Origin of the sequence: Mesorhizobium sp. M0960 (assembly GCF_040319055.1) — a bacterium.
GTDB lineage: Bacteria > Pseudomonadota > Alphaproteobacteria > Rhizobiales > Rhizobiaceae > Mesorhizobium.
In genome coordinates, this window is record NZ_JAMYNN010000008.1 from 53,952 (window position 1) to 109,267 (window position 55,316).

At 62.5% G+C, this 55,316-nt stretch carries 57 protein-coding genes and 1 tRNA gene (1 of these 58 only partly in view); 31 read left to right on the forward strand and 27 right to left on the reverse strand.

Annotated elements, in window-relative coordinates; translation table 11 throughout:
* Positions 1-720: the 5' portion of an acetate/propionate family kinase gene (locus NKH63_RS16580; protein ID WP_023720510.1), read on the reverse strand. Its footprint begins 462 nt before the window's first position; 720 of the gene's 1,182 nt are visible here — the first part of the coding sequence; its start codon is at positions 718-720; its stop codon lies off the left edge, out of view.
* The gene (locus tag NKH63_RS16585) at positions 720-3,131 is read right to left on the reverse strand and encodes a phosphoketolase family protein (protein ID WP_352481445.1); all 2,412 of its coding nucleotides are present in this window, start codon (positions 3,129-3,131) and stop codon (positions 720-722) included. The genes NKH63_RS16580 and NKH63_RS16585 overlap by 1 nt, the downstream gene beginning before the upstream one ends.
* A gap of 300 nt (positions 3,132-3,431) precedes the next feature.
* Between NKH63_RS16585 and NKH63_RS16590 the strand changes: the two genes are divergently transcribed.
* Together NKH63_RS16590 and NKH63_RS16595 are read left to right on the forward strand one after the other, a co-directional pair.
* Positions 3,432-5,432 (forward strand): protein-L-isoaspartate(D-aspartate) O-methyltransferase, encoded by a 2,001-nt coding sequence (locus NKH63_RS16590; protein WP_352481446.1) that lies wholly within the window; start codon positions 3,432-3,434, stop codon positions 5,430-5,432.
* A gap of 49 nt (positions 5,433-5,481) precedes the next feature.
* The gene (locus tag NKH63_RS16595; protein ID WP_352918131.1) at positions 5,482-5,727 is read left to right on the forward strand and encodes a hypothetical protein; all 246 of its coding nucleotides are present in this window, start codon (positions 5,482-5,484) and stop codon (positions 5,725-5,727) included.
* A 120-nt stretch (positions 5,728-5,847) separates the two neighbouring features.
* Here NKH63_RS16595 and NKH63_RS16600 read toward each other — a convergent pair whose 3' ends face one another.
* From NKH63_RS16600 to NKH63_RS16615, 4 genes are all read right to left on the reverse strand, one after another.
* The gene (locus tag NKH63_RS16600; RefSeq protein ID WP_352918133.1) at positions 5,848-6,339 is read right to left on the reverse strand and encodes a DUF1772 domain-containing protein; all 492 of its coding nucleotides are present in this window, start codon (positions 6,337-6,339) and stop codon (positions 5,848-5,850) included.
* Positions 6,340-6,417: 78 nt separating this feature from the next.
* Positions 6,418-7,956, reverse strand: a complete 1,539-nt coding sequence (locus NKH63_RS16605; protein WP_023720506.1) for a SpoVR family protein — start codon at positions 7,954-7,956, stop codon at positions 6,418-6,420.
* Entirely contained in the window at positions 7,956-9,278 is a 1,323-nt protein-coding gene (locus NKH63_RS16610; protein WP_352918135.1) for a YeaH/YhbH family protein, read from the reverse strand. The genes NKH63_RS16605 and NKH63_RS16610 overlap by 1 nt, the downstream gene beginning before the upstream one ends.
* A 19-nt stretch (positions 9,279-9,297) precedes the next feature.
* A complete protein-coding gene (locus NKH63_RS16615; protein ID WP_023720504.1) occupies positions 9,298-11,247 on the reverse strand; it encodes a PrkA family serine protein kinase in 1,950 nt (649 codons plus the stop codon).
* A 271-nt stretch (positions 11,248-11,518) separates the two neighbouring features.
* Here NKH63_RS16615 and NKH63_RS16620 point away from each other — a divergent pair, with 271 nt between their 5' ends.
* Positions 11,519-11,680 (forward strand): hypothetical protein, encoded by a 162-nt coding sequence (locus NKH63_RS16620; RefSeq protein ID WP_023720503.1) that lies wholly within the window; start codon positions 11,519-11,521, stop codon positions 11,678-11,680.
* A 16-nt stretch (positions 11,681-11,696) separates the two neighbouring features.
* Here the strand turns inward: NKH63_RS16620 and ocd are convergent, their stop codons facing one another.
* Together ocd and rocF are read right to left on the reverse strand one after the other, a co-directional pair.
* Positions 11,697-12,764 (reverse strand): ornithine cyclodeaminase, encoded by a 1,068-nt coding sequence (gene ocd, locus NKH63_RS16625; protein WP_023720502.1) that lies wholly within the window; start codon positions 12,762-12,764, stop codon positions 11,697-11,699.
* 3 nt (positions 12,765-12,767) lie between these two features.
* Positions 12,768-13,688 (reverse strand): arginase, encoded by a 921-nt coding sequence (gene rocF / locus NKH63_RS16630; RefSeq protein WP_352481448.1) that lies wholly within the window; start codon positions 13,686-13,688, stop codon positions 12,768-12,770.
* Positions 13,689-13,817: 129 nt separating this feature from the next.
* On the opposite strand from rocF, the gene NKH63_RS16635 reads away from it, so the two are divergent.
* The gene (locus NKH63_RS16635; RefSeq protein ID WP_352918136.1) at positions 13,818-14,255 is read left to right on the forward strand and encodes an Lrp/AsnC family transcriptional regulator; all 438 of its coding nucleotides are present in this window, start codon (positions 13,818-13,820) and stop codon (positions 14,253-14,255) included.
* 189 nt (positions 14,256-14,444) lie between these two features.
* Positions 14,445-14,762 (forward strand): hypothetical protein, encoded by a 318-nt coding sequence (locus NKH63_RS16640; RefSeq protein ID WP_352909728.1) that lies wholly within the window; start codon positions 14,445-14,447, stop codon positions 14,760-14,762.
* A gap of 48 nt (positions 14,763-14,810) precedes the next feature.
* Here NKH63_RS16640 and NKH63_RS16645 read toward each other — a convergent pair whose 3' ends face one another.
* The 7 genes from NKH63_RS16645 to cyoA form a co-directional block, all read right to left on the reverse strand.
* On the reverse strand, positions 14,811-15,026 hold the full coding sequence (locus NKH63_RS16645) for a hypothetical protein (protein WP_352481451.1): 216 nt from the start codon (positions 15,024-15,026) through the stop codon (positions 14,811-14,813).
* Between the two features lie 23 nt (positions 15,027-15,049).
* Positions 15,050-15,421: a SpoIIAA family protein gene (locus NKH63_RS16650; RefSeq protein ID WP_352918138.1), complete on the reverse strand. Its 372-nt coding sequence runs from the start codon at positions 15,419-15,421 to the stop codon at positions 15,050-15,052.
* A gap of 79 nt (positions 15,422-15,500) precedes the next feature.
* On the reverse strand, positions 15,501-16,772 hold the full coding sequence (locus NKH63_RS16655) for a DUF3182 family protein (protein WP_352918140.1): 1,272 nt from the start codon (positions 16,770-16,772) through the stop codon (positions 15,501-15,503).
* Between the two features lie 207 nt (positions 16,773-16,979).
* Positions 16,980-17,408 carry a cytochrome o ubiquinol oxidase subunit IV gene (gene cyoD, locus NKH63_RS16660; RefSeq protein ID WP_352918142.1) on the reverse strand — a complete coding sequence of 143 codons (429 nt, stop codon included), beginning with the start codon at positions 17,406-17,408 and terminating at the stop codon, positions 16,980-16,982.
* Entirely contained in the window at positions 17,405-18,058 is a 654-nt protein-coding gene (gene cyoC / locus NKH63_RS16665) for a cytochrome o ubiquinol oxidase subunit III (RefSeq protein WP_352640329.1), read from the reverse strand. The genes cyoD and cyoC overlap by 4 nt, the downstream gene beginning before the upstream one ends.
* The gene (gene cyoB / locus NKH63_RS16670; RefSeq protein WP_352918144.1) at positions 18,055-20,061 is read right to left on the reverse strand and encodes a cytochrome o ubiquinol oxidase subunit I; all 2,007 of its coding nucleotides are present in this window, start codon (positions 20,059-20,061) and stop codon (positions 18,055-18,057) included. The genes cyoC and cyoB overlap by 4 nt, the downstream gene beginning before the upstream one ends.
* A 2-nt stretch (positions 20,062-20,063) precedes the next feature.
* Positions 20,064-20,987: a ubiquinol oxidase subunit II gene (cyoA, locus tag NKH63_RS16675; protein ID WP_352918146.1), complete on the reverse strand. Its 924-nt coding sequence runs from the start codon at positions 20,985-20,987 to the stop codon at positions 20,064-20,066.
* Between the two features lie 369 nt (positions 20,988-21,356).
* On the opposite strand from cyoA, the gene NKH63_RS16680 reads away from it, so the two are divergent.
* From NKH63_RS16680 to NKH63_RS16735, 12 genes are all read left to right on the forward strand, one after another.
* Entirely contained in the window at positions 21,357-21,563 is a 207-nt protein-coding gene (locus NKH63_RS16680) for a hypothetical protein (RefSeq protein WP_352918148.1), read from the forward strand.
* 32 nt (positions 21,564-21,595) lie between these two features.
* Positions 21,596-22,738 carry an extracellular solute-binding protein gene (locus NKH63_RS16685; RefSeq protein WP_352918150.1) on the forward strand — a complete coding sequence of 381 codons (1,143 nt, stop codon included), beginning with the start codon at positions 21,596-21,598 and terminating at the stop codon, positions 22,736-22,738.
* Entirely contained in the window at positions 22,738-23,589 is an 852-nt protein-coding gene (locus tag NKH63_RS16690) for an IclR family transcriptional regulator (RefSeq protein ID WP_352859082.1), read from the forward strand. The genes NKH63_RS16685 and NKH63_RS16690 overlap by 1 nt, the downstream gene beginning before the upstream one ends.
* 23 nt (positions 23,590-23,612) lie before the next feature.
* Positions 23,613-24,644, forward strand: coding sequence for a sugar ABC transporter substrate-binding protein (locus NKH63_RS16695; protein WP_352918151.1), 1,032 nt, complete (start codon positions 23,613-23,615; stop codon positions 24,642-24,644).
* 138 nt (positions 24,645-24,782) lie between these two features.
* On the forward strand, positions 24,783-25,766 hold the full coding sequence (locus NKH63_RS16700; protein WP_352918152.1) for an ABC transporter permease: 984 nt from the start codon (positions 24,783-24,785) through the stop codon (positions 25,764-25,766).
* Positions 25,756-27,288, forward strand: a complete 1,533-nt coding sequence (locus NKH63_RS16705; RefSeq protein ID WP_352918153.1) for a sugar ABC transporter ATP-binding protein — start codon at positions 25,756-25,758, stop codon at positions 27,286-27,288. The genes NKH63_RS16700 and NKH63_RS16705 overlap by 11 nt, the downstream gene beginning before the upstream one ends.
* Before the next feature lie 30 nt (positions 27,289-27,318).
* Positions 27,319-28,314 (forward strand): ABC transporter permease, encoded by a 996-nt coding sequence (locus NKH63_RS16710; protein ID WP_352909746.1) that lies wholly within the window; start codon positions 27,319-27,321, stop codon positions 28,312-28,314.
* Position 28,315: 1 nt separating this feature from the next.
* The gene (locus NKH63_RS16715; protein ID WP_352640322.1) at positions 28,316-29,101 is read left to right on the forward strand and encodes an SDR family NAD(P)-dependent oxidoreductase; all 786 of its coding nucleotides are present in this window, start codon (positions 28,316-28,318) and stop codon (positions 29,099-29,101) included.
* A gap of 17 nt (positions 29,102-29,118) precedes the next feature.
* On the forward strand, positions 29,119-30,324 hold the full coding sequence (locus tag NKH63_RS16720; protein WP_352918154.1) for a CaiB/BaiF CoA transferase family protein: 1,206 nt from the start codon (positions 29,119-29,121) through the stop codon (positions 30,322-30,324).
* 2 nt (positions 30,325-30,326) lie between these two features.
* Entirely contained in the window at positions 30,327-31,112 is a 786-nt protein-coding gene (locus NKH63_RS16725; RefSeq protein ID WP_352918155.1) for an enoyl-CoA hydratase/isomerase family protein, read from the forward strand.
* Positions 31,109-32,884 carry a CoA-transferase gene (locus tag NKH63_RS16730; protein WP_352918157.1) on the forward strand — a complete coding sequence of 592 codons (1,776 nt, stop codon included), beginning with the start codon at positions 31,109-31,111 and terminating at the stop codon, positions 32,882-32,884. Before NKH63_RS16725 ends, NKH63_RS16730 begins: the two co-directional genes overlap by 4 nt.
* Before the next feature lie 13 nt (positions 32,885-32,897).
* On the forward strand, positions 32,898-33,731 hold the full coding sequence (locus tag NKH63_RS16735; RefSeq protein WP_352481464.1) for an SMP-30/gluconolactonase/LRE family protein: 834 nt from the start codon (positions 32,898-32,900) through the stop codon (positions 33,729-33,731).
* A 31-nt stretch (positions 33,732-33,762) separates the two neighbouring features.
* On the opposite strand, the gene NKH63_RS16740 is transcribed toward NKH63_RS16735, so the two are convergent.
* Complete coding sequence (locus NKH63_RS16740) at positions 33,763-34,092, reverse strand: antibiotic biosynthesis monooxygenase family protein (RefSeq protein ID WP_352640318.1); 330 nt, start codon at positions 34,090-34,092, stop codon at positions 33,763-33,765.
* A 156-nt stretch (positions 34,093-34,248) separates the two neighbouring features.
* Positions 34,249-34,761, reverse strand: coding sequence for an EF-hand domain-containing protein (locus NKH63_RS16745; RefSeq protein ID WP_352918158.1), 513 nt, complete (start codon positions 34,759-34,761; stop codon positions 34,249-34,251).
* 169 nt (positions 34,762-34,930) lie between these two features.
* On the opposite strand from NKH63_RS16745, the gene NKH63_RS16750 reads away from it, so the two are divergent.
* Positions 34,931-35,197: a DUF3606 domain-containing protein gene (locus NKH63_RS16750; protein ID WP_023720478.1), complete on the forward strand. Its 267-nt coding sequence runs from the start codon at positions 34,931-34,933 to the stop codon at positions 35,195-35,197.
* A 33-nt stretch (positions 35,198-35,230) separates the two neighbouring features.
* Here the strand turns inward: NKH63_RS16750 and NKH63_RS16755 are convergent, their stop codons facing one another.
* Both NKH63_RS16755 and NKH63_RS16760 read right to left on the reverse strand, forming a co-directional pair.
* Entirely contained in the window at positions 35,231-35,779 is a 549-nt protein-coding gene (locus tag NKH63_RS16755; RefSeq protein WP_352918160.1) for a DNA-3-methyladenine glycosylase, read from the reverse strand.
* Between the two features lie 86 nt (positions 35,780-35,865).
* Complete coding sequence (locus NKH63_RS16760) at positions 35,866-36,195, reverse strand: hypothetical protein (protein ID WP_352918162.1); 330 nt, start codon at positions 36,193-36,195, stop codon at positions 35,866-35,868.
* A gap of 238 nt (positions 36,196-36,433) precedes the next feature.
* On the opposite strand from NKH63_RS16760, the gene NKH63_RS16765 reads away from it, so the two are divergent.
* Together NKH63_RS16765 and NKH63_RS16770 are read left to right on the forward strand one after the other, a co-directional pair.
* Entirely contained in the window at positions 36,434-36,940 is a 507-nt protein-coding gene (locus NKH63_RS16765) for a metallophosphoesterase family protein (protein WP_352918164.1), read from the forward strand.
* 74 nt (positions 36,941-37,014) lie between these two features.
* A complete protein-coding gene (locus NKH63_RS16770; protein ID WP_352918166.1) occupies positions 37,015-37,329 on the forward strand; it encodes a hypothetical protein in 315 nt (104 codons plus the stop codon).
* 100 nt (positions 37,330-37,429) lie between these two features.
* Here NKH63_RS16770 and NKH63_RS16775 read toward each other — a convergent pair whose 3' ends face one another.
* On the reverse strand, positions 37,430-37,663 hold the full coding sequence (locus NKH63_RS16775; RefSeq protein ID WP_292659223.1) for a hypothetical protein: 234 nt from the start codon (positions 37,661-37,663) through the stop codon (positions 37,430-37,432).
* A 273-nt stretch (positions 37,664-37,936) separates the two neighbouring features.
* Between NKH63_RS16775 and NKH63_RS16780 the strand changes: the two genes are divergently transcribed.
* From NKH63_RS16780 to NKH63_RS16795, 4 genes are all read left to right on the forward strand, one after another.
* Positions 37,937-40,231, forward strand: a complete 2,295-nt coding sequence (locus NKH63_RS16780) for a type I restriction-modification system subunit M (protein WP_352918169.1) — start codon at positions 37,937-37,939, stop codon at positions 40,229-40,231.
* Entirely contained in the window at positions 40,228-41,442 is a 1,215-nt protein-coding gene (locus NKH63_RS16785) for a restriction endonuclease subunit S (protein WP_352918171.1), read from the forward strand. The genes NKH63_RS16780 and NKH63_RS16785 overlap by 4 nt, the downstream gene beginning before the upstream one ends.
* A 148-nt stretch (positions 41,443-41,590) precedes the next feature.
* Entirely contained in the window at positions 41,591-42,316 is a 726-nt protein-coding gene (locus NKH63_RS16790; RefSeq protein WP_352918173.1) for a TIR domain-containing protein, read from the forward strand.
* Positions 42,317-42,321: 5 nt separating this feature from the next.
* Entirely contained in the window at positions 42,322-45,399 is a 3,078-nt protein-coding gene (locus NKH63_RS16795; protein WP_352918175.1) for a type I restriction endonuclease subunit R, read from the forward strand.
* 26 nt (positions 45,400-45,425) lie between these two features.
* On the opposite strand, the gene NKH63_RS16800 is transcribed toward NKH63_RS16795, so the two are convergent.
* Together NKH63_RS16800 and NKH63_RS16805 are read right to left on the reverse strand one after the other, a co-directional pair.
* Positions 45,426-45,502 (reverse strand) — tRNA-Arg (locus NKH63_RS16800).
* Positions 45,503-45,664: 162 nt separating this feature from the next.
* Positions 45,665-46,585, reverse strand: a complete 921-nt coding sequence (locus NKH63_RS16805) for a zinc-binding dehydrogenase (protein WP_352918177.1) — start codon at positions 46,583-46,585, stop codon at positions 45,665-45,667.
* 208 nt (positions 46,586-46,793) lie between these two features.
* Between NKH63_RS16805 and NKH63_RS16810 the strand changes: the two genes are divergently transcribed.
* Positions 46,794-47,603 (forward strand): AraC family transcriptional regulator, encoded by an 810-nt coding sequence (locus tag NKH63_RS16810; RefSeq protein ID WP_352918179.1) that lies wholly within the window; start codon positions 46,794-46,796, stop codon positions 47,601-47,603.
* Between the two features lie 37 nt (positions 47,604-47,640).
* On the opposite strand, the gene NKH63_RS16815 is transcribed toward NKH63_RS16810, so the two are convergent.
* On the reverse strand, positions 47,641-48,531 hold the full coding sequence (locus NKH63_RS16815) for a D-alanyl-D-alanine carboxypeptidase family protein (protein ID WP_502896337.1): 891 nt from the start codon (positions 48,529-48,531) through the stop codon (positions 47,641-47,643).
* Between the two features lie 249 nt (positions 48,532-48,780).
* Here NKH63_RS16815 and NKH63_RS16820 point away from each other — a divergent pair, with 249 nt between their 5' ends.
* Complete coding sequence (locus NKH63_RS16820) at positions 48,781-49,875, forward strand: hypothetical protein (RefSeq protein WP_352918181.1); 1,095 nt, start codon at positions 48,781-48,783, stop codon at positions 49,873-49,875.
* A gap of 357 nt (positions 49,876-50,232) precedes the next feature.
* Positions 50,233-50,853: a nucleoside triphosphate hydrolase gene (locus NKH63_RS16825; RefSeq protein ID WP_352495059.1), complete on the forward strand. Its 621-nt coding sequence runs from the start codon at positions 50,233-50,235 to the stop codon at positions 50,851-50,853.
* 43 nt (positions 50,854-50,896) lie between these two features.
* On the opposite strand, the gene NKH63_RS16830 is transcribed toward NKH63_RS16825, so the two are convergent.
* A complete protein-coding gene (locus NKH63_RS16830) occupies positions 50,897-51,178 on the reverse strand; it encodes a hypothetical protein (protein WP_352481497.1) in 282 nt (93 codons plus the stop codon).
* Between NKH63_RS16830 and NKH63_RS16835 the strand changes: the two genes are divergently transcribed.
* Positions 51,171-51,296, forward strand: a complete 126-nt coding sequence (locus tag NKH63_RS16835; protein ID WP_352481498.1) for a hypothetical protein — start codon at positions 51,171-51,173, stop codon at positions 51,294-51,296. The two genes, NKH63_RS16830 and NKH63_RS16835, sit on opposite strands and share 8 nt — an antisense overlap.
* Before the next feature lie 21 nt (positions 51,297-51,317).
* Here NKH63_RS16835 and NKH63_RS16840 read toward each other — a convergent pair whose 3' ends face one another.
* From NKH63_RS16840 to NKH63_RS16850, 3 genes are all read right to left on the reverse strand, one after another.
* A complete protein-coding gene (locus NKH63_RS16840) occupies positions 51,318-52,022 on the reverse strand; it encodes a glutathione S-transferase family protein (protein WP_352548054.1) in 705 nt (234 codons plus the stop codon).
* A gap of 136 nt (positions 52,023-52,158) precedes the next feature.
* On the reverse strand, positions 52,159-53,367 hold the full coding sequence (locus NKH63_RS16845) for a beta-ketoacyl-[acyl-carrier-protein] synthase family protein (protein ID WP_352495057.1): 1,209 nt from the start codon (positions 53,365-53,367) through the stop codon (positions 52,159-52,161).
* Between the two features lie 4 nt (positions 53,368-53,371).
* Complete coding sequence (locus NKH63_RS16850; RefSeq protein ID WP_023677013.1) at positions 53,372-53,626, reverse strand: acyl carrier protein; 255 nt, start codon at positions 53,624-53,626, stop codon at positions 53,372-53,374.
* A 202-nt stretch (positions 53,627-53,828) separates the two neighbouring features.
* Here NKH63_RS16850 and NKH63_RS16855 point away from each other — a divergent pair, with 202 nt between their 5' ends.
* From NKH63_RS16855 to NKH63_RS16865, 3 genes are read left to right on the forward strand one after another with little or no spacing between them, the layout of a single operon-like run.
* Positions 53,829-54,671: an urease accessory protein UreD gene (locus NKH63_RS16855; protein WP_502896338.1), complete on the forward strand. Its 843-nt coding sequence runs from the start codon at positions 53,829-53,831 to the stop codon at positions 54,669-54,671.
* Positions 54,672-54,699: 28 nt separating this feature from the next.
* Positions 54,700-55,002 carry an urease subunit gamma gene (locus tag NKH63_RS16860; RefSeq protein ID WP_023677011.1) on the forward strand — a complete coding sequence of 101 codons (303 nt, stop codon included), beginning with the start codon at positions 54,700-54,702 and terminating at the stop codon, positions 55,000-55,002.
* Positions 55,003-55,025: 23 nt separating this feature from the next.
* Entirely contained in the window at positions 55,026-55,283 is a 258-nt protein-coding gene (locus tag NKH63_RS16865; protein WP_352918182.1) for a DUF1272 domain-containing protein, read from the forward strand.
* Positions 55,284-55,316 lie beyond the last annotated feature (33 nt).

Here is a 55,316-nt window from a genome sequence, read left to right on the forward strand (position 1 = left end):
GCAGCGTGTGCCCATGACCAGGCCGTCAAGCGCCGAAAAGCCCATCGTCGTATCGACGCTTCGCCCGTCGCGCATGGCGCACAGGCTCGCCCCGTTGCCGAGATGGGCGACGATGGTTCTTTTCGCCGCCAGATCGGGCGATATCTGCTTGAGCCGGCCGGCGACATATTCGTAGGAAAGCCCGTGAAAGCCGTAGCGGTGGATGCCGTCTGCCTCATAGTGGCGCGGCAGCGCGAAACGGCTGACCAGAGGCTCGATGGTCCGATGGAAGGCCGTGTCGAAGCATCCGACCTGCGGCAGGTCGGGCCGCAACGCGGCAAGCGCCCGGATCGGCGCGAGGCTGCGCGGCTGGTGCAGTGGCGCAAGCGGCGTCAGCCTGTCGAGAGCCTCGATAATTGTCGGCATCAGGCGGACAGGTTCGACGAACTCGCGTCCGCCATGGACGATGCGATGTCCGGCGGCGATCAGTTTCCTTCCGCCAAGTTCGTTCTCGATCCATTGCAGCATCTGGCCGATGCCCATGTCGCGTGATGCGTCTGCGGCAAGTGGCCGATCGCACTGCAGCTCCCCATCGGCGGCTTTCGCGGTCAGCCTTGGCGCATCGCCCAGATCCAGTGAACCGCGCGAGGCAAGATCCAGCTCGGCGGACGCTGCAAGATCGTAAAGTCGGAACTTGATGCTCGACGAGCCGGCATTCAACGCAAGGATCGATCGTCGCATCAATCGCCGGCCCTCGTCGCGCTGTCCTGTGGCCAGGACCATTTCTGGATCTCGGGCATGTCCTCGCCATGTTCGCGGACATAGGCCGTGTGCTCAGCCAATTTCCCATGCAGCGCCGCGGCAAGATCCTTCGCCCGCTCGGCCAGCCCCGGCACGCGCGCGATCGCGGCGAGCGCCAGATGATAGCGGTCGAGCTGGTTGAGCACCACCATATCGAACGGCGTCGTCGTCGTGCCTTCCTCGCGAAAGCCATGCACATGCATGTTGTCGTGGTTGGCGCGCCGGTAGGTCAGGCGGTGAATGAGATAGGGGTAGCCGTGATAGGCGAAGATGACCGGCTTGGCCTTGGTGAACAGCGCGTCGAATCTGTCGTCGGCAAAGCCATGCGGATGCTCGGAATTCGACTGCAAAATCATCAGGTCGACGACATTGACGACGCGGATCTGCAGGTCCGGAATGCCTGAGCGCAGGATGTCGGCTGCGGCAAGCGTCTCCAGCGTCGGCACGTCGCCGGCGCAAGCGAGAACCACATCCGGATCTTCGCCCTTGGCAACCGTCCCGGCCCATTCCCAGATGCCGGCACCGGCCTTGCAGTGCGCTTCCGCGTCTTCGGCGGACAGCCATTGCGGCGCCGGCTGCTTGCCGGCGACGATGACGTTGATGCGGTTGTAGGTTTTCAGGCAATGGTCGGTGATCCACAGCAGCGTGTTGGCGTCGGGCGGGAAATAGAGCCTGACCGTGTCGGCCTTCTTGTTGGCGACGAAATCGGCAAAGCCCGGGTCCTGATGGCTGAAACCATTGTGATCCTGCCGCCAGACATGCGAGGTCAGCAGGTAGTTGAGCGAGGCGACCGGCTTGCGCCAGGCAAGTTCGCCGGAGGTCTTCAGCCATTTGGCGTGCTGGTTGACCATGGAATCGACAATGTGGACGAACGCCTCGTAGCACGAGAACAGGCCATGGCGGCCGGTCAGCAGATAGCCCTCCAGCCAGCCTTGGCAAAGATGTTCACTGAGCACTTCCATGACGCGGCCGTCACGGGAAAGATGGACGTCGTAGGGCTCGATCCGCTCCATCCAGACGCGGTCCGTAACCTCGAACACGTCGTCGAGGCGGTTGGAGGATGTCTCGTCCGGTCCCATCAGCCGGAAATTCCTGGCCTCGGCGTTCAAGCGGACCACGTCGCGAAGATAGCTTCCGACCGTGCGCGTCGCCTCTCCCACAGTGCCGCCCGGACGCGGTACGTCGAGCGCCAGGCCTTTCCAGTCGGGAAGCACGAGGTCCTGTTTCAGCAGGCCGCCATTGGCGTAGGGGATTGCGCCCATGCGTCGTGACCCCGTAGGTGCCAGCGCCGCGAGCTCCGCCAGGAGATGGCCGCCTTTATCGAACAGTTTTTCCGGCTCGTAACTGCGCATCCAGTCTTCGAGGATCTGGCGGTGCGCCGCATCGCCGCGTGCGTTCGATACCGGTACCTGGTGCGAACGCCAGAAATCCTCGACCTTCTTACCGTCGACCTCTTTCGGCCCAGTCCAGCCCTTTGGGCTGCGCAGCACGATCATCGGCCACAGCGGCCGCTCTCCCTTCCAGCCCGCGGCTCGTGCAGGCTCCTGGATGGAGTGGATCCGGTCGAGCACGGTATCGAGCGTGCGGGCCATCTCCCGATGCATCGCAGCAGGTTCATGACCTTCGACGAAGAAGGTTTCGTAGCCATAGCCGAGGAACAGGCTGCGCAACGCCTCGTCTTCCATGCGGCCGAGGATCGTCGGGCTGGCGATCTTGTAGCCATTGAGATGCAGGATCGGCAGGACGGCGCCGTCGGATGCCGGGTTCAGGAACTTGTTGGAATGCCAGGCCGCGGCGAGCGGACCGGTCTCGGCTTCGCCGTCGCCGACGACGCAGGCGACCACAAGGTTCGGATTGTCGAAGGCGGCGCCGAAGGCATGGACCAGTGCATAACCGAGCTCTCCGCCTTCGTGGATCGAGCCGGGCGTCTCCGGAGCCGCGTGGCTCGGCACTCCGCCGGGAAACGAGAACTGCCGGAACAGCTTTCGCAAGCCGTCTTCGTCCTTGCCGACCTCGGGATAGATCTCGCTGTAGGTCCCCTCGAGCCAGGTGTTCGCGACCATTGCCGGGCCGCCGTGACCCGGACCGCAGATGAACAGAACATCGAGACCACGTTCACGGATGATCCGGTTCAGATGCACATAGATGAAATTGAGGCCGGGTGTCGTGCCCCAATGGCCGAGCAGCCGCGGCTTGATGTGCTCGGGCAGCAAAGGCTCGCGCAAGAGCGGATTGTCGAGCAGATAGATCTGGCCAACCGAAATGTAGTTCGCGGCGCGCCAGTAGCGGTCCATCACATCGATCTGGTCAAGGCCGGTTGTTTGCGCAGTGGTGCGGGCCTCGTCGTTCATGGAAATGCCTCCGGAATACCCTCGTCCGTCGTTATCTGGGGTGGCGTCGCGCCGGAGAAAGGATTTGCCTCGAAATAAGTTTGGGCGGCCGCCAGCGCCGCTTGCCGATCCTGCAACCTGGCGAGCCCGACAAAAGCGGGTCGGTCTTTGGGGAACTTCGGGGCTTGCCAACGGTTAGGAAGGTGCACCGCATTGTATGAATCCAGGCGGACTGCCGAGGCCCTGGGACATGGACCGGCCAAAAGTGCCGTTTGAGCAGCTTGGGCGATTGTGGCGGAGGCCCATAGGAGGAGCAGAAAAATGCTCGATCTCTCCCATGCCCGCAACCAAATGGTCGACATTCACTTAAGCCGCCGTGGCATTCGCGACCGCAATGTCCTTCAGGCGATGCGCGAGGTGCCGCGCGAGGCTTTCGTCGAGCCTGGTTTTGAAGAATTTGCCTATGAGGACGGGCCGCTGCCGATCGCCGAAGGTCAGACGATATCGCAGCCCTACATCGTTGCGTTGATGATCGAAATGGCGGAGATCGGAGCCGGTGACCACGTCCTCGAGGTTGGCACCGGCTCGGGCTATGCGGCTGCCGTAATGAGCCGGATCGTCGAACGCGTCTACACGATCGAGCGCCACGCCGCGTTGGCTGAAACGGCAAGGCAGCGGTTTAAAAAGCTTGGCTACGACAATATCGAAGTCCGCACCGGCGACGGCACCAAGGGCTGGCCCGAGGCGGCACCCTTCGATGCGATCCTGGTTGCGGCCGCCGGGCCCGGCGCACCGCTCGCCCTGCAAGAACAGCTCGACGTCGCCGGCCGGCTTATCATCCCGGTCGGCGACGAATTCGACTCGCAGCGCCTGCTCAAAGTCACCCGGACTGGCGCAGCAACTTACACCGAGGAGGATTTCGGCGGCGTGCGGTTTGTTCCACTGATCGGCGAGCAAGGCTGGGGCGAGCCAGGCAGCGACAGCCAAATAGCGGCCGATCTTCCGCACCGGCATCAGCGCAGAAGCAGCCTGCCGCAGATGATAGCGACCGCCGCCGAACCGCTTCCGGATTTCGACGATCCCGCCTTCGGTGCGCTGTTCGACCGGTTTGCCGACCGCCGCGTCGTCTTGCTCGGCGAAGCCAGCCACGGCACGTCGGAGTTCTACCGCGCGCGCGCCGCGATCACTCGCAGGCTGATCGAGAAGCATGGCTTCACCATCGTCGCGGTCGAGGCCGACTGGCCCGATGCCGCGGCGATCGACCGCTACGTCCGTCACCGGCCACCGCGGCCGGGCGCCGATCCGCCGTTCCAGCGCTTTCCCACCTGGATGTGGCGCAACACCGACGTCGCGGCGTTCGTCGACTGGATGCGAGAGCATAATGAGCGGATCAGGATATCCTCCCGGCGGGCCGGGTTCTATGGCCTCGACATCTACAATATGGGCGGGTCGATCGCGGCGGTCTTGCAATATCTCGACCGGATCGATCCGCAGGCGGCAAGGATCGCACGCGAGCGCTATGGCTGCCTGACGCCGTGGCAGAACGACCCGGCCACCTATGGCCGTGTCGCACTCACCTCCGGCTACCAGAAATGCGAGAAGGCCGTGCTCGAGCAATGCCGGGAACTGCTTTCCAGAGAGCTCGACTACGCGCAGCAGGACGGCATCGATTTCCTCGACGCCACCCAAAACGCCCGCCTGGTCGCCTCCGCCGAACGCTATTACCGCACCATGTATTACGGCGGCGCGCAGTCCTGGAACCTGCGCGACACCCACATGTTCGAAACACTGGAGCACCTGCTGCAGGCCCGCGGCCCGGCCGCCAAGGCGGTGGTGTGGGCACATAATTCCCATATCGGCGATGCCCGCTATACCGAGATGGGGATCGTCAGGGACGAAGTGAACATCGGCCAGCTCTGCCGCCAGCGTTTTGGCGACGAGGTTGCCTTGATTGGGCTCAGCACGCATTCCGGGACGGTGGCCGCCGCCACCGACTGGGACGGCGACATGGAAGTGAAACCGGTTCGTCCTTCCCACAACGACAGCTATGAGCGGCTTTGCCATGACAGCGGCGTCTCGCCTTTCCTGCTCGATTTCGAGCGCGACGACACGCTGCGCCAACGGCTTCTGGAGCGCCGGCTGGAACGCTTTATCGGCGTTATCTACCGGCCGGAGACCGAGTTGCACAGCCACTATGCGGATGCCTCGCTCGCCCGCCAGTTCGATGCTTTCGTCTGGTTCGATGAAACCAGTGCCGTGACGCCGCTTGGGCCGGAACATGCGGGGACAGGCCTTCCCGAGACCTATCCTTTCGGGCTGTAGCGAATTTGGACCCTGGGGGAAGCGGAAAATCGAAAGAAGGACGTCACCAATGGCCGGAAAGAAGACTCATGAGCAGCAATTGCGCATCATCGAAGAGCGCGAGAACACGAAAAACGCTGGCAAGGATTTCGACGCGGAAGCGGATTTGAAAAAGACCAGGCAAGAGCGCGAGGCGTTCCGGCGCGGTGCCGAGCTCAGATCGGACCCCAAGGACTATGCCGATCCCGACGACCGCAACATCATCCGCGGCGAGCACCAGGAAAGCGCCCACAACAAGCATCGCGCCGACCGCTGAAACGGCGGGATCGCTTAACGTTAAGACAGTATGGCGCCGGTTCCCGTTCCCCGATCTGACGGATGCAGCGTTCGTGGCCGCAAATTGGCGGACGAGGGCGCCGTCTTGATCCCCTCGGCGCTATTCAGCAAAAAATGTCGCGGCGACAGCAATTGAGACGAGGCTCAGCATCGCCAGGCCTGCCCTGGCGACATGCGAAGTCTCCCAGACGTTGCGCAAATCTCTCCAGTCGCCGGTCTGCTTTCGAGAAAACATTGAAAAAAACGTCGCGGCTGATTGCGGCATGGCAACGTCTTGCACCCAGAAACTATTGACGGGATGCGTGACCAACCAATAGGTCGCATGTTCCGCCAGCAGGAAGACAAGCGCCGCCAAGGTCCACCAGAATCGAGCGCTTGGATAAGGCGTCAGGTAGAGCAGGATGGCGAGTGCAATGATGCCGCCGATCTCGGCAAACCCGCCGATCGTGAAGCCGGGATAGTAGATCGCCTGCACTGATTTGTAGGTAGCCTCCTTGAGGCGCAACTTGCCCGGCAACTCCAAAGCGTGCGCAAGCGACAGCGCCATCGTGACAGCGACCAGAAGAAGGGCGGCGATCATCAATACGCGCATGTTCCTGCTCCCTGACCACAGCGTGGTTGGTGATCCGGTAAAGGCGACGCCACCCGACTTCCCTGCAGGCCGGTTCGGTCATTCCCCGATCTGGCTGGTCGACCGTTCGTGGAGTGTGGCGCCGGTCTGCGCGTCGACCGCGACCATGCTGACCTCGTAGCCCCAGAGCTTGCGGATATGGCGCAGCGTGGCGTCACGGCTGCCGCCTTCCAGCACGATGCCGTCCTTGACCTTGTGCTGCAGGCGCAGATGCCGGTCGCCGAGCAGGTCCACGTCCACCACCTGGATGTCCGGCCGGCTGGCGCCGATGTCGTAGCTGTGGGCGAGTGCGGCGCGGACGCTCTCGTAGCCGCGCTCATTGTGTATCGAGGCGACTTCGTAATGCGGGTCGTTGGCGGCATCGGCAAGGACAAAGAACCGCCATTTCCGTATCAGGGTAGGGCTCAGATACTGGCGGATGAAGGACTCGTCGCGATGGTTGGCCCAGGCGTCCAGCAAGGTCTGGCGCCAGTCGCCATTGCCGGCGATATCGGGAAACCAGTCGCGGTCCTCAGCCGTCGGCGCGGTCGAGATGCGCTGGATGTCCTGCATCATGTCGAGACCCAGCGCGTAAGGATTGATACCGGAAAAGCGCGGATCGTCGAACCCTGGCTGGAAGATCACGTTCGAATGGTTGCGCAGGATTTCCAGCATGGCACCTTCGCCGATCAGGCCGCGGTCGAACAAAAGGTTCATCAGCGTGTAATGCACGAAGGTGGCGCAGCCCTCGTTCATCACCTGCGTTTGCCGCTGGGGATAGAAATACTGCGCGATCACGCGGACGATCCGGATGACCTCACGCTGCCACGGTTCCAGGATCAGGCTGTTCTTCTCCAGGAAATAAAGCAGGTTCTCCTCGGGCAGCTTGAGCGATTTCTTGCGCTCCGTCATGGTATCCGTTTCGCGGACCTTGGTGCCGTCCTTGGAAGGCGGCAGCGTGCGCCACAGATCGTTGTAGGAACGTTCCTCGTATTCCAGGCGCTCGCGAATCCCCTCGCGCTGCTTTTCCGACGACAGCTTCGGCGGCCGGTGATATCTGAACACGCCCTGTTCCATCAGCGCATGTGCGGCATCGAGGATCTCTTCCACCGCATCGACGCCGTGCCGCTCTTCGCAGCGGGCAATATAGCCCTTGGCAAAGTCGAGATAGCTGAGGATGGCGCCGGCGTCCGTCCACTGCCGGAAAAGATAATTGTTCTTGAAGAAATGGTTATGGCCGAGCGCCGCGTGCGCCGTCACCAGCGCCTGCAGGGCCATGGTGTTTTCCTCCATCAGATAGACGATGCAGGGATTGGAATTGATGACGAGTTCGTAGGCCAGCCCTCGCCCACCTTTGCGGTAGAGCAATTCCTGGTAGAGGTAGTGCTTGCCGAACGACCAATGCCGGTACATCAGCGGCATGCCGACAGAGGAATAGGCGTCGAGCATCTGTTCGGACGAGATGATCTCCATCTGCACCGGATAGACGTCGAGGTGGAGCTCTTCGGTGGCGACCGCCTCGATGGTCTCGTAGGCGCGCGACAGCGTCCTGAAATCCCAGTCGGAACCGGAAAACAGCAACCCGGATTTGCTCGCCATCAGCCCCCTCTTTCACCGCTCTTTTGATAACCCGGCTGTCTGGCGAAGAGTTGGCGGAAAACCGGGTAGATGTCGGCCGCCGTGGCGATGCGGCTCATCTGGAAGTTCGACCATCTCAGCTTGACCGCACTGTAGGCACGCCACAGCGACGTGCCGTTGTCGGTAGCGCCGAAGATGTGGCTCTCACGCTCGTCGAGGATCTCGACATAGGCAAAATACTGGCAAAGCCGCATGATCTGTTCGTCGAGAAGGGCGATGCAGCGCTCGGAATCGGTGACGAAATTGTCGCCGTCCGAGGCCTGGGCGACATAGATGTTCCATTCGCGGCTGGGATAGCGTTGCTCGACGATGCGGTGCATCTCCTCGAGCGCCGTGGAAACCACCGTGCCGCCGCTCTGGGTGTTGTAGAAGAAGGTTTCCTCGTCCACCTCCTGCGCCTCGTGCGTGTGGCGGATGAAGACGACCTCGGTCCGGTCATAGCGCCGCTTCAGGAACAGGTGCAGCAGCACGAAGAAGCGCTTGGCCAGATCCTTCTCGCGTTCGCCCATCGAACCGGACACGTCCATCAGGCAGAACATCACCGCATTGGCGTTCGGCACCGGCTGGGCGTCGAAGCGGTTGAAGCGGATATCGACCGGATCGACAAAGGCGATCCGCTTGCGGCGGCGCTCCAGCCGCTCAAGCTCTTCCTGCAGCGCCACGATGCGCTGCCGCATCTCGGCGTTTTGCGGCTTGGCCTGCAGCGTCGCGATCTCCTGCGCGATTGCGTCGAGTTCCTCCTGCTTGGGGCGCCTGAGCGCTATGCGGCGGCCATGGCTGTTACGCATCGTGCGCCCGACATTGATGTTGGTCGGCGAGCCGGTCGCGGCGAAGCCGGCCCGGCGCGGCTTGAAGGCGAGGATCTCCTTGAGGTTGAGCTTGACCATATCAGGCAGTTCGAGGTCTTCGAAGAAGAGGTCGAGCACCTCTTCGCGCGACAGCACGAAACGGAAATCATCCTCGGATTCGGTTCTCCCCGGGGCGGATCCCATGCCGCCGCCCTGGCCGGGTTTAGGCAGCCGGTCGCCAGGGGCAAAATGCTTGTTGCCGGGCAGGACGTGCTGGTGGCTGCCGCTGTTCCGGGCATCGTTGAAGCTCGGCTCGCCGGTGCCTCGCGCCGGCATCGAAACGGCATGCTCGGCGTCCACGTCGGCGATCTTGCCGGTGCGGATCTGATCGCGGATGGTGCGCTTCAACTCTTCGCGCGCCCGCCGCAGGAAACGCTGCCGGTTGCCGAGGCTTTTGTCCTTCGGGTTCAGTCGGCGATCGATGAAGATCGGCATATGTTACCCCGGGCTGGCTTCAACCCGCCTTGTTCACCCGCATGTACCAGTCCACCAGCCGGCGGACCTGGCGCTCGGTGTAACCGCGCTGGATCATCCGCTGCACGAATTCGGTATGCCGCTTCTCCGTCACGCTGTCCTGCTTGGAGCCGAAGCTGATCACCGGCAGCAGATCTTCGACCTGCCCGAACATCCGCTTCTCGATGACTTCGCGCAGCTTTTCATAGCTTGTCCATGACGGGTTACGGCCGTGGTTTCTGGCCCGCGCGCGCAGCGTGAACTTCACCACTTCGTTGCGGAAGTCCTTGGGATTGGCGATGCCGGCCGGCTTTTCGACCTGCGACAGTTCGTTGTCCAAAACCTCGCGATTGAGGATCTGGCCGGTATCGGTATCCTTGAAGTCCTGATCCTCGATCCAGGCATCGGCATAGGCGATGTAGCGGTCGAACAGGTTCTGGCCGTATTCGCTGTAGGATTCCAGATAGGCCTTCTGGATCTCGTGGCCGATGAACTCGGCATAACGGGTGGCGAGCTCCGACTTTATGAAATCGAGATAGTCCGCCTCGGTTTCCTTCGGGAACTGCTCGCGCTTGATCGCCTCTTCCAGGATGTACATCAGATGCACCGGATCGGCGGCGACCTCTTCGGTGTCGTAGTTGAAGGTCTGCGACAGGATTTTGAAGGCGAAGCGGGTGCTGACGCCGGTCATGCCTTCATCGACACCGGCCGCGTTTCGGTACTCCTGGACCGACTTCGCCTTGGGATCGGTTTCCTTGAGGTTCTCGCCGTCATAGACGCGCATCTTGGTGTAGAGCGGCGAATTGTCGTGTTCGGCCAGGCGGGTCGAAACGGTGAACCGGCTGAGGATATCGAGCACTTCCGGAGCGCAGGGGCTGGAGGCCAATTCGCTTTCGCGCAACAGCTTCTCGTAGATCTGCCGCTCTTCCGTGACCCGCAGGCAATACGGCACCTTGACCACCAGGATGCGGTCGAGGAACGCCTCGTTGTTCTTGTTGTTCTTGAACTGCAGCCATTCCGATTCGTTGGAATGGGCAACGATGATGCCCTGATAGGGGAAGGCGCCGAAATTCTCGGTGCCGTTGTAGCTGCCTTCCTGGGTCGCAGTCAGCAGCGGATGCAGCACCTTGATCGGCGCCTTGAACATCTCGACGAATTCGAGCAGTCCTTGCGTCGTCCGGTTCAGCCCGCCGCTGTAGGAATAGGCGTCCGGATCGGACTGGCTGAAGTTTTCCAGCTGCCTGATGTCGACCTTGCCGACCAGGGCCGAAACGTCTTGGTTGTTCTCGTCGCCCGGCTCGGTCTTGGCGATGCCGATCTGGCGCAGCCTGGACGGCATCAGCTTGACGACGCTGAATTTGGAGATGTCGCCGGACAATTCGTCGAGGCGCTTGGCCGCCCAGGGCGAGATCAGGCCGTTCAGCCGCCGCCGGGCGATGCCGTATTTGTCCTCCAAAAGGTCGCCCATGCGGTCGGGGTCGAACAGCCCGAGTGGCGATTCGAAGACCGGGCTGACCTGGCCGCCGACCTTCAGCGTATAGATCGGACGCTGCTCCATCAGCCTTTTCAACTGCTCCGCAAGCGAGGACTTGCCGCCGCCGACCGGGCCAAGGAGATAGAGGATCTGCTTGCGTTCCTCGAGCCCTTGCGAGGCATAGCGGAAATAACCGGCGATACGCTCGATCGTATCCTCCATGCCGTAAAAGTCGGCGAAGGTCGGATAGATCTTGATCGTCCGGTTCGAAAAAATACGGCCGAGCCGCTCATCCTTGCTGGTATCGACAAAGGTTGGCTCGCCGATCGCCTCGACCATCCGCTCGGGCGCCGAGGCGTACATCGACTTGTCCTCGCGGCAGGCAAGCAGATATTGCTGGAGGCTTATCTCCTCCTGCGCCGCATTCTTGTAAACCTCGGAAAACAGATCGAAGACGTCGGATTGATTCTCACGCATGGTATTCCTAGCCCCGGAGCCGGTGTGGCTGCACGTTTGTCTCTTGAACAACCAAATGTCGGAAAGCCCTTGTGGTTCCCTTCACTTTGCAGAGAGTGCCTGTGACCGAATGATAAGACTCTAGATAAGAGCATCCTGCATGCCGACAAGGCGTGGAACGTCCTGCTCGAGGCACAAAATCCTGAATCACGCCACGCGGTGCGGGCGACCTCCGACAAGACGGAGGAACGGTTCTGGTCCTTCCCGGTTGTGAGGGAAAGGAGACGGTTCGATGTTTGAGACTAGTTTGTGGTTGCTCGTTGTTGCAGGCGGTCCACTGCTGCTGGCAATCCTGATCGCCTACGCCCTGCTCACCCAGCGCCGTCGCGGCCCGGCGGAGCGCAGGGAAAGCGAGCGCGCGACCGAGCGCCTGTACCAGGAAAAGAAGGACTGACCGACGGGATCGCAGCTCAGCTGCGGGCAACCGCCAGCCCGGCCACTTTTTCGGCGCGCAGCAGCATGCCGAACAGGTCACGCGGCTCATCGGGATCGGCCAGAAGGTCTAGTTCCTCGTAAAGGCCGGTCCGCTGAAGCTGATCGCGGACGTAGCGTAGCGCGGAAAAATCCTCGATCGCAAAGCCGACGGAATCAAACAGCGTGATCTGTCCGGCGTCCGTCCGGCCTGCTGCCTTTCCTGTCATCACCTGCCACAATTCGGTGATCGGATGGTCCGCATCGAGCTGCTGGCTCTCGCCTTCGATGCGCGTCTGCGGCGGATATTCGACGAAAATATCCGAGCGCAGCAGAATGTCGCGATGCAGCTCGGTCTTGCCCGGGCAGTCGCCGCCGACCGCGTTGATGTGCACGCCGGACCCGACCATGTTGTCGGTCAGGATTGTTGCCGATCGCTTGTCGGCGGTTACCGTGGTGATGATCTGTGCACCTTCAACGGCCTCCTGCGCCGACGCGCAGAGCTTGATGTCGAAACCCATGCCGGCAAGGTTCTTCATGCATTTGGTCGAGGCCGCCGGGTCGATATCGTAGAGGCGCAGCCTGTCGACGCCAAGCAGCGCCTTGAACGCAATAGCCTGAAATTCCGATTGCGCGCCGTTGCCGATGATCGCCATGCATCTGGCGGCCCCGGGAGCGAGGTATTTCGCCGCGACCGCCGAGCTGGCCGCCGTTCGCAGGGCAGTCAGGATGGTCATTTCCGAAAGCAGCATCGGATAGCCGTTGCCGACATCGGCAAGCACGCCGAAAGCGGTCACGGTCTGGCGGCCGTCACGCGTGTTCTTCGGATGCCCGTTGACGTATTTGAAGCCGTAAAGCTGCCCGTCGCTGGTCGGCATCAGCTCGATGACGCCGTCAATGCTGTGCGAGGCGACGCGCGGCGTCTTGTCGAACAGCTCCCAACGCCTGAAATCCTCTTCGATATAGGCGGCAAGCTCGACCAGGAAGCGCTCGATGCCGATGGCAAGCACCAGCTTCATCATGCGGTCGACGCTGACGAACGGAACGATGTTCAAATTGACGGTCATGGCTCAGAACCCCCTCGTCGGGCGATCCATGATCCGCCGGCCCATCAGGCTTGCGGTCAGGTCGACCAAAAGCGTGGCGGTGCGGCCGCGCTCGTCGAGAAAGGGGTTGAGTTCGACCAGGTCGAGACTGGTGACGAGCCCGCTGTCATGCAGCATTTCCATCGCCAGATGCGCCTCGCGGAAGGTGGCGCCGCCGGGAACGGTGGTGCCCACCGCCGGCGCGATCGACGGATCGAGAAAATCGACATCGAGGCTGACATGGAGCATGCCGTTGGCGGCGCTCACCCGTTCGAGAAAGGCGCGAAGCAGTTGCGCGATGCCGTGCTCGTCGATCGAACGCATGTCGTGGACCGTCACGCCGGCTCTGCGCAACGCATCCCGTTCCGCCAGGTCCACGCTGCGGATTCCCAGCGCGCATATGCGAGCCGGGTCCACCTGCGCCGCGAGGCGGGGGAAATAGCCCTCGAAGCCGGGCTGCCCGCTGGCATAGGCCAGCGGCACGCCATGCAGATTGCCGCTGGTCGTCGTGTCGAGCGTATGAAAATCGGGGTGGGCGTCGAGCCACAGCACGAAGAGCGGCCGGCCGGCATTCGCTGCCCGGCGGGCAATGCCGGCGAGCGTGCCGGCCGAAATGCTGTGGTCGCCGCCGAGAAAGATCGGCATTGCGTCGGCGCTCGCAGCATAGGCGGTTTCGCTGATCGCTGCCGTCCAGGCGGCGATTTCCGGCAGCGCCTTCACCACCGCGTTGCCGTGTACGACAGGGCGCATGTCGGCAGGGACAATCGTTCCGAGGTCGGTCAGCGTATGGCCAAGCTCGGTCAGCGCGCCGGCCAGACCGGCCGTGCGCAGCGCGCTCGGCCCCATCTCGCAGCCCATCCGGCCAGAGCCGGCCTGGATCGGTGCTCCCACGATCACGCAGTGCATTCTCGTACCCCACCAAATTACGATGCCTTTAGTGAACCCCGCATCGCTGGCAGAATGAACATATCAAATTGGCAAATTTGTTGAAGTGCCTTATCATAGTGGCAGCATCTACTTCCGTTGTGAGCAATCATGGACCGGCTCGACGAGCAGATCATCACCTCTTTGCGGCATGACGCCCGGCGCAGCATTTCCGACCTTGCCGTTAGCCTGGGTGTCTCCCGGGCAACGGTAAGGTCCCGGATCGAGCGACTTGAAAGAGACGGCGTCATCGTCGGCTACACCGTCATTCTACGCGCCGACGCAGTCGATCAGCGGGTGCGTGGCATCATGATGATCGAAATCGAAGGCCATGCCGCAGATCGCGTCATCCGGGCGCTGGGCGGCTTCTCCGAGGTCTCGACGATCCACACCACCAATGGCCGTTGGGATCTGGTGATAGAACTCGGAACCCAGACGCTGAGCGAGTTCGATGCGGTGCTGAGACGTATCCGCCTGATCCCCGGAATTACCGGCAGCGAAACAAGCCTGCACCTGGCAACGCCGCGCACCACCAAAGCGCGGCTGTGACCTTCGCCCGTGACCTGTAGCGGTAACGAAGCTACGGAACCTTCAATTGCCGCCGCGGTTAGAGCAATTCCAGGAAAAGCGTGGAACGATTTTCCGTTCGGAATTGCGTCAAAACAAAAAGATTGAGCGGTTCGGCGTTTCCGCGAAACCGTTCCAAGCCCACACAGCCTTCTTCGAGGGAGAACAAGCATGGCTCACGCCCAGCAAGAACTCGTCGAATTCGTTATCAGCAAAGCCTTCAATCCGGTCATGCGGGCCAAACCCGACGGAAAATCCGATGCCGAGCGCAAGATGCTCGAACATGTTCAGCAGGCCACGAAGACCGAGATCGAGCGCTATCGCCGTTACGGCTCGGCTGAGGAGGTCGCGACCAATTTCAAGCGCGACCTGAATTCCGACGCTGCCAAAAAGTTGCACGCCCAGCTGCGACGCCTGCATCTGCCGACGATCGAGGACATTCGCGACGACTTCGAGGACAAGGCCCGCGCGTTAGGCGTCAAGGCCTAGCCGTAGATCCGCGACCGGTCGTCCTCGGTGACGTCCGTCCGGTTGTCATCACAATCCGTCCTTGGTCGGAGGCCACCCTGACCGAACCGTCTCGGGGATGTTGTCCGACGTCAGCTCGCCCCGATTGAGCTTTTCAATCGCTTCACCGGCTTCGCTCTCATCGAGACCGGAAAGCGGCAACCCGCCGACCACGACGGCTTCGTCGCTCTCGCTGTCATAGACCTCCCAGAGGCCTTCCGGATCCTGTCGTTTGTCGTAGGGCATGGCCACTCCTCCAGGCAACGCCGCTATTGTACGGCCGCTACCCATTTCAGGGCCTGAGCCTTTTCGTCTTCCGGGAACACCCGCGCCTCGATTTGCGGAAACAGCGCGTCCGTCATTTCCGTGGCTGCCTTGATCCACTGCTTGTCGGAAATCACGGCGGCACGTTTGAAGCGGTGGAGCTCGCGGAGTTTGCTCAGCCCATACTGCAGGTCGCGCCGTAAGGCGCCAGCCGTCATGTCTTCGAAATCGGTAAGGTCAGTCAGGACGCCGATGTCCTTGTGGTCGCTCAGTTTCGCTTCGATGGCCGGGGTGATTTTTTCGTAGTCCTCCGCCGTCACAGTGCCGGCGACACGAAAGGCAGCGACGTTTTGGGGAGCGGAAATCATCTCGATCATTTTTTCCTCCGGTTTCTGAATGGCTGGCTGCCTGAAACAAACTCGGGCCATTCGCGGATGTTCCCTGCCAAAAGCGTGTTCACTTCGACCTAAAATGACGATCGGCTGGCTTCCTGACGGGTCCTCGGATCGCCTGCGTGACGACGGTATAACGCGTGATTTGGCCCTCCACGGGGTCCTCTCCGTGGAAGTGGATTTCTGCATCCAGCGGCATCTGCGCGGTGTTGCCGAATTGCTTGACCGCGCACGCATGCACGAGCTGTACGTCGGGGTCACGCATCATGGCCTCCATTGCCGCAAGCTCTGCCGTGCTGCTGCCGCCGATCCGCCAGCTGGCTTCCAGCACACCCGATCGCCAGATGCCCGAGGAATCGACACCTTGGCCGATGTCGTAGTTGCGCCTCGAGGCGAAGAATCCGGGATGGCCAAGCATCGCCGCGTCGTAGGTCCTCGCCTGCGCCACAGCCAAAGTCAGCGCCGGAGACAGCTGCAGCCTGTCGAGCGCTTCCCATCCGCCGCGCACGACGACCAGATCGGATCCGCCGTAAACGGGCTGTCCGGCATTGTCGGCGGTCATCCGCTGCACGCCATAATAGCTGACCGATGTTCCGTCGATCGCGGTTCTGCCAATGCTCAGCGTGACAATGTCGCGAAGCTCCGTTTCGAGAACAAGCCCGTATTCGCTTAGGTCGGAGGATGGATATCGTTCCAGCAGCCTTTCGATATCGGCGACCGTCGCGGCGGTGTGCTGGTCGCGGCCCCGCGAAGCGCGCGGTGGCTTGAACCGGACCAGCCCGAGCTGCAGCAGACGTTCCGCTGCGCGCAGCGCGTCATCGCGTGAAAATGCGGTGTAGCCGGGCAGTACGGCCGCGCCGACGGCGCTGCCGAAGCCGGCTGGCCAATCTTTTGGCCGTGCCGCCGACCCGTCCACCAGCTCGTGGGTTATGGCCTTGGTGGTTGCGAGGCGCCAGGGCACCACACCGCCGAAGAGGTCGTCGGGCCCGTTGATGCCCAGTTGGACCGCATCGGCGGCAAGCAGGCTGTCGTCCGGCACGAAATACAGCCCGCCGTTGTCACCGCCCCAGTCACGCAGGCCCTGGCGGAAGGAAAATCCCTTCAACGCCGCAATCGTGCGCGCGACGGCAGCGACGGTCTCCCATTCGTGGGCATAGATGGTCTCGCCGCCCGGCGCGGAGAACGCGACCACAACACCTTTTGCTCCGCCCGATTGTGTGCCGCTTAGCCCGGTCATGTCGCGCCGCCCTTCGTCCATTGCCGAGCCCATTGCCGTTATTCCGCGGCGATGCGTCCGAACCGAAAAACCCGCTTCCTCGGCGAATGTTCCGGGCAACGGCGCGCTATCCGGTTTGACCGAGTTGCGGCGATCGGAACATCGGCGGCTCATGGTTTTTATGCGGGAGCCTCAGACAGGGTGATGGATGTGCTCAAGGAGGCTGCGCCCCGCGCCCTGGGAGCGGCCGAGGTCGTCGACACATTCGAACGGGCTTGAGACCGAGCTGGCTGTCGCATGAACTGCGGCCAACGGCCGGAACTGTCACTAGCGGTTCATGTTCATGATCGCATTCGTCGGCATCAAATTGTGGTCGAGGTTGGCCATGATCCAGATCGAGCCGCCGATCACCAGGACGACGATCAGCACGCCGAAGGCAAGCGCCAGGGCGTTGTTGGTGTTGTCCGGCCCCGTCGTGATATGCAGGAAGAAGACGAGATGCACGCCCATCTGCGCGATCGCCAGCACAATCAGCGCCACCGGGATGCCCGGTGCCCATATAAGGTTGGTTCCGAGCAACCAGAACGAGGCGATGGTCAACAGCGTTGCCAGCCCGAGGCCGATCACATAGCCGCGTAACCCGGATCCGACCTCGGCGTCGCCGAGGTATTCGTCACCCGGCGCCGTATCGATGTCGTAGCGCTCCAGGCCATCGGTGTCGCGCCTTTGCGTATGGCGGTCGTCAGCATTGCTCATCGACTTGCTCCCAGGAGATAGACCACCGTGAACAGGGCGACCCAGATGATGTCGAGGGCGTGCCAGAACAGGCTGAAGCACATGAAACGCCGAAGAATATCGTCGCGGAATCCCTTGGCGAAGATCTGCGCCATCATCGTGAGCAGCCACAGCAGCCCCGCCGTCACGTGCAGGCCATGGCATCCCACCAGCGTGAAGAACGCCGACAGGAAGGCGCTGCGCGTCGGTCCGGCATCGCGGGCAATCATATGCGCGAACTCGCGCAGCTCGAGCAGGATGAAGCTGGCGCCGAGCACGAAAGTGACAGCCATCGCAACATAGAACCAGGAGCTTCGCCGCGCGGTCACGGCGAGGCTGGCGAGACCGCAGGTAAAGCTCGACAACAGCAGGGCCGCCGTCTCGATCGCGACGTTGCGCAGGTCGAACAGCTCGGCTCCGCTTGGTCCGCCCGCCGTCTTGCCCGCCAGCACGGCGTAGGCCGCAAAGAAGGCCGAGAACATCACGATGTCGCTCAGAAGGAAGATCCAGAAGCCGTAGCCGACGACGATCCGGATCGGTGCCGGTCCGCCGTCGCCATGGCCGGGGGCATGGCCGTGCCCGCGATGGCCGAGGTGGTAGGGGTCACGCTCTCGAACGTCGATCGCGGTCATGGCCTTGGCCCCGTATACGTGGCCAGCGCCTCGCGGCGGGCACTTCGGTTGGCGCGGTCGATCCGGGCGACTTCGGCGGCAGGAATGACGTATTCGGGTATGTCGCGCCACGCGAATACGACGAAGGTGGCGAAAGCACCGAGCGCGCCGAGCGCCACCATCCACCAGATGTGCCAGATGAGGGCGAAACCCATCACGGTCGCAAAGAAGGCGCAGATGAACCCGGTGGGACTGTTGCGCGGCATCTCGATCGGCTCGTATTCAGGCTCGTCGCGCAGCCGGTTTTGCTCGCGTGCCCGCTGCTTGATGCTCCAGTAGGGCTCTTCGCCCTCGACATGCGGAAGCGCGGCGAAGTTGAAGACCGGCGGCGGCGAGGGTGTGGCCCATTCCAACGAACGCCCGTCCCAGGGATCCCCGGTGACATCGCGAAGCGCCGCGCGCTGTCGGATGCTGACGACGAGCTGAATGACCTGGGCGACCACGCCGGCGGTGGTGATTAACATGCCGGCGCCGGCAACCAGCACCCAGGGATACCAGGCCGGCACGTCGAAATGCTGCATGCGGCGGGTCATGCCGAGCAGGCCGACGGTGTAGAGCGGCACGAAGGTGGCGTAGAAGCCGATCAGCGTCAGCCAGAAGGCCAGCTTGCCCCAGCCCTCGTGCAGCCGGAATCCGAATGCCTTGGGAAACCAGTAGGTATATCCCGCGAAGGCGCCGAACAGCACACCGCCGATGATGACGTTATGGAAATGCGCCACCAGGAACAGGCTGTTGTGGAGCAGGAAATCGGCCGGCGGCACGGCCAGCAACACGCCCGTCATGCCGCCGATGACGAACGTCACCATGAAGCCCAGCGACCACAGCATTGGCGTCGCGAAGCGGATGCGGCCGCCATACATAGTGAACATCCAGTTGTAGATCTTCACGCCGGTACCGACAGCGATAATGCTGGTGGCGATGCCGAACGCGGCGTTGACGTCGGCGCCGGCTCCCATGGTGAAGAAGTGGTGCAGCCACACCATGAAGGAGACGATGCAGATGAAGAGCGTCGCGGCCACCATCGAGCGGTAGCCGAACAGCGGCTTGCTGGAGAACGTGGAGATAACCTCCGAGAAGATGCCGAACGCCGGCAGGACGAGGATGTAGACCTCGGGATGGCCCCAGGCCCAGATCAGGTTCACGAACATCAGCATGTTGCCGCCGGCTTCATTGGTGAAGAAATGAAAGCCGAAATAGCGGTCGAGCGTCAGCATCGCGAGCGTCGCGGTGAGGACCGGGAACGCGGCGACGATGAGCAAGCTGGCGGCGAGTGAGGTCCAGCAGAACATCGACATCCTGAGGTAACTCATGCCGGGCGCCCGCATCTTCAGGATCGTGGTGACGAAATTGATGCCGGTGAGCAGCGTTCCGACGCCCGCTATCTGCACCGCCCACAGATAATAATCGACGCCGACGCCCGGCGAGTAGGCGGTCTCGCTGAGCGGCGGATAGGGCAGCCATCCGGTACGCGCGAATTCGCCGATCACCAGCGAGATGTTGACCAGCAGCGCACCGGTGGCGGTGAGCCAGAAACTCACCGAGTTGAGCGTCGGAAAGGCAACGTCGCGGACGCCGAGCTGCAGCGGCACGACCAGGTTCATCAGGCCGATGACGAACGGCATCGCCCCGAAAAAGATCATGATGGTGCCGTGGGCGGAAAAGACCTGGTTGAAGTGGTCGGGCGGCAGATAGCCGGGCGCCTGGAAGGCGAGGGCTTGCTGGGACCGCATCATGACGGCGTCGCTGAAGCCGCGCAGCAGCATCAGCAGCGCCAGCAGCGTGTACATGACGCCGATCCGCTTGTGATCGACGCTTGTGATCCATTCGCGCCACAGATAGGGGAAATGGCCGGCCAGGAAGACCCAGGCCAGCACGCCGAGGATTGCCAGGGCGACGACCGCCGAGGCGATCATCGGCAGAGGCTGATCGAACGGAATGACGTCCCAGCTCAATTTTCCGAGCATTGTCAGCCTCCTGTCTTGGGCGATACGCTCGGCTCGGGGCGACCGGCCTGGGGGCCGGGCGCGGGCGGAACGCCCTGCGTCGCGATTTCATGGAAAAGATCCGGCTCGACCGAGCGATAGGTCGAAGGCGGCACGTCCAGGCTCTGTCGGGCCAGTTCCTGGTAGCTGGCCTTGTCGAGTGCCTGTCCCTGGTTTCGCGCCGAATTGACGAACGCGTCGAAGTCGTCCACCGCGACAGCATGCAGCACGAATTGCATGCCTGGAAAGCCGTCGCCGCTGAAATGGGCCGACCGCCCATAGAATTCGCCCTGCTGGTCCGCCTGCAGGTGAAGCTGCGTCGTCATGCCGTTCATCGTGTAGATCATGCCGCCGAGCTGAGGCACGAAGAACGCGTTCATGACACTTGCCGAGGTAAGCGAGAAATGCACCGGCCTGCCCGCCGGCACCACGAGCTGGTTGATGCTCGCGACATTCTGCTCGGGGTAGATGAACAGCCATTTCCAGTCGAGCGAGACGACCTGCACCTCAAGCGGCTTTTGCTGGGAATCCAGCGGCTTCATTGGATCGAGGTCATGCGACCCGATCCAGATGATGCCGCTCAGAAACAGGATGACGAGGATAGGGATCGACCAGACCACCAGTTCGATGCGTCCGGAATAGGCCCATTCCGGCAGATACCGCGCTCTTGTGTTGGTTTCCCGGAACCACCAGGCAAAGCCGAGCGTCGCCACGATCGTCGGGATGACGATGGCCAGCATGATGGCAACCGAATTGAGCAGGATCGTCCGCTGCGCCGCCCCCACCGGCCCTTGTGGGTCGAGCACGCCGCCCTGGCAGCCGGCAAGCAGCCCGGCAAGAAGCATCGACGCGCCGATGCGGCCGGGACGGATGGCGGCACAGTTTCGAACGATCGCCCTCGGCAACATGAGATCTCGCCGTTTCCTGAAAACCGATTGGAACGTTGCAGGCAGCGTGGCTGCCAACCCCGAATGTGCGCGCCGGTGTGCTCCTGGCGACAGTTTCTTCACGCACGCGGCTCCGGCTGGCAGAACCACATGCCGTGGATGTCGTTAAGCGGGCAACCTGTCGAGAACCCCTCCAAATCCTAACAAACCAGCGGCAAATCCCACGCAACCAAAGCCAAATCTTAAGAAACCAGAAACAGTACCCAGATCGAAGTTATCGCCAGAAACGTGGCGAATGCCAAGGCGGTAAACCGGTTCATGGCCGCGCCCACAGTTGGGCCATTTCGTCCGCTCCCTGCGACTCGGCGCTGAATCCAGTGACGCTGCCCAATGATGCTGCTCAAGATGGTTGCGCCAACCGAACGTATGTTCGTCGCGAAAGTTCCAAAAAGCCAGACCCGTCGCAGCCTTTGGTTGCAGGCCGGCGACAATGCGATGCGCACCAGCGGCGGTTGGGCGGCTTCCCTGCCAAACGGAGCCGAGACTGGTTTTGCGTATGTAAAAATTACTTGTCTAGGTGAAAATAGTTGCTACTAATCGGCTGGGCAGTTCAGGGAGGAATTTCGGGCATGACAAGACTGCGCGGTCTCGCGTGGGATCACCGACGCTGCTGGGGTCCGCTCGACGCCAGCATCGGGCCGTATTGTGCCGCCAATCCCGGTCTTGAGATCGAATGGGACCGCCGCAGCCTCTACGAGTTCGGCGAGGGCGCGCTTGGTCCGGTGCTCGGCGCCTATGATCTTGTCGTGTTCGACCATCCGTTCATCGGCGATATTGCCGAAGGCGGGCTGATGGTGCCGTTCGATTTGTCGGCTGAGCAGCGCCGCGGCTTCGAACGGGATTCGGTCGGCGCATCCTGGCAATCCTACGCAAGGGACGGGCGCCAATGGGCGTTGCCGATCGATGCTGCCTGCCAGGTTGCCTCGTATCGCCCCGATCTCCTGGAGCGCTACGGGCCGCTGCCGCGCAGCCATGACGAGGTGCTGGAGCTCGGCCGGCGCGCCTTGAAGGACGGCAAATGGCTTGGGCTGCCGTTGGTGCCGACTGACGCCATGTGCCTGCTTTTGACGCTGGGCGAACCGCGGGAAGACGGCGACGAGTTCATTGCCAGGGAAAAAATCGAGCAGGCCGTTGGGCAATTGCGCCAGCTTGCGGCGCTGTCGCATCCGGACTCGCCGAAATGGAACCCGATCCGCTGCTACGATCATATGATCGCGCATGACGATGTGGTCTACGTGCCGTTCGCCTTCGGCTATGTGAACTATGCCTTCAAGGCAGACAGACCGTATCTGCGCTTCGCCGATGTGCCGACGCCGCGATCCGCCGGCGCCTTGCTCGGCGGCGCCGGCATCGGCGTCAGCACGCAATCGCAACACAAACAGGCAGCCATCGACTACGCGCTGTTTCTGTGCTCGCCCGGCTATCAGCGCGGCGACTATGTGAAATCCGGCGGACAGCCGGGGTCGCTGGCGGCGTGGCAGGATACCGAGGTCAACGCGCTCTCGGGCGGCTTCTTCGCCTCGACGCTGGCGACCATCGAAGCCTCCTATCTACGCCCGACCCATGCGGGCTTCATCAGCTTCTTCCGCCAATGCGCCCCTCATGCCGCGGCGGCCATCGCCGGCGAATTGCCGGCGGCGGAGCTCGCGGACCGGCTGAACCGGATCTATCGCGAGACCAGGCATGGCCAGCCGCAATGGAGCGTCGCGTAATGGCCGCCGATATTGCTCAGATCGTCGACGAGGGCGAAAGCGGCCGCAACGGCTACCGCGTGCCGGCGGTGGAGAAGGCGCTCGATATCCTGGAATTCATGGCTGCCAGCGGCGAGCCGCTGACCCAGACAGAGATCGCCACCGGAATGGGGCGCTCCATTCACGAGATCTACCGCATCCTGCTGCTGCTGGAGAAGCGCGGCTACATTTTCCGGACGCAATCGGACCGCTTCCGCCTGTCGCTGAAGCTATTCGAGCTGGCGCATATGCATCCGCCGGTAAACCGCCTGGTTGAATGCGCGCTGCCGGTAATGCGCGGCCTCGCCGCCAATGCCGATCAGAGCTGCCATCTGGTCGTGCGCGAAGGCGAGAGCGCGCTGGTCGTGCTGCAGATCGATTCGCCTTTGCCGATGCGTTATTCGGTTGCCCTCGGCTCACATTTCCCGATCCTCGAAACGAGCTCCGGCGCGGTGCTTCTGGCGCATTCGAGCCGCGCCGAGCGCGACCGCATCGTCGAACGGATCGTCGCTGCGGGCGAAGGCCAAGGCAGCCGGGCGGAAATCGAAGCGCGGCTGAACGACGTCGCAAGGCTCGGCTATGAAATGCGCGCCTCGCTGGCTGTCGAGGGCTGCACCAACATCTCGATGCCGGTGCGCGACCATACCGGCGCGGTCATTGCCGCGCTCACAGTCCCGTTCCTGCCGCAAAAGGCCGCCCGCTTCGATCGCAAGACCGTCTTCGAACGGACGAAGGCGGCGGCCGAGACGATATCGGCGGCGCTGGGCGCGGGCGAAGCTGCCAACTCTCCACGTGCCGACCCGGAACGGCGGGACTATCCGTTCAGCAACTGACAAGAAATACAGGGAGAAGAAACATGAACTGGTCCAAATCAATGCTGTTTGTCTCGGCGGCCGCGCTGGCTCTGAGCGCCGCCGCGGCACACGCCGAAAACATGCCGAAGCGCATCGGCTACGTCACCAACTACGCCACGCATGAATGGTATCAGAACGTTATCAAGGGCATGCAGTCCCGCGCCAAGGAACTCGGTATCGAACTCGAGGTGCAGGACGCCAATCTGGACGTTGCCAAGGAGGTCTCCGCCGCCGAAGATTTCATGGCCAAGGGCGTTGACGTCCTGATCATCACGCCCGTCAACGAGGAAGGCGTCGTGCCGCTGCTGCGCCAGGCGAAATCCAACAACGTTCCGGTCGTGCTCGAAGGCAATCCGGTCAAGGGCATGACCACCATGGTCGCGATCTGCGACTACGACACCGGCTACACCGCCGGCGTTGAAGCCGGCAAATACGCCAAGGAAAAGCTCGAAGGCAAAGCCAAGGTGATGAATGTCGGCCTGCCGCTGCTGTCCGCCACGGTGCTGCGTTCGCAGGGTTTCATGGACGGCCTCAAGACCATCGTCCCCGACGCGGTCATGGTCCACGACCTCGACGGCGGCGGCAATCCGGACCGCGCGCTCGAAGTCTCTTCGGCGGCACTTGCCAAGAACGCCGACATCAACATCATCTACGGCATCAACGATTCCTCGTCGCTCGGCGGCCTTCAGGCCTGGAAAGCGGCCGGCAAGTCGCAGGATGGCCTGTTGACGGTCGGCACCGGCGGCGAAGGCCTTGCCTTCATCAATGCCATGCAGAACGAGCCGTCCTATCGCATCGAAGCCGCGATGTTCCCGGAAAAGGAAGGCTACACCGCCATCGATGCAGCGGTTAAGCTCTTCAACGGCGAAGAGGTGCCGGAACACATCGTCAGCCCGACCGCGCCGATGAACGGCGACGACTGGAAGAAGTTCTACGACTACGACGGCACCACACGAACGATCAAATGGGATGCCGTCAATGCGCTTCAGCCACCGGAAAAATGCATGAAAACTTCCGCCGACCTGAAGAAGTAAGGATTCCGGGTAGCCCTTCCCACGCCGCGGGAAGGGCATCGGATCGGATGCAGGCGGCAAAACAGGTCAACCGCCCTGTTTTGGCCGGCAGTTTCCAAACGGCGACGGCACCCGATGCGGCCCGGAAATGAAATGGACATGAGCGAGCTTACGCAATCCTCCGCGCCAAGGCGTTTCATCGGCGGCCAGCTGCTGGGCAGCAGCCAACTGGTGCTCGGCGTGATCCTGGCCGTGCTCTGCATCGCCATCTCGATTGCGGCGCCGCAATTCTATTCCGAGGCCAACATCATCGCAATCCTGCGCCAATGCGCGCTGGTGCTGATCGTCGCCTCCGGCATGACGATGCTGATCATCACCGCTGAAGTCGACCTGTCGGTCGGTGCGTCGCTGGCCTTTGTCGGCTGCATCGGCATGGCCGTACTCAATTCAACGCACAGCCTGACGCTCGGCCTGCTGGCGGCGCTCGCCTTTTCCGGTGCGGTCGGCCTGTTCAACGGGCTGGTTGTCACCAGGCTCAAGGTGAACTCGCTGATAGCCACCATCGGCACCATGATGATGCTGCAGGGCGGCGTCTATCTGTTCACCCGCGAAGCGGTGCAGAACCACCACCGGCTTGCAAGATTCACCGATCTCGGCGCCGGCTATATCGGCGCGATCCCGCTGCCGGTGGTGATTGCCGCGCTGATTTTCGCCCTAGCCGCGGCAACGCTGCGCTTCACCACGCTCGGCCGTTATCTTTACGCGGTCGGCGCCAATGAGCGGGCGGTCCGCCTCTCCGGCGTGCGCTCGCAACGCCTGAAGCTGTTCGCCTTCGTCGTCACCGGCCTTTGCGTCGGCATTGCCGGCATGATCCTGTCGTCGCTGATGAATGCCGGCCAGCCGACCGCCGGCCGCGGCTACGAGCTGACTGTGATTGCCGCCGTCATCCTCGGCGGCACCAGCCTGCTTGGCGGCCGCGGCTCGCTGCTCGGCACGTTGCTGGGCGTGCTGGTGCTGAAGGTCATCGACAACGGCATCATCATCCTCGGCTGGAACCAGGACCTGCAGATGGTGGTGCCGGGCATCGTCATCATCCTGGCGACCTATCTCGACATCGTCCGGAACAGAGCCAATGTCGGTTGACTTCCTCCATCCCGGCAAAACCGCGGCCGTCGATAAAAGCGTGCCGGCGCTGGAGATGCGCGGCATCGGCAAGCGCTTTCCCGGCGTGATGGCGCTGGACAATGTCGATCTGACCCTGGAACCGGGCAAAATCCACGCCCTGATGGGCGAGAACGGGGCCGGCAAGTCAACGCTGATCAAGATCATGGCCGGGGTCTATGGCAAGGATGCCGGCACCGTCCGCCTGCGCGGCCGCGAGGCCGACATCAAGTCGCCGCACGACAGCCTGAAGGAAGGCATCAAGGTGGTGTTCCAGGAGATCGCGCTGATCGCCGAATTCAGCGTCGCCGAAAACATCTTCCTCGAAGGCTATCCGACCGGCAAAGGCGGCTCGATCGACTGGAAGAAGATCCGTGCCGATGCGGCCGCCTTGTTCAAGCGCATCGGCTTCAACGTCGACCCGGCGGCGCGCACGGGATCGCTGCCGGTCAGCCAGCAGCAAATGGTCGAGATCGCCCGCGCGCTCGCCCATGAAGCTCGCGTCGTGGTGATGGACGAGCCGACCTCCTCGCTGACGCCGAACGAGGTTTCGCTGCTGTTCACCGTCATCCGCCGGTTGGCCGCTCTCGGCATCGCGGTGCTCTATGTCAGCCACAAGCTCGACGAGGTCTTCGAGATCGCCGACACCGTTACCGTGCTGCGCGATGGCCGTCACGTCTCGACCAGGCCGATCGGCGAGCACACCAACGGCACGCTGATCCAGGACATGATCGGCCGGCGCATCGAGAACCTGTTCCCGCGCAAGCGCAGTGCGCCGGGCAGCAAGGTAGCGCTTTCCGTTGAAGGGCTCAGCACCGCCAAGAAACTGAAGGACGTATCGTTCGAGGCGCATGCCGGCGAGGTCCTCGGCTTCTTCGGCCTCATGGGGGCCGGCCGGACGGAGCTCGCCAAGGCCATCGTCGGTTACGACCCGATCACTTCCGGCGCCATTTCGGTCGATGGCAGCCGGCTGCTGCCGCACGACACCCACACCGGCGTCCGGCTCGGCATCGGACTGCTCACCGAGGATCGCAAGAGCGAAGGGCTGATGGGCGAGCTGCCGGTCTACCAGAATGCCAGCCTCGCCTCGCTCGGTGCCTTCGCCAGAATGGGCTTCGTCGACAAGGCCAGGGAACGCAAGGCGGTGCAGGACTATGTCGACCGTTTTCGCATCAGGACGCCCAGCCTGTTTCAGCAGGTCAAGAATCTGTCCGGCGGCAATCAGCAGAAAGTGCTGATCTCGCGCTGGCTGATGCGCGGTCTCAAGGTAATCGTCGTCGACGAGCCGACCCGCGGCATCGACGTCGGCGCCAAGTCGGAGATTTTCGCGCTCATCGACCGGCTCGCCGGCGAAGGCCTGGCGGTCGTCATGATGACGTCCGAAATGCCCGAACTGCTGGGCCTTGCCGACCGCGTCGCGGTGATGTGCGAAGGCCGCCTCACCGCGATCATGCCCCGCGACGAGGCCACGCAGGAGAACATCCTCAATGCGGCGATCGGCTAAGATGATGACGCTTCGCAAAGGGAGCAAGCGATGAGCCTTGCAGCCAGCCACTCCACCAAAGCCGGCCCGTCCATGCTGGCACGGCTGCTGGCGCGGCAGGAGCTCGCCCTGCTGCTTTGCCTGATCCTGGTGATTGCGTTCTTTTCCCTGACGGCGGAGAACTTCTTCTCGGTGCGCAACATCACCAATGTGCTCGGTCAGGCGTCGCTGGCGCTCACCGCCGGCATCGGCTGCGCCATCGTCTTCATGTCCGGCGAGGTCGACATCTCGATAGGGTCGCTGCTGGCGACCATCGCCCTGCCGCTGATCATCATCATGAACGAAACCAACTCGCTGCTGCTCGGCATCAGTGGTGCGCTGCTGTTCGGGCTGATCATCGGCGTGGTGAACGGCTATCTGACCGCCTATGCCGGCATCAACTCGCTGATCGTGACGCTGGGCACGATGTTCATCATGCGCGGCGGCGTCTATCTCTACACCGGCCAGCGCGCCATCCCCGACGATGCCGCGCTCGACAGCTTCATTGCGCTGTCGGACGGCCGCCTGTTCAATGTCATTCCGTATTCGGCGGTCATCGCCATCGTCCTGCTCGCCGTCTTCGCCTACATGATGCAGCACCGGCCGTTCGGACGGCAGATCTATGCCGTCGGCGGCAATCCGGAAGTGGCACGGCTGGCGGGTTACGACGTGCGCCGCGTCAAGTTCATCTGCTTCATCATCAGCGCACTGCTAGCAACGGTTGCCGGCATCATCCTGGCCGCCCGCGTCGGCTCTGCGCAACATACGGCCGGGCTGAATTTCGAGTTCCAGGTCGTTGCCGCCACCGTGCTTGGCGGCGTGAGCCTTGCCGGCGGCATCGGCAGCCTGACCGGCATGGCGCTTGGCGTGCTGATCCTGCAATTCCTGTCCAACGGCCTGCGCGGTCTCGGCCTGCCGACCGAGTGGCAGCTGGTCATCACCGGCGTGATCATCATTGCCGCCGTCGCCTTCGACGAAGCGAAGCGCCGGCGTGCCATTGGAGGCTGATATGGATCGTCTCAAAGGGAAAACCGCGATCGTCACCGGCGCCGCCGACGGCATCGGCCATGCGATCAGCGAGGCGATGGCGCGTGAGGGCGCGCACGTCGTCCTCGGCGACATCGCCGACGAGAAGGGTGAAAAATTCGCGGCGGAACTGCGCGCCGCCGGCCACCGCGCCGACTACGTCCATTGCGACGTGGCGGAGGAGGCCGATATCGCCGCCCTCATCGACGCAGCCGTCGCCAAGACCGGCCATCTCGATATTCTGGTCAACAATGCCGCTATCGCCATCGGCGGCATGCCGGTTCACGAAATGACCGACGAGCAGTGGCACCGGCTGATCGCGGTCAACCTGACCAGCGTGTTCCGCGGCTGCAAATATGCGCTGCCGCACATGATCGCGCAGAAATCCGGCTCGATCATCAACATGGCCTCGGCGCAAGGTCATATCGGGCTCGACGGCTGGACCGCCTATGCCGGCGCCAAGGGTGCGGTGATGGCGATGACGCGCCAGATGGCGGTCGAGTTCGGCCCGCTCAACATTCGCGTCAACTCGATCTCGCCCGGCACCATCAACACGCCAATGAACGACAAACTGGTCAAAGAGATCGGCGGCAACCTCGCCAAGGCCTGGGTCAAGATGCATCCGCTCGGCCGCATCGGCAAACCGTCCGAAGTGGCCGAAGCCGCTGTCTATCTGGCCTCCGACGCCGCCGGCTTCACCACCGGCACCGACCTGCGCGTCGACGGCGGCCTCACCGCAGCACCCCGCTACGTACCCGACCTGCTTTGACAACCAACGAGACAAAAATGAACAAGGCCCTCGAAGGCGTCCGCATTCTCGATTTCAGCCATCTGCTGCAAGGGCCGTTCGCCACGCAGCTGCTCGGCGACATGGGCGCCGACGTCATCAAGATCGAGCGTGCCGGCGCCGGCGACATGTTCCGCGGCATGACCTTCTTCGCCAAATGGGTCGGCGGCTCCGAAAGCCCGAATTTCCTCGCCTGGAACCGCAACAAGCGCTCCATCGCGCTCAACCTGAAGAGCCGCAAGGTACATGCCATCATCATGGACATGGCGAAGAAGGCCGATGTGGTGGTGCAGAATTTCCGCCCCGGCGTGCTCGCCAGGCTCGGCTATGGCTACGAGGATTTCAGGGCGGTCAATCCCGCCATTATCTATTGCTCGGGCTCCGGCTATGGCGAGGAAGGCCCCTATGTCGAGCGCCCCGGCCAGGACATGCTGATCCAGGGACTGTCCGGGCTGATTTCCAACACCGGCCGCGGCGATCAGGCTCCTGTTCCGGCCGGCGCCGGCCTGGCCGACCAGATCGGCGCCATGAACATGGTCTATGGCATCCTGTCGGCGCTCTACTATCGCGAGAAGACCGGCAAGGGCCAGAAGATCGAGGTCAATCTGCTGGCCGGCATGCTGGCGCATCTCAATCAGGAATATGTCGCCGTGCTCAATCTCGGCGAGGATTTCGTGCGCCCGAATTCAGGCATCGGCCACCCCGGCATGCAGGCGCCGTTCGGTATCTACGAAGCGAAGGACGGCGGCTATGTGTCGATCGCCATGAGCCCGTTCAAGACGCTGTATGAAGTGCTGGAGGCGCCGCAGCTTGCTGTCTACGACGATCTGAAGACGCTGTTCGACAAGCGCGACGAGGTGTTCGACAAAGTCAACGCCGAAACCAGGAAGTTTGCCACGCAGGACCTGCTGGCGCGGCTGTTGGCGGTCGACATCTGGTGTGCCGAGGTGAAGGACATAAGGCGCGCGGCCGAGGACCCGCAGGTCAAGCACCTGGGCATGATCACCAGCTACGATCATCCGCGCGGTGGCAAGGTCAGGGTGGTCGCACCGGCCGTCAAGATGAGCGAGACGCCGGCTACCATAGAGCGGCCGGCGCCGCTGGTCGGCCAGCATGGCCGCGAGATACTGGCCGAGTTCGGCCTCTCCAGCGGCGAGATTGCAGCACTTGAGGCGTCCGGCGACATGACCGTGGATGCTGCCTGACGATGAGCGTTTACCACACACTCAGTTTGGAAATATCCGGGCGCGTCGCGGTCGTCACCTTCCGGCGCGCCGATCAGCTCAACGCCATGAACCGGCTGATGCAAAGCGAGATCACCGAAGTTTTCGAGGCGCTGTCGCAGGATGACGGTATCGGCGCGATCGTGGTGACCGGCGAGGGGCGCGGCTTTATGGCCGGCGCCGACATCAAAGAATATGCTGCCCAGACAGCTGCAGAGTTCGACGCCTTCCAGGCCGCCGGCACACGCATGTATGCGGCGATCGAGAACAACCGCAAGCCGGTCATCGCCGCGGTCAACGGTTTTGCGCTCGGCGGCGGCATGGAGCTGGTGCTGTGCTGCGACCTCGTCATCGCCAACCAGTTCGCGAAGCTCGGCCTGCCCGAGATCAAGCTCGGGCTGGTCCCCGGCGGCGGCGGCACGCAGCGCAGCGTCCAGAAGCTCGGCCGCAACCGCGCCAATTTTCTGCTGATGACCGGCGCCATCGTGCCGGCTTCCGAGTTCGTCGGCGCCGGGCTGGTCAACGAGATCGTCGATGCCGAAAGGCTGATGCCGCGGGCGCTGGAACTCGCCGAGATGATCGCCGCCGAACCGGCCGCAGCGATCGAGGGGCTGAAAGCGCTGACAGCGCATGCCGTGTCGGGCAATCTGGCCGGCGGCCTTGCCATGGAGCGCGACATACTGGGCAGCCTCTGCCGCAGCGAGATCGGCCAGCGGCGCGTCAGGGAATTTGCTGAAAAGAGCGCGGCACGGGCCAAGGCTGCGAAATGACGTCCCTGGTCAAGCAAAACCGGCCGCGCTTCACCGATGTCGAGGGCCTGGCCGCGATGGTCGGCGGCGGCGACGTCTTCGGCGTCGGCGGCCATCATTTTGCCCGGCTGCCGATCGCCCTGCTGCGCGCCATCGCGCGGTTGGGCGTACGGGATTTGCGCTACGTCTGCTGGGCCGGCGGCCTGCCGCTCGAGCTGCTTCTCGAAGCGAATGCCGTGGCGGAAATCGACCTCTGCTTTTCCAGCCTCGATATTTTTGGCTTGCCGCCCCGTTTCCGCGCGACTGCCGAGACCAGTGCCGTGCCGGTCCGCGACTGGACCGCGCTGGCCATGATCCAGGCGTTGCGGGCGGCACAGCAGAACCTGCCGTCGATGCCGTTTCAGCTTCCGCAGGGTTCGGACATGCCGGCGCGCGTGCCCGGCGCGATCGCCGCGCCCGATCCGGTCGACGGAATCACGACCGGGGTCATCCCGGCCTTGCGGCTCGATACGTTCGTCGTCCATGCCCAGCGTGCCGACGAGAGCGGCAATGTCCAGATCATCGGACCACGGGCGCTGGACTTCGCCATGGCCGGCGCGGCGCGCCAGGTGCTGGTCACGGTCGAGGAAATCGTCCCGGTCGGAGCGCTGCGCCATGCTGGTCGCCAAAACATTTTGACCCGCAACCAGGTGTCGGCCATAGCGCTGGCGCCAGGCGGCGCCTATCCCGCCTCCTGCCTGCCATTCTATGTGACGGATTATCAAGCGTTGGCGGGAGCGTTGGCGGCCAAGGAGGTACCTTTGGCGGACAGCCTGAGCGTGCCTTCGGAAGGTGTGCCGGAGCGGGTTCAAGACGCTGCGAAAGTCCGCGCTGAAACAGTCCTCGCAATGCCCGGGGTCGTGCACGGCGAAAAGAAGGCATCCATCGACGAGATCATCGCTGCCCGCATCGCCGCCGAGCTCGACAATGAGAGCTTTGCCAGCGCCGGCGCGGTGTCGCCGCTCGCCAATGTCGCCTACCGGCTGGCCAAGGCGACGCACGCGCCGGACATGATCATCGCGACGATGAGTTGCGGTCATCTCGACATAGCGCCGAGCCCGATGATCCTGTCGTTGATCGAGAGCCTCGATTGCGAGACAGCGGTGGCCCATGCCGGCGGCGACGACACCTATTCGACCTATTACCAGGCCGGCGCCGTGACGCATGAGATCGTCGGTGCCGCCCAGGTCGACCGACGCGGGCGCGTCAACACCATTGCGCTGCGCAAGCGCGACGGCAGCCTCATCCGGCTGCCCGGGCAGGGCGGCATGGCTGATGTCGCCAACATGCATCGCGATTATCTGCTCTACGTCCCGCGCCACTCCCCGCAGTCGCTGGTCGACACCGTCGAGATCGCCAGCTCGGCGCGCGGCTTGCTGACAGAGGCCGAACGCGAGCCGATGGGCTATCGGACCGGCGCGGCGCTGGTGTTCACCGATCTTTGCATCTTTCGGCTCGACCGGGAGAGCCGGCAATTGGTCATCGTCGAGACCATGCCGGGCGTGACGCGCCAGCAGGTCCAGGATGCCACCGGCTTCGCCCTGACATTCGATGCCGATTGCCGCGAGGTTCCGCTGCCCTCGAACGAGACGCTCGACATCCTGCGAAACCGCATCGACCCGCTTGGCCTGCGGCGTCTCGAATTCGTCAGCGCCAAGGAGCGTGGCGCGCTTATCGCCGAGATCCTGGCGGCCGACCGGCTGATGGTCGAGCGCTGTATTGCCGTGCAGCGGTCGCATACCGCAACAGGCTGAAGAGGGGTGGCGCATGGCAAAGCCGTTGCTCGAAATGTCGGCCGCGAAGGTCTTCTTCGACGGCATCTTCACCAGCCCGCGCGTCGCCCATCCGGAAGGCGTGGCCATCCATCGCGACGGCTCGATCTGGTGCGGCACCGAAACCGGCGACCTGCTGCGCCTCGCCGCCGATGGCAGCTCGGTCGAGCACATGGGCGGCACGGAGGGCTTTCTGCTCGGCATCGCCTTCGATAGCGCGGACAACTGCTTCGCTTGCGATCTCAGGCATTCGGCGATCTTTCGCTGGAATGCCGGAACGGGTCATATGGAGCGCTTCGCCTCGGCTGGCATCCGCGTGCCGAACTATCCGATCGTCGACGAGGCACGAGGCTGGCTCTACGTTTCCGACAGCCTCGGCGAAGACAGCCGCTCCGGCATTTTTCGCTACGAGTTGAAGACCGGCGAAGGCCGCCTGTGGTGTAGCGAGACCATGGCCTTCGCCAACGGCATGGCGATGGCGCCGGGTGGGAATGGGCTTTACGTCGTGGAAAGCCATGCGGCCTGCGTCAGCTATGTGCCGATCCGTGCCGACGGCACGGCAGGACCTCGCCAGCTCGTCGTGGACGGCGTGAACAACGTCCCCGATGGCGTTGCCTTCGCGCCGGACGGTTCGCTGTTCATCTCATGCTACGAGCCGAGCCGCATTTATCGTTGGCGAAAAGATAGCGGGCTCGAAGTGCTGATCGAGGATCCGGCGGCAACGACGCTCGCCCATCCCACCAACATCGCCTTCAAGGGCGACAGGCTCTACACCTCAAATCTCGGCCGCTGGCACATTACCGAGATCGACTTGACGGCGATTTATTAGGTCGAGCCGAACCGGGCGGCTCTCCTCAGAGCTATTGCAGGCGGCCGTGACTGGAGCGGATGCGCAACACCTGCACCCGCGACGGCAACTCGATCAGGAACTCTTCGTCCCGCTCGAGATGGTGGATTTTTGTCGGATCGCCGCCGGTGAACGCCGCCATCGCCTCGACATTTTCCCAATAGGAAATCGTCACGAACTCTGCATGGGTCGGCGTGTCCTCGCGAAAGGTCTGCACGCCCAGCGCCTTCTCGATCAGCGGCTTGATGCCGGCTTCATAATTGTAGCTTTCATAGGCGTCTGCCTTCTCAGGCAAGGTTCTGCCGCGCCAGATACGAGCGATGGTTGGAGTTTTCTCTGTCATGGCCATTGAATCCTGCTGTCTCGAATCGTTGCGACCCGGCATTCGGCTTGGCAAGGCCAGCCAAGCGATGCATCTGCCAGCGACGGTTTTCGCCCTCCCCGGTCGTCATAGGGGGCGCCGCCTCAGCCAGGGCCTCCTTGCCGACCGGTAGGAGACTTACTCCTGATCCTCGGCGCCTGCTCCGTGGAAGAAGGACCGGATTTCCTGCATGTCGACGCTGCCGTCACCGTCCTCATCGACGGCGTTGAATATCCGCCCGACGAAATCCTGGACTTCGCTCTGAGAAAGCGCGCCATCGCCATCCGCATCCACTATGGCGAACATCATGCGCATCCTCGCGCCATGCATCCCGCGTCCAATACCACCGCGGCCTCCCATCTCCCAACCTCGGTCAGGCTGGCCCATCCTGTAGTCACGATGCCAGTGGTCGCGACCTCGCCGTTCTGTCCGGGACGCGCGATCCTCTTGCATTCCCTCCTCCAGCATCTCAGTCATCATCTGGCGCATCATATCGCGCATGGCATCCTGCCCGTTCACTGCGGGCGACGGTTCGGCGCCACGATCCGGTGCCGGCGTTGCGGGCGCAGGTGGGCTCGTCTGGCCGAATGCCGGCGCGGCCAACATAGCCAGCGCCGCGGCAACTACTGTGGTTTTGCTTGCGAGCGTCATCGTAATCTCCATCGGTATGAATTGGTGGCTGCTGCATCCAAGCCAAACCGGCTGCTCGCCTCATGGTTCCTGGGCAGTCGGCACGGCCGCACAAAAGTCCGCCCGATCGCGGCAACGAAAGCGGCTTGCCCACGTTGCCATTGATGCGAAGCTCCACCAGGAGGAAAAAATGGCTGACGATAAGAGCAAGCGAGATTTCCGCGACCGCGATCGCGTTTCCGCGGAAGATGAACGTGAAGTCGAGTATTTTGCCCAACAGAACGGCATCACCGCCGACCAGGTCCGCCAGCTGATCAAGAGCTTCGGCAATGATCGCGGGCGCCTGATCGAAGCCGCGAAGGCGTTGCGAGGGATTTCACCTGCCGGAGCGGACGAGGTGACCAGCGAAGCCCGCCAACAGAGAACGCCTATGCATCTCGGCAAACCCGACGAGTGATGCCAGGCAGCTGCTCTGCCGCTGCCGCAGGCGTCAGAACTTACGGCTCAAATAATCCGAGCCACGAAGGCCGAACCGCCACTCCGCATCGACAGCCTTGGAAATGCCGATCCGGCGGCCTGTAAGAATGGCGCTGGCGTCGCCCGGCCGCCTGAATTCGAATGGCGGCACGTCCAGCGGCAGCCCGTCATGGGATTTGTCGATTGCCAGCGCCTGGCAAAGGCGACCCGGTCCCGAACAAAGCAGCCCGGAATCGTCAAGGCCGCGATTGGCCCGCATCACCTCCAGCCCGGATTGCGGTTCGATTGCGCGGATAAGCACGGCACTGCCGGGCAGGCAGACGGCATTGAGGCACCAATGCAGGCCATAGGAGCGATAGACATAGGCGCTGCCCGGGGCGCCGAACATTGCGCCATTGCGCACCGTCCTGCCACCGAAAGCGTGCGAAGCCGGGTCATCCGGACGATAGGCTTCGGTCTCGACGATGATGCCGCCAACGCCGTGCAAAAGCAGCGTGGCGCCAATCATGTCGCGCGCCACGATGGTGGCGTCTCGGGCAAAGAATTGATGGGTCGTGATCACTGTGCAGCAGACTCGATTGCGCCTGAACGTTGCGCGTCAGCAAAGTTCCCGGACCGGAAGCAAAATGTCCAGCCACTGCGTTGTATTCAGCGCAGCATCGCTGCGCCGATGAAAACCGCAGCGGCCAGCACGACGATGGCGGCAATCACCAGCACCGGCCCATATCGGCGCGGCTGGACGTCGGGCTCATCCTTCAGCGGACGCATCGCATTGGCATAGCTCGCCTGGTTGGTGAACTCCGGCTTTTCATGAGGCGCAGACCGATCCTTTGCCGGAACGCTGCCGGCCGATTCGGCGTCCGTCTCCATGGGAGCCGCGGCTGGGTCGATCCCCGGTGTCTTATCCCTTCCGCGCCCGGCGTCGATATCGCCCCGCGCTTGAGCCGGGCTTCGCCCAACAGGTGCTGCGTCGGTCATCGTCGAGGTCCTTTCAGAGCATCGGCCTCAAGCATTCTAACCTGCGTCTCATTCCAAAGTTCCCCCGTTTCAAAGTTCCCCCTTTTTGAAGTTCCAACGAGCGGAAGCCGCCTAGGCCTGTTTACAGGAACAACCGACGATCGAGCGGGTTGAGCAAGCATTGGGGAGAGCAAGATGGACTTGGTGCGCCACGCACCTACATGCGCGGCAGTTCGACAACGGGCCCCAGCGAGCGCGCATGATCTACTTCACCGCCGACACGCATTTCAGCGACCCGCGCATCCTGCGCATTGACCGCCGTCCATTCGGCTCGCTGGCGGAACATGATCGGGCGCTCAAAGCGTTGTGGAACGAAACTGTCGGGCCGGACGACGAGATCTGGCACCTCGGCGATTTTGCCAGGGGATCGGCCGCATTCGTGTCGTCGCTTCTGTCGTCTCTTCATGGCAGCAAGCATCTGGTCATCGGCAACAACGATGCTGCGGCCACCATCGACGCCACGGGTTGGGCGAGCACGCAACACTACAAGGAGCTGACGTTGGACGGCAGTCTGCTGATCCTTTGCCACTACCCTTTTCGCACCTGGAACCAGATCGGCAGGAAATCGATCGATCTGCATGGCCATTCCCACGGCAGGCTCACCCCGGCCACGCGCCAGTATGATGTCGGCGTCGACAGCTGGGATTTTCGCCCGGTCACGCTGACCACCATCCTTGCCAACCGCGGCCGGACAAAACCCGGCTGAAGGCGGCTGGCCGCTACCGGAACCTCCGCAGAGCTGAGGCGTTCGAAAAATTGCAAGGCGTAAAGGCAACGGCAATGGCTCAGAAGATCACGACAGGCGCGAACGACCGGCCGCGCAATGAAACCATCGGCCAATCCGGCGAAGGCCTGCCGGACGACAGCAGCAAACCGCTCGAGGTCGACGAAGGCTGGGTCGCCCGGCTGAGAAACAAGCTGCTGGGCAACCCCGGGCAAGCCGGCCAAACCAACGCGGACGAAGTTCCCGCAGGCATTCCCGGCGCTGGCGAGAATATTTGCCGCCGCTGTGCGGGGTCAGGCATGATCGACGGCCGCACCTGCCCCGAATGCGGCGGAACCGGCAAGGTGACGACGCCGATCGGCGGAGGCTGAGCAAGTCCAGGAAAAAGGTGTGAAACGGTTTTCCGTCCGGAATTGCGTCATAGACCGGTTCTCTGCGTTTCCGTGCAACGATGAACCGCTCCAGGGCCGGTCAGATCGCCGGCACCCACTTCCAGAACACGCCCTCCTTGCGCTCCGGATAGTGCTTGAACTCGCATTCGAAGCGCCAACCGTAATTCTTCGCGGCGGCAAGCGCCTCCTTGCTGACCGGGTTCATGCCGGTTCCCGGCGCAAACCAGTCCTCCAGCAAGTCATCGGGGATATAGGCGCCGATCCTCAAAGGCAGCTGTTCGAGGACAACATCCATTTCGGGCGGTGCAGGCACGGCGGCGCTCCCTTCGGGGTCTACCCACGAAGAAGTCATTTGAAGCCGATTGGGTTCCAGGCAAGGGCTGAGGTGGAAGGCGACATGGGCGGGCGGGAGTGGATTCGACGTCCGGCTTTTACGAGTACGGCTGAAATAGAAGGAACGGCAGTCGGTGCTGTGGCGGTTACGGTTCAGTGGCGGGAAGCCAGGGGTCGGCCAAGCTCGAGTATTCTGTCCGCGCCGGTCGTCGTCTAACAACCCAAGCCGTCCTAACCGTCCACCCAAGCTCAATTGATCGTCGGTGTGTCGTACCAGTCGCTCCTTGACTGTGCGCGGTCGGTCGATTCTACCTCCTCCGGGGAGTGTTCGCATTCCAAGTTGAAGAAATTACCAAGGCGGACTGCTGACATGAATCTGCAAGCCCACGAGAATTTGAAGTCAACGATCTGGGAAATCGCGAATCGACTGCGCGGCCCCTATCGCCCGCCGCAATACCGTTTGGTCATGTTGCCGATTGTCGTGCTGCGGCGACTTGATTGTGTACTTGAGCCAACCAAGGACGCTGTGCTTAGGGAATACGCCAAGCTCACCGCGCAGAATATGCCGGAAAGCGCGATGGAAAGGCTGCTCGGGCGCGCGGCGGACCCGAAGCGCAAGCATCCACTTTACAATACCAGCCCATTCACCTTCGAGCGGCTTCTCGGCGATTCCGAAAACATCGCACCAAACCTCGTCTCCTATATCAACGGCTTTTCGCCCACTGCGCGGACGATCTTCGAGCGTTTCAAGTTCACCGACCAGATTGAAAAGCTCGACGCCAGCAATCGGCTCTTCACCATCGTCAAGGCGATGGCCGATGTGGACCTGCATCCCGACCGCATTGACAATTTGCAGATGGGCTACCTCTTCGAGCATCTGGTGATGCGGTTCAATGAGCAGGCAAACGAAGAAGCCGGCGACCACTTCACGCCACGCGAGGTCATCCGCCTAATGGCGAACCTCGTCTACACGGGTGAACAGGACGTCTATATCCCGGGCATCTTTCGTACGATCTTCGACCCAACTTGCGGAACGGGCGGGATGTTGTCGGAATCTGAAAAGTTCATTCTCGACCAGAACCGCCAAGCCAACCTCGCGCTCCATGGGCAGGAGTACAACGACGAGTCCTGGGCGATATGCTGCTCGGATATGCTCATTAAGGATGAAGACACAAAGAACATTATCCTTGGCGACACGCTGGGCGACGGCAAGACTCGCGACGGCTTTCAGGGGCGTAGCTTCCATTACATGCTCGCCAATCCGCCGTTTGGTGTGGAGTGGAAGGATCAGAAAACGGTTATCGAGAAGGAGCATAACGAAATGGGTTTTTCCGGCCGCTTCGGCGCTGGTTTGCCTGCGATCAATGATGGATCGCTGCTGTTTCTTCAGCACATGATCGAAAAGATGCACCCCTATGAGGAAGGCGACGAAAACGCGACCGGATCCAAGATCGCCATTGTCTTTAATGGCTCGCCGCTCTTCTCGGGTGATGCCGGGTCGGGCCCATCGAATATCCGCCGTTGGATCATCGAAAACGACTGGCTCGACGCCATTGTCGCGCTACCCGACCAGCTTTTCTACAACACCGGCATCTTCACCTATGTCTGGCTCGTCACTAACCGCAAGCTGCCCGAACGGCGCGGCAGGGTGCAGTTGATCGACGGCACGCGCTTTTTCCAGCGCATGAAGAAAAGTCTCAACAACAAGCGCAATGAGATCACCGAGGACCAGATACGGCATCTCACCCGCATATATGGCGGGTATCGCGACGGTGAGACGGCGGATGTACGGATCAATGGCGGTACCGAAACGCGCGTGGTTTCGCGTATCTTCGAGAATCGCGAGTTCGGCTTCCTCAAGGTGACGGTGGAACGCCCCTTGCGCATGAACTTCGAGGCGACGGCGGAGCGCATCGCCAAACTGGACGACCAGTCCGCCTTCGCCAATCCGGCCACGACCAAGAAGCGCAAGGACGACAAGGCGGCAGCGCGCGAAATTGAGGAAGGCCGCAAACTGCAAAACGCCATCCGCGCAACGCTGGCCACGCTGGCAGGCAACGGGCGCTACAGGGACCGTAAGGCGTTTGATGTCGACGTGACCCTCGCCGCCGAGCAAGCCGGGTTGAAACTTGCCACGCCCATTAGCAAGGCGATCTTCGCCGCGCTGGGCGAACGCGATCCCAACGCCGAGATTTGCCGAGACAGCAAAGGCAGGCCGGAACCGGACAGCGAGTTGCGCGATACCGAAAACATCCCATTGCCCAAGGGAACCGCCCTGCCGCTGCCTATGCAGTTCGGACCGGGCAAGCCCAATGACAAGTTGATCGAGGCCTTTCGCGATGTGATCGATGTCTATATGGCGCGCGAAGTGCTGCCGCATGTGCCCGATGCCTGGGTAGACTACGACAAGACCAGGGTCGGCTACGAAATCCCGATCAACCGGTATTTCTACGTCTACAAGGCGCCGCGTCCGCTGGAGGACATCAAGGGCGACATCGCGGCGTTGGAAGGCGAAATTGCCGATTTGTTAAAGGGGCTGGTTGCATGACGACTGCGGAACTACTGGCCGCATACAACCTACCGTCGGCCTGGAAGCAAATCCGCCTTAGATGGCTTTCGAAACGCTACGCAGGCGGCACCCCTGACACAAAGAACCCAGACTATTGGGTGGGGGGAACCGTTCCGTGGCTAAACTCAGGAGCAGTCAACCAGGGCACGATCACAGTGCCTTCTGATTTCATCACCGAGCTTGCAGTCAAAGAATCGAGCGCAAAATGGATTCCGACCGGAGCCCTTGTCATGGCACTAGCGGGACAAGGTAAGACGAAAGCGACTGTCGGTTACTTAGAAATTCCGACAACAGGAAACCAATCACTTGCGGCGATCGTCCCCGAGCAGATCGAAGGAAAGTACCTGTACTGGTGGTTAGCCAGTCAGTATCGGACACTCAGGAACCTGTCCAGCCAAGACGGGCGGGACGGTTTGAACCTCGAAATGATCGGTAGCATTGTCTGCCCTGTTCCACCCCTCGAAACCCAGCGATCGATTGCGCAGTTTCTCGATGAGAAGACGGTGCAGATCGACGGGCTGATTGAGAAGAAGCGCGCGCTGTTGGAGCGTCTGGCTGAAAAGCGTAAGGCCCTCATTACCCGAGCAGTCACTAAGGGCCTGAACCCAGCCGCCGCCGTGAAACCCTCCGGCATCGACTGGCTCGGCAACATCCCGGCGCATTGGGTCGTCTGCGGGCTCGGTCAAAAAATAAAGCTTCAGCGTGGCGTTGACATCACGAAGAGTCAGCGAGTGGACGGAGAGATTCCAGTTATATCATCGGGAGGGATAGACTATTTCCACGATACTGCACTTTGCGTGGGACCCGGAGTTCTTATCGGCCGAAAAGGCTCCGCTGGTAAGCTCCACTATGTCAATTCTGATTACTGGCCGCATGATACCACCTTATACGTACGGGAATTCCGAGGAAACTCGCCTCGTTTCACATGGTATCTCTTGCATTGCATTGACCTAACCAGCTTTGACTCGGGCTCCTCAAATCCAACGGTGAACCGAAATCGCATTCATCCCGTCCAAACCGCTTGGCCACGGCCGGAGGAGCAGCGTGCTATTGCGTCGCACTTGGATGAGCAGCTTGCTCAGATCGCTGATATAGAAAGACGAATCGAAGCATCTATTGTGCACCTCGTCGAGTATCGATCGGCACTCGTTACGGCAGCGGTCACAGGCAAAATTCAAGGGAACTGCTGATGTCGCAGTAGGTCAACCTTGGAAATTTAGATTAGCTTTCCATTAGGCGAAAGGCTGCTCTTATGCGACGCCTCACCGGTTCGTTCGGGGACAACGGCCCTGAGCCGCGCCAACAATGCGGACCAAAGTGCAATCCAAGGGGGGAACAATGGCAATTGGGTTTCATGACGGTGTAGAGGCCTTAAGGGAGTTAATAGCCTCGCATGGCATTAAAGGTGAGTGGGCGGACGACGGAAATGGACGCATTTCCTTCAGGTCGCAGCGCAATGGCGTGCTGAATTACTGGCCACACAAGGGAACAGTGCTGTGCCAAGGCAAGCCTGAACCCAAAGCCGAGCTAGAAACGGTCTTCTCGCCTACGGGCGTGGCTGCATCCGCTGCCGCAACCGTGAAGCCAAAGGACGGCAAGACCAAGATCTTTGTTGTCCACGGCCACGACACTACCGCGCTAGAACAACTTGAACTTGTCCTGAGGCGACTCGGGCTTGATCCCTACATCCTGCAAAACAATGATGGCGGCTCTAATACTATTATTGAAGCGCTGGAGCAGCAAATCTATGATGAAGCTGCGTTCGGCATCATCCTCATGACCCCTGATGATTTCGGCTACGCAAAAGCCAAAGGCGAGGACTCTAGTCAGCCCCGCGCTCGCCAAAACGTCATACTTGAGCTTGGGATGGTTCTTGCGTCGCTCGGGCGGAACCGAATGGCGATCCTCAAGAAAGGGGCGCTGGAAACTCCTAGCGATGTGGACGGCGTACTACGGTTGGAATTCAACGATCACGTCAAGGAGATCGCCGTCAAACTCGCTCGCCGAATGAAGACGGCTGGCATCGAGATTGACGATAGCCTCGTTGCAGGCTGCGGGGCCTGATGGGTATGTCGGGCCACACCGAACACGACTTCGAGACAGCCATTGAGGCCGGACTGATTGGCGCGGGCGGCTACGCCAACCGCGCGCCGACCGCCTATCACGAGTCGCTGGCGCTGTTCCCCGAGGATGTGACTGGCTTTCTGAAAGACAGTCAGCCGGCGAAGTGGGGCCAGCTTGAAGCCCTGCTCGGGGCCAAAACAGAAGCGACAGCGCTCGATAATCTCGCCAAGGAACTCGACATTAAGGGCACGCTGCACGTCCTCCGGCACGGGTTCAAATGCTATGGCAAGACCTTCCGATTGGCCTTTTTTCGCCCGAACTCAGCGATGAATCCTGAGGCAACCGCGTCCTATGCTGCGAACCGGTTGACCATCACGCGACAGGTGGCCTTCACCTCGGTGATGAAAAAGGCGGACGGCAAGAATCGGCGCTGTATCATCGACGTGACGCTCAGCCTCAATGGTCTGCCCGTGGCGACCGCCGAACTGAAAAACAATCTGGGGAGCAGTCCGCAACGCGCCTCTGACGCGATTAAGCAGTACATGGAGCATCGTGACGAACGCGATTTGCTCTTCGCCTTCAAGAAACGCGCGCTTGTGCATTTCGCTGTGGATCCCGATGAGGTGTGGATGACCACCCGGCTCAAGGGCAAGGAGACGGTGTTCCTGCCGTTCAACCGGGGCACCAATCACGGCGCTGGCAATCCGCCCGTCAAAGGCAACTGGAAGACTCATTACCTCTGGGACGAGGTGCTCCAGGCAGATAGCCTGATCGACATCCTGCAGCGCTTCATGCACCTGGAAGTGAAGGAGCGGCAGGTCAAGACCGACAAGGGCGTGCGCACCATCCGCAGGGAAACGATGGTCTTCCCGCGCTACCACCAGCTTGATGCGGTGCGTAGGCTCGTCGCCCATGCACGCGAGAATGGCTCCGGGCGCAACTATCTCGTCCAGCACTCGGCGGGATCAGGCAAGTCCAACTCCATCGCATGGCTGGCCCACCGGCTGGCGAGCCTGCACGACGCCAATAACCAGAAGGTGTTTCATTCGGTGGTGGTCGTCACCGACAGGCGCGTGCTCGATCAGCAATTGCAGAACACCATCTACCAATTCGAGCATAAGACCGGCGTGGTCGAGAAGATCGACGAGGACACTCAACAGCTGGTTCGCGCCTTGTCACAGGGCACGCCGATCGTCATCACCACGATCCAGAAGTTCCCTTTCATCGCGCAGGCGCTATCCACGCTGGAGGGCAAGGGTACGGGGATGAAGATCGACACGGCAGGCAAACGCTTCGCCGTGATCGTGGACGAGGCGCATTCCTCGCAAAGCGGCGAGACCGCTTCCGCGCTCAAGGGGATGCTCAACAAGGATGGCATCGAAGCCGCGATTGCCGCGCAGATGTCGGACGAAGAGGACGACGATCTTTCCGAAGAGGCCAAGGCGGCAATGCTGCGCGATGCGCTGAAACGTGCGCGGCAGCCGAACCTCAGCTTCTTTGCGTTCACTGCCACACCGAAATTCAAGACCAAGACGCTGTTTGACGAGCCGGGACCATCCGGTACGTCGCCGTTCCACGAGTACACCATGCGGCAAGCCATCGAAGAAGGCTTCATCATGGATGTGCTCTTGAACTACACGACCTACAAGCGCTTCTTCGGCCTTATCAAGCAGGTGGAGAACGACCCCGAGGTCCCACGCAAGAAAGCCGCGAAGGCGCTGACGCGGTATCTGGAGCTTCACCCGGTCAATATCAATCAGGTCGTCTCCGTCATCGTGGAGCACTTCCGTCTCTACGTCTTGCACGAGCTTGGCGGGCGGGCCAAAGCGATGGTCGTCACCGGCTCGCGTCTTGCTGCCGTTAAATACAAGCTGGCGTTCGACCGCTACATCAAGGATCACGGATATACAGGCATCCGCTCGCTGGTCGCCTTCTCCGGCACAGTGGAAGACCCGGAAGACCCAGGCTCATCCTATACCGAAGTTTCGATGAATGATGGGCTGGCCGAAAGTGAACTGCCCGAAGCCTTCGAGCGCGACGATTATCGCGTGCTTCTGGTCGCCGAGAAGTACCAAACGGGCTTCGACCAGCCGCTTTTGCAGACGATGTATGTGGTGAAGCGCCTCGCCGGGGTGCAGGCGGTGCAGACATTATCTCGCCTCAACCGCATGGCTCCGGGCAAGGCGCGCACCTTCGTGCTCGACTTCGCCAACGAGGAAGACGACATCCACAAGGCGTTCAAGCCCTACTACGAGGCGACGCCCATCGGCGAGAATGCCGATCCGCACCGCCTGTCGGAATTGCAGCACAAGCTCTTGGGATGGGCGATCTTCTCACCCGACGACGTCAATGCCTTTGCTGAGGTGTGGTATCGGGGCAAGCGCGATCATTCCGCAACCGACCATCGGCTAATGAACGCGGTGCTCGATGCGGTGGTGCAACGGTTCCTTGAGAAAGAAGAGCCGGAGCAGGACGAGTTTCGTGGTCAGTTGACCGCGTACCGGAACCTTTACGCCTTCCTCTCCCAGATCATCCCTTATCAGGATAGCGAGCTTGAAAAGCTCTACGCTTTTGTTCGCAACCTGATCGCCAAGCTCCCACCACCCGGCGATGGCCACGCCTTTGCGCTGGACGATGAGGTGGCGCTTCGCTTCTTCCGACTCCAGCAGATGACGGAAGGTTCAATCGATCTAGGTTACGGCGAAGCCGCCCCGCTCAAGGGGCCGACGGACGTTGGCACTGGAAGTTTCGCGGAAGAGGGCGTCGCACTTTCCACATTGGTGGCGAAGCTAAACGAGCGCTTCGGCACCAATTTTACCGAAGCCGATCAATTCTTCTTCGATCAGATACGTGCGAGCGCCGAAGAAGACGACAAGATCGTTGAAGCGGCCAAGGTCAACAACCTTGCCAACTTCTCATCCTATCTGGAACGGATGCTCGACGAACTGTTCATCGACCGCATGGAGGGCAACGAGGAAATTTTCTCGCGGGTGATGACCGATAAGGAGTTCCGCTCGGCTGCCCATGAACATCTTGCGCTGGAAATCTTCCGGCGCGTCCGTGATAGGCAAACAGCGGAGTGACGCAGGCGCGATTGCATTTTGAGCAGTGGCGCACCCGACAGGATTCGAACCTGTGACCTCTGCCTTCGGAGGGCAGCGCTCTATCCAGCTGAGCTACGGGTGCTTTCAGGATCGGCGATCCGGAAAACGAACCAGCCGGTAAACCGGCCAGCCCCGGCTTCTTAGCGGAAGCCGGGCCGCGCTTCAACGGGCAATCGCGGACGGACTCACGTTGCCGTAGCGGCCCCTGGGATAGATACCTGTCCCGTCCGGCGGCCGCGGCTGCTCATGCGGTCACGGTAAGCACCGCCTTGCCGCTGATGCTTCGCCGCCGCAGCGCGTCGAGGGCCTGGCCGACGTCCCGCCACGGCACGGTCAGGACCACGCGCGTTTCGAGCCGGCCGGCTGCGATCAGCGCGAGCAGCGAGGCGATGTCGGCGCCGACCTCCGGACCAGAAGCGTAGTAGGCGAAGGTCTGCAGCCGCGCGCCTTCATGACCCGGAACGAACTGGCGGAAGCCGATGGGCGTGAGTTCGCCGCTGCTCGAGCCGAACATGACGACGGTCCCGCCAGGCGCCACCCGTTCGATCGCGTGGGCGAGGCTATCGCCGCCGACCGACTCGGTAATCAGCGAGAACAGCCCTTCGGCGAGCTCGATCGTTTCGACGACCCGCTCGGCTCCGAGGCCGCGGAGATCGTCGGCATGCCGTTCAGCGGCGACCGCCACCACCGACGCGCCCTGCTGGCGGGCGATCTGGACCTGGAAACGGCCGACCGCGCCGCTTGCGCCGGTAATCAGGACCCGCTGGCCGGCCAGGTCTCCGCCGAGGCGCAGGGTCCGCAGCGCGGTCGTGCCCGCGACCGGAACGGTGGCGGCGGCGACGAAGCTGACATCGTCCGGCAGGACGGCGAGATGGTCTGTTGGAACGGCGACATTTTCGGCAAACCCGGCCTCGTCGACCAAAGCCGCAACCCGGGCGCCGACGGCTGGCCCGGAGCCGTCGGCCGCAGCACGCTCGACGACCCCGGCGACGTCCTGGCCAGGCACCCAGCCGTTCGGGCGGATGTTGAGCAGGCGCAGTTCGCCGCGGTTCAGCGAGACTGCCCGGACTGAGACCAGCGCCTCGTTTGGGGCGGGCTCGGGCTCGCCAAGCTCGGCGAGCCTCAACCCGGTGGCGCTGTCGAGAGAGGTGATTAGGGCGAGCATGGGATTGTACCTTCTTGCTGCGTGGCGGACGCACGGCCGCCGGCTTTGTGCGCCGGACTTGCCGGTTCGACATTCAGAACGGGCAGGGCACTGACCACCTGAAGGCCGCCTGCCGGCTCCTGGGTTACTCATCCGGCGGCCTAATCTATCGACTTTCCTGTTGGGGTAATCTAGATATTGTGGCAGTTGATCGCTAAAATCAGTCAATATGAGACAGCCTCTCCGCTACCCCTGGCCGAATTTCGATCCGGATGACGTCCTTGCGCCGGCAATCGCCGTGCGCGTTGACGTTACCGAAACCAGGGCGGAGGTACCGGACCATCGTCACCGCAAAGGGCAACTTGTCTTCGCGCTGGGAGGTGGCGTCACATGTCGCGTCCCCAGCGGCCTGTGGATGGTGCCGCCTCATTGCGGGGTGTGGATTCCGGGTGGCATGGAGCACAGCAATGTCGCGACCGCCAATGCCCGGATTTTTTTCGTCTATATCGAGCCGGGAGCTGCCGAACTGCCGGCCCGGTGCTGCACGCTGTCGATCTCGCCGTTGCTGCGCGAGCTGATCATCGAGCTGGCGGATCGCGGTGAGGATGGTGACGCCAGGAGCGAACTCTTGACCAGGGTACTGCTCGCCGAACTGCCGCGCATGCCTGTCCAGCAGCTGCATTTGCCGATCTCGTCCGAGCCGCGCTTGAGGCGCATTGCCGCGGCGCTGGCGGACGATCCTGCCGATCGCAGCACCCTGGCGGAATGGGCCAATCGCGTCGCGCTCAGCGAGAGCAGTCTCGCACGTCTCGTGGTCATGGAAACAGGGCTGACCTTCGGGCGTTGGCGCCAGCAATTGCACCTGATCGTCGCAATGCGGGAGCTGGCCTCCGGCGCCAGCGTGCAGCAGGTTTCGGCCGATCTCGGCTATGAATCGGTCACCGCCTTCATCACCATGTTCAAGAAAGCGCTTGGCAAGCCGCCAGCAAAGTATCTCAGCAGTGTCGCGCAAAACGGCGGCTCTGCGTTTGTCGCTTGATGAGCGCCCTGATCCGCCGCCCGCCGGACGTCAGCCGTCACTGCTCCTCGGCGTACAGCAGCCGCGTCTTTGCCGCCGATGCCGTCGACAGGCTGCGCTGGATCAGCGCTTCGACGTGGTCGTTGCGCTGGCGCGCGCTGTCGGCGCCCATCACCACGATGATCAGCCTGCGCCCGTCCGCATCATAGGAGGTAACGATGTTGAAGCCGGAAGCCCGGATGTAGCCGGTCTTGATGCCGTCGACGCCGCGCACCCGGCCGAGCATGTCGTTGTGGCCGCGCACCAGCCTGCCGCGAAACATGAAGTCGCTTTCGGAGAAATAGTGGAAATGCTGCGGGAAGCGGGCGTGCAGCGCCATGCCGAGCACCGCCATGTCGCGCGCGCTCGTGTGCTGGTCGCCGTCCGGCAGGCCCGAGGCGTTGCGGAATACCGTGCTGCTCATGCCGATCTGGCGCGCCTTGGCGGTCATCATGCCGGCGAACGCCTCTTCGCTGCCGCCGAGATATTCGGCAACGGCGACCGCCACGTCATTGGCCGATTTGACGACGATGGCGCGGATCGCCGAATCGACGTCGATGGTCTCGCCGCGCCTGAACCGCAGCTTGGTCGGCGGCTGCCGGGCGGCGTTGTCCGACACCGGAATTTGCGTCTCCTTGCTGATACGGCCCTGGTCCAGCGCCTCGAACAGAAGGTACAGCGTCATCATCTTGGTCAGCGACGCCGGATAACGCGGCGCCGTCGAATTGACCTCGAACAGCGTCTTGCCGGTGCCGGCATCGATGACCATCGCGGCATATTTCTGCGGCGGCGCCGGCACCGCCAGCACGCTGTCGGGCGGCGTCACCGTCGTACAGCCGGCAGCAAGCAGCAGCAGCGCCAGCATGGCGACGTAGTTGTGGATGAGCGAAAAGAACCGGAAGGCGGACAAGTCAGTTCCGAAGGCAGGCTGTTTCTGAGACGAGGCGAAGCTATCTTAACGCAAAGGCACAGTCCATTTGGTTAATATCGTCGCGCCCTGCAATGGTGCCCTGTCCACAGGCAGACGTGGCGGCTGTGCCAAGCCGTCCGATGCGAATTGCCGGCCGCCGCGCTTGCGCAAGGGGCGGCGAGTGGGCTTTGCTGGCGCCGGCAGAATCGGGCCGCCAGAATCGGGCTGGCAGAATCGGTAGGTGCGCACATGGATACGGTCACGATTACGGCAAAGGGGATTTCGGTATCGGTTGATCTTGCCGTCGGCCATCTCGCCGACATGGCGATCGAGATCGACGGCCGTCGGCTGAAGCCGCTGCATCGCGCACCCTGGGTCGAAGAGCCGCGCGAGACGCTGCCGAAAGATCTGCCTGAAGGGACGGTCCACCTGTCCGGCGATTTCCTCTGCGCGCCGTTCTCGACCAGCGACGTCGAAGCGGCACCTTTGCATGGCTGGCCGGCCAATAGTCGCTGGGACGTCGTCGACAGCGCAGCAACGGCCGATGGCTGGCGCGCCGTCTTCCGTCTGCAGCGTCCGGTCATGGGCGCGACCGTCGACAAGATCCTGACCTTGCGCGACGATCATCCGTTTCTCTATCAGGAGCACGTCTTTTCCGGCGGCGCCGGCGCCATTCCCGTCGCCCATCACCCAATGACGGGGATGAAGGCCGGCGGCAGGCTGGCCTTCTCGCCGAAGCGCCTTGCCGCGACGCCGAGCGAGGCGCCGGAGCCCGATCCGGCCCGCGGCCGCTCTTTGCTCGCCTACCCGGCACGGAGCGCCGACCTGACGCGCTTTCCCGCCGCCGACGGCGGCATGATCGACCTGACCGCCTATCGCATGGACCAGCAGCGTGAGGACTTTGTCACGCTGGTCGAGGCCGATCATGGCGGGCCGGGCTGGACCGCGCTGGCGCGCCAGGCGGAAGCCGATCTCGTGCTGGTGCTGAAGAACCCGGCCGAACTGCCGGTCACCATGCTGTGGGTCAGCAATGGCGGGCGCGATTATGCGCCATGGAGCGGCCGCCATCGCGGCGTGCTCGGCATCGAGGATGGCCGCACCGCTGTCGGCCACGCCGCATCGCTCGGCGACAACTGGCTGAAGCGCGAAGGCGTGGCGACCGCCTTTGCGCTTTCTGAAGGGCGCAGCTTTTCGTTCCGCCATGTCATCGGCGCACTGCCGTGGCCGTCCGGCGAGCCGCCGCGCGACGTCACGAGCTTACCGGGCCGCATGCGCATCCTGGCCGCCGACGGCGCCGTGCGCGACATTGGCTTCGACAGCGATTTCCTGCGGATCGGCAGGTAGGCCCCAGCTTGAGAGCTCGCCTCCCCACCTTCGTCATCCCAGGGCGGAGCAGGAGCGAAGCGACGTCGCGGAGACCCTGGGATCCATGCCGCGACCGTCGTCGAGGAATGCGGCGGAACAGAATTCTGCGCCGCTGAGGCGCCCTGATGTCACGGCATCGATCCCGGGGTCTGCGCTGCGTCGCTTCGCTCCTTGCTCCGCCCCAGGATGACGAAAGGGACGATCGTTTCGGGCAATCTCAAAGCTTTGCGATTTGCCGACGGACGGTCAAAATCCCTGAGCGAGGAAACTAATCTCGGGTTTGAAATTCCCGCGAATTGTCGCCAAGATCGAAAACACTCAGCCAGAAAGGCTCCAATGTCAGAGATAGCCCATATTGCTGCTGCCATCTTCAAGCGCGCCGGCAAGGCGCCGCGCTTCATCGTTGCCATTGCCGGTCCGCCCGGCGCCGGCAAATCGACATTGTCGGCAGGCTTGCACGACCTGCTGCCGGAAGGCACGGCGGAAGTCGTGCCGATGGATGGCTTCCATTACGATGATGTCGTGCTCGAGCGACGCGGCCTTCGCCAACGAAAAGGTGCCCCGGAAACCTTTGATTTTGCCGGCTTCGAAACGCTGCTCAAGCGCATCCGCGCCGGCGAGCCGGATATCGCGATCCCGGTCTTCGACCGCAGCATGGAGCTGTCGCGCGCCGCCGCTGCGATCATCGCCGCCGACACCAAATTCATCCTGGTCGAAGGCAATTATCTGCTGCTCGACGAAGAGCCATGGACGCGGCTGGCGCCGCTGTTCGACTTCTCGATCTTTGTCGATGTGCCGCGCGCCGACCTCGAGCGCCGACTGCTGGAGCGATGGCACGAGCACGGCCGGTCCGACGAGGACGCGCGCGCCTGGATTGCTTCCAACGACATGCCGAACATCGATCGCGTGCTTGCCCGTCGGCGGCCCGCCGACCTGGTGGTTGGTGAACAGGCCTGATCTGTAAGGACTGTTCGGCCGGAACCTTAACACTTTCAGGCCGTTATCCCGGACACGGCAATCGTGCCGCATGAGGGAACAGTTCGATGGAAACCATGGCAAGAAAGCCTGCGCCCGCCAAGGGCAGGGCAACACGATCAAAAGCAACGCGAGCGAAAACCAGCGCCGGCCCGGCAGTGGCGGCCCGCTCCAAGGACGCGGCAAAGCCCAGCTTTGGTAAGGCGGCGCCGAAGAAGGTGGTGCCTGCCGCGGCCAAAGCCGCTGCACCCAAGCCCAAAAAGCCGGCAAGCAGCAGAGGATCGATCGCAGGCAGCGCAATGCGCACCGTCAAAACGACGGCCAACGTCGCCGCCGGTGCCGTGCTTGCGACCGCCAAAGGTGCGGCCTCGCTTGCCGCTTCCGTAGTCGGCAAGGGCTCGAAACCCCGGACCAAGGCAAAATAGCCGGGCCAGTCTGGCTTTCGATCAGGCTCTGGCCGGAATGGTGAGGCCCCTCTGCACCGCCGGCCGGGCAAGGCCGCGCTCCAGCCATGCGCCGACGCTGGGGAAATCGTCGAAACCGACGAGTTCCCGTGCCTCATAAAAGCCGATCAGATTGCGCACCCATCCAAGCATCGAAATGTCGGCGATGGTGTAATCGTCGCCCATGATCCAGCTGCGACCCTTGAGCCTCGTTTCGAGGACGCCGATCAGCCGTCGCGACTCGTCGCGATAACGTTCCAGGGGGCGCTTGTCGGCGATTTCGCGCCCGGCGAATTTATGAAAGAAACCGACTTGGCCGAACATCGGCCCGATCGAAGCCATCTGGAAGAACACCCACTGGATCGTCTCGTAACGCAGCGTTGCGTCTGCCGGGACCAGCTTGCCGGTCTTGTCGCTGAGGTAGAGCAGGATGGCGCCGGATTCGAACAGGCCGATCGGTTTGCCGCCCGGGCCGTCCGGATCGATCATCGCCGGTATCTTGCCGTTCGGGTTCAAAGACAGGAATTCCGGTGTCCAACTTTCGTTCTTGCCGATGTCGACAGCATGCGGCTCGTACTGCAGGCCAAGTTCCTCCAGCGCGATCGATATCTTCACCCCGTTCGGCGTCGGAAACGAATAAAGCTGGATGCGGTCGGGATGGTTTGCCGGCCAGCGCGTGGCAATCGGAAACGCGGACAGATCGGTCATCGAAACTCCTGGTCGGGGGGCGCCCCGAACGGCGCGGTCACGGCGGGTCGCAGAGAGTTAGGCGCGACGCCTGGCGCGATCAATATGCGCATGGAAAGTTTCACCGGCCCCGACGAAACCCGGCAAGGGGTGCGGTTCAGGCGGCTTTGACCGCCAGCACCGCATTGGTGCCGCCGAAGGCGAAGCTGTTGCTGATCGCGGTGCGCACCGCGCGCTCGCGCGCCACGTTCGGCGTGATGTCGAGATCGCAGTCGGCGTCGGCTTCCCGATAGTTGGCGGTCGGCGGCACGATGCCGTCGCGGATCGCCATCACGCAGGCGATCATTTCCAGCGCGCCGGACGCGCCGAGACAGTGGGCGTGCATCGATTTGGTCGAGGAGATAGAAAGCTTGTAGGCATGGCCGCCGAAGACACGCTTGATCGCCGCCGTCTCGATCTGGTCGTTGGCCTTGGTGCCGGTGCCATGCGCGTTGAGATAGTCGACGTCTTCCGGATTGAGCCCGGCATCGACGAGGCAGAAGCGCATCGCCGCCTCCGGCCCTTCGATGGTCGGCGCAACGATGTCGGAGGCGTCGGCGGAAAGGCCGACGCCGGCGATTTCGGCAAGGATGGCGGCGCCGCGCGCCATGGCATGCTCATAGGTTTCCAGCACCACCATGCCCGCACCCTCGCCGAGCACAAGGCCTTGGCGATCGGCCGAAAACGGCCGGCAGGTGTCCGGCGACAATACCCGCAGGGCCTCCCAGCCCTTGAGGATGCCCCAGACCAGCGGCGCATCGGTGCCGCCGGCGACCATGACGTCGGCACGGCCGAGCCTGATCTGGTCGACCGCCGAGGCAATGGCGTGGTTGGATGACGAACAGGCAGAGGTGATGCCGAATACCGGCCCGCGCAGACCAAGATTCATGCTGACGTGGCCGGCGGCCGCGCCCGGCATTACTTTCGGCACGGTGAAGATGCCGGCGCGGTTCTTGCCTTCGAGCAGGATGGCGCGATAGCTCTCTTCGATTGCCTCCCAGCCGCAGACGCCGACGCCGACGATGGTGCCCATCCGATAGGTGTTGGCCGCGTGCAGGTTCAATCCCGCCTGCTGTGCCGCCTCCCGCGCGGCGATCGTCGCCAGAAGGCTGAAGCGGTCCATCGACACGACCTGCTTGCGGTCGATGCCGTGATCGGGAAGCGTTTTGATTTCGCAGCCGACCCTGACCTTGAGGTCATACAGCTCGGAATTGACGATCGCACCGATTGCCGAACGGCCGGTGCGCATCTCGTTCCAGATTGCTGGTGCGTTGGTGCCGAGGCCGCATAATCCGCCGATGCCCGTGATGACGATGCGCTTGTGCATTCAGTCAGGCTTTTTTCGCGATCAGCGCGCGAACCGCCTCGACCATGTCGCCGACATTCTTCAGATTGCTCCAGGCATCGACCGTGTTCATCTCGATTTCGATGCCATACTCTTCCTCGAGATCGAAGATGATTTCCGTCAGTTCCAGCGAATGGATGCCAAGGGCGGTCAGTTCGGTACTGGTGGTGATTTCCTCGCCGCCCGGCTCGGCATGAGCCTTGATCTTGGCGATGATATCGTTTGCCAGCTGGTCAGCCATTCGGTTTCTTCCCCAACTCTGTCGTTTCCCGACGCCAACTGATCAGCGCCCCTTTTGTCCTCGATTACGTCGTCATCGTCGCCTTTTACCCCCGCCAGGCGCCGATGACCGTACCAAGGTGGCTCCCTCTATAGAAACCGAAACGCTGTCAAGCAACAAGCTATATATCGACAAAGCCGCCGCAGTGCTTAACGTTGGTGTCGTGGATACGATCGCATATAGCTTGAGCTCGGTGCCGCCGGCCCAGCGCGTTGCCGGCGTCGCGCGGCTTGGCTGCGACTGGAACGGAGGCCGCACGCGTCTTCGGCGCCTGTACCAGGACGGCTCGGCCAAGATCCGCATGCCGGCAGTCTCGGCCGATCCGCTCGAAGCTGTCCTGATCAACACTGCCGGTGGGCTGACCGGTGGCGACCGTCTCGCCTGGCAGGTCGATGTCGGTGCCGGCGCCTCAGCAACCATAACAACGCAGGCCTGCGAGAAAATCTACCGCGCCGCATCCGATCGCGCCGAAGTGCGGGTGCAACTGACCGTCGGCGAAGGCGGCCACATTGCCTGGCTGCCGCAGGAAACCATCGTCTTCGACCGCTCGGTCTTTGCCCGCACGCTTGACGTGGAGCTTGCCGCCGGAGCCGAGGCGCTGATCCTGGAGGCTACTGTCTTCGGCCGCCTGGCCATGGGCGAACGGGCAGCGCAAGGCTATTTCCACGACCGCTGGCGCGTTCGCCAGGACGGAGCGCTGGTCCATGCCGAGGAGTTCCGCATCGGGCCCGACATTGCGGCCACCTTGAACCGTACGGCTGTGGCCGGTGGCGGCATCGCCGTGGCGACGCTGCTGATGGTGTCGCCGCGGGCAGAGGCTTTGCTCGAGCCGGCCCGGGGCATGGTCGGCGGCCAGGCCGGCGTCAGTTTCTGGAGTGTGCGGAAATCTGGCAAGCTTCTTGCGAGGCTGTTCGCCGAGGACGGCTACCAGCTCCGCAAGCGGCTGGTGCCGCTTGTCGAATTGCTCAACGGGCGGGCGGGCCTGCCCAAATTATGGTCACTCTGATTTCGATTATGCCACTGCAGGAAAAAGCATGAATCTGACGCCGAGGGAGAAAGACAAGCTGCTGATCGCCATGGCGGCGATCGTGGCCCGCAAGCGGCTCGAACGCGGCGTCAAGCTCAACCACCCGGAAGCGATCGCGCTGATCACCGATTTCGTCGTCGAGGGTGCCCGCGACGGGCGCGCGGTCGCCGAGCTGATGGAGGCCGGCGCCCATGTCGTGACCCGGGCGCAGGTGATGGAAGGCATTGCCGAAATGATCCACGATGTGCAGGTCGAGGCGACGTTTCCCGACGGCACCAAGCTGGTGACCGTGCACGAACCGATCAGATAATCACCAAAGGCGAGGAGAGGAAAATGCTTGAGCTGCGTCCCAACTGCGAATGCTGCGACAAGGATCTGCCGCCCGATGCGACAGATGCGGTGATCTGCACCTTCGAATGCACCTTCTGCGCGGACTGCGCCCAAAACGTGCTCGGCGGCGCCTGTCCGAATTGTGGCGGCAACTTCTCGGCCCGCCCGATCCGTCCGGCAGCGATGCTGAAGAAATATCCGGCCTCGACCCAGCGCATTCTCAATGCAGAGGGCTGCGGCCCGGCCCGCAAGGCCGCGTGAGAGGCATGATGATCTCGAAGATGGAAGGTACGC

Coding starts and splice junctions, on each gene's coding strand:
- NKH63_RS16585 (WP_352481445.1), bottom strand. CDS start 3,131: ATGAACGACGAGGCCCGCACCACTGCGCAAACAACCGGCCTTGACCAG.
- NKH63_RS16590 (WP_352481446.1), top strand. CDS start 3,432: ATGCTCGATCTCTCCCATGCCCGCAACCAAATGGTCGACATTCACTTA.
- NKH63_RS16595 (WP_352918131.1), top strand. CDS start 5,482: ATGGCCGGAAAGAAGACTCATGAGCAGCAATTGCGCATCATCGAAGAG.
- NKH63_RS16600 (WP_352918133.1), bottom strand. CDS start 6,339: ATGCGCGTATTGATGATCGCCGCCCTTCTTCTGGTCGCTGTCACGATG.
- NKH63_RS16605 (WP_023720506.1), bottom strand. CDS start 7,956: ATGGCGAGCAAATCCGGGTTGCTGTTTTCCGGTTCCGACTGGGATTTC.
- NKH63_RS16610 (WP_352918135.1), bottom strand. CDS start 9,278: ATGCCGATCTTCATCGATCGCCGACTGAACCCGAAGGACAAAAGCCTC.
- NKH63_RS16615 (WP_023720504.1), bottom strand. CDS start 11,247: ATGCGTGAGAATCAATCCGACGTCTTCGATCTGTTTTCCGAGGTTTAC.
- NKH63_RS16620 (WP_023720503.1), top strand. CDS start 11,519: ATGTTTGAGACTAGTTTGTGGTTGCTCGTTGTTGCAGGCGGTCCACTG.
- ocd (WP_023720502.1), bottom strand. CDS start 12,764: ATGACCGTCAATTTGAACATCGTTCCGTTCGTCAGCGTCGACCGCATG.
- rocF (WP_352481448.1), bottom strand. CDS start 13,688: ATGCACTGCGTGATCGTGGGAGCACCGATCCAGGCCGGCTCTGGCCGG.
- NKH63_RS16635 (WP_352918136.1), top strand. CDS start 13,818: ATGGACCGGCTCGACGAGCAGATCATCACCTCTTTGCGGCATGACGCC.
- NKH63_RS16640 (WP_352909728.1), top strand. CDS start 14,445: ATGGCTCACGCCCAGCAAGAACTCGTCGAATTCGTTATCAGCAAAGCC.
- NKH63_RS16645 (WP_352481451.1), bottom strand. CDS start 15,026: ATGCCCTACGACAAACGACAGGATCCGGAAGGCCTCTGGGAGGTCTAT.
- NKH63_RS16650 (WP_352918138.1), bottom strand. CDS start 15,421: ATGATCGAGATGATTTCCGCTCCCCAAAACGTCGCTGCCTTTCGTGTC.
- cyoD (WP_352918142.1), bottom strand. CDS start 17,408: ATGAGCAATGCTGACGACCGCCATACGCAAAGGCGCGACACCGATGGC.
- cyoC (WP_352640329.1), bottom strand. CDS start 18,058: ATGACCGCGATCGACGTTCGAGAGCGTGACCCCTACCACCTCGGCCAT.
- cyoB (WP_352918144.1), bottom strand. CDS start 20,061: ATGCTCGGAAAATTGAGCTGGGACGTCATTCCGTTCGATCAGCCTCTG.
- cyoA (WP_352918146.1), bottom strand. CDS start 20,987: ATGTTGCCGAGGGCGATCGTTCGAAACTGTGCCGCCATCCGTCCCGGC.
- NKH63_RS16680 (WP_352918148.1), top strand. CDS start 21,357: ATGATGCTGCTCAAGATGGTTGCGCCAACCGAACGTATGTTCGTCGCG.
- NKH63_RS16685 (WP_352918150.1), top strand. CDS start 21,596: ATGACAAGACTGCGCGGTCTCGCGTGGGATCACCGACGCTGCTGGGGT.
- NKH63_RS16690 (WP_352859082.1), top strand. CDS start 22,738: ATGGCCGCCGATATTGCTCAGATCGTCGACGAGGGCGAAAGCGGCCGC.
- NKH63_RS16695 (WP_352918151.1), top strand. CDS start 23,613: ATGAACTGGTCCAAATCAATGCTGTTTGTCTCGGCGGCCGCGCTGGCT.
- NKH63_RS16700 (WP_352918152.1), top strand. CDS start 24,783: ATGAGCGAGCTTACGCAATCCTCCGCGCCAAGGCGTTTCATCGGCGGC.
- NKH63_RS16705 (WP_352918153.1), top strand. CDS start 25,756: ATGTCGGTTGACTTCCTCCATCCCGGCAAAACCGCGGCCGTCGATAAA.
- NKH63_RS16710 (WP_352909746.1), top strand. CDS start 27,319: ATGAGCCTTGCAGCCAGCCACTCCACCAAAGCCGGCCCGTCCATGCTG.
- NKH63_RS16715 (WP_352640322.1), top strand. CDS start 28,316: ATGGATCGTCTCAAAGGGAAAACCGCGATCGTCACCGGCGCCGCCGAC.
- NKH63_RS16720 (WP_352918154.1), top strand. CDS start 29,119: ATGAACAAGGCCCTCGAAGGCGTCCGCATTCTCGATTTCAGCCATCTG.
- NKH63_RS16725 (WP_352918155.1), top strand. CDS start 30,327: ATGAGCGTTTACCACACACTCAGTTTGGAAATATCCGGGCGCGTCGCG.
- NKH63_RS16730 (WP_352918157.1), top strand. CDS start 31,109: ATGACGTCCCTGGTCAAGCAAAACCGGCCGCGCTTCACCGATGTCGAG.
- NKH63_RS16735 (WP_352481464.1), top strand. CDS start 32,898: ATGGCAAAGCCGTTGCTCGAAATGTCGGCCGCGAAGGTCTTCTTCGAC.
- NKH63_RS16740 (WP_352640318.1), bottom strand. CDS start 34,092: ATGACAGAGAAAACTCCAACCATCGCTCGTATCTGGCGCGGCAGAACC.
- NKH63_RS16745 (WP_352918158.1), bottom strand. CDS start 34,761: ATGACGCTCGCAAGCAAAACCACAGTAGTTGCCGCGGCGCTGGCTATG.
- NKH63_RS16750 (WP_023720478.1), top strand. CDS start 34,931: ATGGCTGACGATAAGAGCAAGCGAGATTTCCGCGACCGCGATCGCGTT.
- NKH63_RS16760 (WP_352918162.1), bottom strand. CDS start 36,195: ATGACCGACGCAGCACCTGTTGGGCGAAGCCCGGCTCAAGCGCGGGGC.
- NKH63_RS16765 (WP_352918164.1), top strand. CDS start 36,434: ATGATCTACTTCACCGCCGACACGCATTTCAGCGACCCGCGCATCCTG.
- NKH63_RS16770 (WP_352918166.1), top strand. CDS start 37,015: ATGGCTCAGAAGATCACGACAGGCGCGAACGACCGGCCGCGCAATGAA.
- NKH63_RS16785 (WP_352918171.1), top strand. CDS start 40,228: ATGACGACTGCGGAACTACTGGCCGCATACAACCTACCGTCGGCCTGG.
- NKH63_RS16790 (WP_352918173.1), top strand. CDS start 41,591: ATGGCAATTGGGTTTCATGACGGTGTAGAGGCCTTAAGGGAGTTAATA.
- NKH63_RS16795 (WP_352918175.1), top strand. CDS start 42,322: ATGTCGGGCCACACCGAACACGACTTCGAGACAGCCATTGAGGCCGGA.
- NKH63_RS16805 (WP_352918177.1), bottom strand. CDS start 46,585: ATGCTCGCCCTAATCACCTCTCTCGACAGCGCCACCGGGTTGAGGCTC.
- NKH63_RS16810 (WP_352918179.1), top strand. CDS start 46,794: ATGAGACAGCCTCTCCGCTACCCCTGGCCGAATTTCGATCCGGATGAC.
- NKH63_RS16820 (WP_352918181.1), top strand. CDS start 48,781: ATGGATACGGTCACGATTACGGCAAAGGGGATTTCGGTATCGGTTGAT.
- NKH63_RS16825 (WP_352495059.1), top strand. CDS start 50,233: ATGTCAGAGATAGCCCATATTGCTGCTGCCATCTTCAAGCGCGCCGGC.
- NKH63_RS16835 (WP_352481498.1), top strand. CDS start 51,171: ATGCGCACCGTCAAAACGACGGCCAACGTCGCCGCCGGTGCCGTGCTT.
- NKH63_RS16840 (WP_352548054.1), bottom strand. CDS start 52,022: ATGACCGATCTGTCCGCGTTTCCGATTGCCACGCGCTGGCCGGCAAAC.
- NKH63_RS16845 (WP_352495057.1), bottom strand. CDS start 53,367: ATGCACAAGCGCATCGTCATCACGGGCATCGGCGGATTATGCGGCCTC.
- NKH63_RS16850 (WP_023677013.1), bottom strand. CDS start 53,626: ATGGCTGACCAGCTGGCAAACGATATCATCGCCAAGATCAAGGCTCAT.
- NKH63_RS16860 (WP_023677011.1), top strand. CDS start 54,700: ATGAATCTGACGCCGAGGGAGAAAGACAAGCTGCTGATCGCCATGGCG.
- NKH63_RS16865 (WP_352918182.1), top strand. CDS start 55,026: ATGCTTGAGCTGCGTCCCAACTGCGAATGCTGCGACAAGGATCTGCCG.